Raw genomic sequence first — 55,938 nt, forward strand, 5'->3', positions numbered from 1 at the left:
CGAGCGCCGCGACGGTGATGCTGATCAAGGTTCCTCAATCGGTCGGGGCTGCCCCACCGAGAGTGCTGTAGATCACATGGAGACACCTCGGCGCGGCAGCCACATGTGAACATGTGCTGCTGGCCGAAGGTCTCGCCAGCCGGTCCGGCACGGACCTGCCTCCGGGCGCCGGCTCAGACGGGCTGAGCAGTATGTCGACGGTCCCGGCGAAGAGCTACTCCCCTTCAACACGTCCCAGTGTACGAGATCGCCCACGAAGGCCCGTGCGAGATCGTTTCGCCATAAACCTTGTCGTGTCATGTACACGTCACTAACTTCTTACCAGACGCACACCTCCCCGCAATGGGAGCGGACGAGCATTCTCCTCGCTTGCGCTCCAACACCCCATCCCCCCAAGGGAGTTCGCATGCCCAAGTTCTACGCGCGTCGACGACTGAGCATACTCGCGGCACTCACCGGCCTCATAGCCTCCGTCGCGCTTTTCAACTCGCCGACCGCCTCCGCTGCCCTCCCCACCCCGGTCAGCGCGGCCACCGCCCGCACCTACCTCGCCTCGCTCACCGTGGCGACCGAGGACCGCACCGGCTACGACCGGGACCTCTTCCCGACCTGGATCACCATCAGCGGCACCTGCAACACCCGTGAGTACATCCTCAAGAGGGACGGTACGAACGTCGTCACCAACTCCGCCTGCACCGCCACCAGCGGCAGCTGGTACTCCCCCTACGACGGGGCCACCTGGACCGCCGCCTCGGACCTCGACATCGACCACCTGGTCCCGCTCGCCGAGGCCTGGGACTCCGGCGCCGACGCCTGGACCACCGCCGAGCGCCAGGCCTTCGCCAACGACATCACCCGCCCGCAGCTCATCGCCGTCACGGACAACGTGAACCAGTCGAAGAGCGACCAGGACCCGGCCGAGTGGATGCCGTCGGTCACCTCCTACCGCTGCACCTACGTCCGTGCCTGGGTACAGGTGAAGTACTACTACGACCTCTCCGTCGACTCGGCCGAGAAGTCCGCGCTCACCAGCTACCTCAGCAGCTGCTGATCACATTCGGGCTCCGGCCCCTCCCCGCTCTCCTCCGTCGCTGCGTACCGTACGGGTGCGACGGAGGAGAGTGATCGCGTGGCCGGACTGCGGCTGGGACCACTGCTGAGACACACCGACCGCTCGTCGGCGACCGTCTGGGTCGAGGCGAGCCGCCCGTGCGCCGCCGAGGTGCGCTGCGCGGACGGCACCGGCGGCACGGCCCGCACCTTCCAGGTGGCGGGCCACCACTACGCCCTGATCCAGGTGACCGGCCTCACCGCGGGCACGTCGACGGCGTACGAGGTGCTCCTCGACGGCACGCGCGTGTGGCCGCTGCCCGACTCCCGTTTCCCGCCCTCCGAGATCCGCCTCCCGGCCGAGGACGACGGCGTCCGGGTCGCCTTCGGCTCCTGCCGCTGGGCGGCGCCCCCGGCCGGCGCGCACGACCCGGTCGGCCCCGACGCCCTGGACAGCCTGGCCGCCCGCATCGCCGCCGACCCGGACGCCGAACGGCCCGACGTCCTCCTCCTGCTCGGCGACCAGGTGTACGCCGACGAGGTCTCCGACGCCGTACGGGAACGGATCCGGGCCCGCCGCGGCCTCGACGACCCGCCCGGCGCCGAGGTCGCCGACTTCGAGGAGTACACCTGGCTGTACTACGAGTCCTGGCTCGACCCCGAGGTGCGGTGGCTGCTGTCCACCGTCCCCAGCTGCATGGTCTTCGACGACCACGACGTGATCGACGACTGGAACACCTCCGCCGCCTGGGTCGCCGACATGCGGGCCACGCCCTGGTGGCGCGAGCGGATCCTGAGCGGTCTCATGTCGTACTGGGTCCACCAGCACCTGGGCAACCTCTCCCCCGCCGAACTCGCCGCCGACCCGCTCTACGCCGCCGTGCGCGCCACCCCCGACGGCACCGACGTGCTGCGCGAATTCGCCTGCCGCGCCGACACCGATCCCGCCTCCGTGCGCTGGAGCTACCGGCGCGACTTCGGCCGCGTCCGGCTGCTGATGGTGGACACCCGGGCCGCGCGGGTCCTCGAGGAGAGCGAACGCTCGATGCTCGACCCCGGGGAGGCCGAGTGGCTGCGCGAACAGGTGCTCCAGGACCGTGGCTCCTACGACCATCTCCTCATCGGCACCTCCCTGCCCTGGCTGCTGCCGCATCTGGTGCACCACGCCGAGGAGTGGGACGCGGCCCTGTCCCGGGGCGAACGCGGCGCGCGCTGGGCGCGGTTCGGGGAACGGCTGCGGCGGGCCGCCGACCTCGAGCACTGGGCGGCCTTTCCCGGCTCCTTCGCCGCGCTGGGCGAGCTGATCGCCGAGGCGGGGTCGGGAGACCGGGCGCCGGCGACGGTGCTCGTGCTGTCCGGGGACGTCCACCACGCGTACGTGGCCGAGGCGCGCTGGCCGGACCGGGCCGGCGCCCCCGAGGCGCGTGTGCTGCAACTCACCTGCTCGCCCGTGCACAACTCCGTCCCGTGGTCGATACGGACGGGCTTCCGCTTCGGCTGGAGCGCCGTCGCCCGCGCCCTCGGCCGGCGTCTCGCCGCGCACGGCCGCTGCCCCCGGCCGCCCGTGTCCTGGCGCAGGACCGGGGGGCCGTGGTTCGGCAACCAGCTCATGACCCTCACCCTGCGCGGCCGTTCGGCCCGGCTGCGGCTGGAACAGGCCGGCGGGAAGGACACGCTGACAACGGTGGAGGAGTCGGACTTGACCGTGTGACCGGGACAACCGGGGCGGATGGGGCCCACGTTGGCTTCTGGGACGCCCGACGGCATGATGAGGCGGACCGTCCGCTTCCCCTCACGCCTGTGGGCGGCCTGCTCCATCGCGCCCCACACGCCCGGGAGTCACCCCCTTGTCCTCAGTGCACGCCGAAGTCAACGCCGCGGCCGGTGCGAACGCTCAGGCGCCCGCGCGACCGGTACCGGTCGCGGTCGCCCTGGTCGGCGCCGGGCCGCGTGGCACCAGCGTCCTGGAACGCCTCTGCGCCTCCGCGCCGGAACTCCTCCCGCCGGGGGTGCGGCTGACCGTCCACGTCGTCGACCCCGATCCGCCCGGGCCGGGCCGGGTGTGGCGCACCGGACAGTCGCCCCAGCTGCTGATGAACACCGTGGCCTCGCAGGTGACCCTGTTCACCGACGAGAGCGTGGACTGCGCGGGCCCGATCCGCCCCGGCCCCAGCCTGCACGCATGGGCGGACGGCGCCCTGGGGCCGGACGAGTACCCGACCCGCGCCCACTACGGCCGCTACCTGGAGTGGGTGTTCGCCCGGGCCGTACGCGAGGCGCCGCCCTCGGTGCGGGTCGAGACCCACGCGGCCCGCGCCGTCCGGCTGGACGACGCCGCCGACGGCCGCCAGGTCCTCACCCTGGACGACGGCGGGGTCCTGCTCGGGCTGTCCGCCGTGGTCCTGGCCCAGGGCCACCTCCCCGTGATCGCCGACGCCGCCGGGCAGCGCCACACCGCCTACGCCGAGCGCCACGGCCTGCGCCACGTCCCGCCCGCCAATCCGGCCGACGTCGACCTGTCCGGCATCGCCCCCGGTGAACCGGTACTGCTGCGCGGCCTCGGCCTCAACTTCTTCGACCACATGGCCCTCCTGACGACGGGCCGCGGCGGCCGCTTCGTCCACACGGGCACCGGGTCTTCCGTGGACGGCGGACTGCGGTACGTGCCCTCCGGGCGGGAGCCGCGGCTGTACGCGGGATCCCGGCGCGGGATCCCCTACCAGGCGCGCGGCGACAACGCCAAGGGGCCCTACGGCCGTCACACCCCGCTCGTCCTGACCCCGGAGGTCATCGCGGGGCTGCGCAAGCGGGCGGACTCCGGGGAGGCGCCCGACTTCCTCGCGGAGATATGGCCGTTGGTGGCCAAGGAGGTGGAGACGGTCTACTACGCCACCCTCCTGGGCCGCACCGACCCGCGCCGTGCCGGATTCGTCGACCGTTTCCTCGCCGCCGCCCACCGCGACCCCGAGGAGGCCCGCGTCCTGGACGAGTTCGGCGTGGCCCGGGCCGACCGCTGGAGCTGGGACCTGATCTCCCGGCCGTACACGGGCCGCAGCTTCGCGCACCCGGGGCAGTGGCGGGACTGGCTGCTGGGGCATCTGCGCCGGGACGCGGCGGAAGCCGCCCGGGGGAACGTGGACGGCCCGCTGAAGGCGGCCCTGGACGTGCTGCGCGACCTGCGCAACGAACTGCGTCTGATCGTCGACCACGGCGGACTGGCCGGCACCTCCCGACGCGACCACCTCGACCGCTGGTACACCCCGCTCAACGCGTTCCTGTCCATCGGGCCGCCGAGGCGCCGGATCGAGGAGCTGGCCGCGCTGGTGGCCGCGGGGGTGGTGGAGGTGCTCGGGCCGCGCCTGGAGGTGCGCGAGGAGGACGGGGCCTGGCGGGCGCGCTCGCCGGAGGTGCCGGGCTCTGCGGTCCGGGTGACGACCCTGGTCGAGGCCCGGCTCCCGGAACCGGAGCTGCGCCGCACCGCCGACGATCTGCTCGCCCGGCTGCTGAAGACCGGTCGTTGCCGCCCCCACACGGTGGACGGCTACCTCACCGGTGGACTGGACGTGACGCCCCGCCCCTATCACCTGATAGACCGTCAAGGTCGGTCGCACGCAAAGAGGTTCGCGTTCGGCGTGCCCACGGAGGGGGTGCACTGGGTGACCGCCGCGGGTGCCCGCCCGGGGGTGGATTCGGTCACGCTCTCGGACGCCGACGCGGTGGCGAGAGCCGTTCTACGTGCGACGGCACAGGACGGGGAGCCCGAAGCGGAGTCGAAGCAGTGGCCAGATGTTGAACTTGCAAGCGTAGATTAGGTCCCCCTAACGTGGATCGCTCATTCGGTACCGCCGCCCCCACCGACAGACCGAAGGAGCACCCCCCACATGTCCGCTCGTCTCAACCAGGCCCAGCCCTACGCACTGGGCCTGTTCCGCATCGTCGTGGGCCTGCTGTTCGCCTGCCACGGCGCCGCCTCGCTCTTCGGAGTCCTGGGCGGAGCCGTCGGCACCGACGGCGGCACCCTCGAGGCCGGCACCTGGCCCGGCTGGTACGCGGCCGCGATCCAACTGGTCTGCGGCACCCTGGTGCTGCTGGGCCTCGGCACCCGGGCCGCCGCACTCCTGGCCTCGGGCTCCATGGCGTACGCGTACTTCAAGGTGCACCAGCCGAACGCCCTGTGGCCGCTGGAGAACGGCGGCGAGGCCTCCGCGATGTTCTGCTGGGCCTTCCTGCTGCTGATCTTCACCGGCTCCGGCGCGCTGGGCCTCGACCGGCTGTTCGCCCGGCGCGAGGCGGCCGGGGAACGGGAGCCGGCCGTACGAAAGACCACCGTCACGGCCTGACCGGCCGTCCGACAGACCGTCAGCACGGCCTGAACGACCGGTGCGAGGCGCCCCGGACCTTCCCAACGGTCCGGGGCGCCCTGCCCTTTCACCTCCCGCACCTGCCCTCGCGCCCCGTCCCCCGTGAACATGCTGTGCCGAACACGCGAGCCCCCCGTGATCTCTCCGTCACCCGCCACGCGTACGCTGTATGGCTGTTATCGACCGCACCTGCCGCCCCTCGCAGCACAGCGGCACGGTCGGCCGACACGGGGGAGACACGGGGGAACGATCGGTGTTCGACAGTGTGGGGGCCTTGCTGGGGACCCCTTGGATCTATGCGTTGGTGGGCCTGTCGGTCCTGCTCGACGTGTTCCTGCCGGTGCTGCCGAGCGGCGTGCTGGTCATCACGGCGGCCACGGCGGCGGCCGCGGGCTCCGGCGCGGCCACCGGGCAGGTGCCCCACGAGGTGCCGGACATCCTCGCGCTGATCCTCTCCGCGACGACGGCTTCCGTCCTGGGCGATCTGGTGGCCTACCGCCTGGCCTGGCGCGGCGGCGAGCGCCTGGACCGCGCGATCGCCCGCTCCCGGCGCCTCACCACCGCGCAGGAACGTCTCGGCGAGGCGCTCGCCCGCGGCGGCGGCACCCTCGTCGTACTGGCCCGCTTCGCGCCCGCCGGCCGCTCGGTCGTCTCCCTCATCGCGGGAGCCGACCACCGGCGCGCCCGCGACTTCCTCCCCTGGTCCGCCCTGGCCGGTCTCTCCTGGGCGGCCTACAGCGTCGCCCTGGGCTACTTCGGCGCCCACTGGCTGGGCGCGAGCTGGCTGGGGACGGGCGTCTCCCTGCTGGCGCTGTTCGGCGCGGGAGCCGGCGCGGCCTACCTGGTTCGCAGACCGGCGGCATAACCGGCGGCATGACCGGCGACGGCGGGCGCTACGACGCCCGCCGGGCCGCCGCGCCCCGCACCTCCAGACCGTCCAGCAACTCGGCCGTCGCCCCGGCGATCACGTCCACGGCCCGTTCGAACACCTCCCGGTTGTGCTCGGCCGGCGCCCGGAACCCGGACACCTTCCTCACGTACTGCAGCGCGGCGGCCCGGATCTCGTCCTCGGTCGCCTCCTCGGGCAGAACGGGCGGACGCAGGGTCTTGATACTCCGGCACATACCTCCACCGTAGAACCAGGGTCCGACAATCCTCCCGGGGAACCATTGAGGGAGAAGCCCCGAACCGGAAGGAAGAACGCATGGCCGGCTCCGCGCCGCCCGTCCTCGCCTACGACGGGGACTGCGGCTTCTGCCAGAGTTCCGTCGACCGGGTCCGCGCCCTCGCCGCGCCGGCGATCGCGGCGGTGCCCTGGCAGTTCCTGCCCGCCGAGGACACCGCCCCGCACCGCGAACGGCTCGACCGGGAGGTCCTGCTGCTGCGCGGCGGCACGGTCCTCGCGGGCGGTTCGGACGCGCTGGCCCGCTATGTGGCCACCTCGTCCTCGCCGGTGTACCGCGCGCTCGGGGCCGCCCTCCGGCTCCCCGGCATCCGCTCGGGCGCCCGCGCGGTCTACCGCCGGGTGTCCCGCAACCGCCACCGGCTGCCCGGCGGCACCCCCGCGTGCGCGGTGCCGCCCGCCGCCGAGTGAGCCGCGGCACGAGCAGGACCGCGCCCGGGCCGCCTCGGAGGCGGAACCCCATCGGAACCCCGTCGAACGTATGTTCACACGAACACCCCAAAGGAGCTCGCCTCCCAAAATCGAACAGGCGTAGCATTGTCGCGTGGCTAAGACCTATGACTTTCCCAGCGACCTGCGCGCCGGTCAGGAGGAGCTGCATCAGGTCCGGGCCGAGCTCTCGGCCCTGCTGAAGCGGCTCCCCTGGTCGGTGGAGCCGCTGGACGGATTCAGCGACGCCGGCGGCTGGCGCAAGATCGAGCGCCCCGCCTCCCCCGGCTGGACGGCCGACGAGCAGGCCGAGGTGGAGAAACTCCGGCGGCGTGAGCACGAGCTCGCGGTGTTCGTGAGCTGCCACCGCTTCTGGTCGGACGTCGCCGCCGAGGACCGGGTGGAGGCCCGCACCCGCCTCAAGCACGCACCCGAACCTCAGGACGAGCCGGAAGGGCCCTAGCTAGCCCTTCGGGGACACGGGAAAGGGGCCACCGGATCTCTCCGGTGGCCCCTTCCGTCATCCTGGTGGGCGCGGACGGTTTCGAACCGCCGACATCCTGCTTGTAAGGCAGGCGCTCTACCCCTGAGCTACGCACCCAGAACGAGTCGACAGCCTACCTTGCCCGGGGCAGTGCGCCGCAAACCCGTATCCGCGGGGCGTCCTGCGGGGGTTGTCCCCACCTCTGGTCCGGGAGCAAGCCGGATCGTCCGAGCGGCGCCGGGTCTCTACGGTCGTGGGGACATCGGAAAACCGCCCCAGGGGAGACCACATGACCGGCAAGGTCACCACGGCCCGTACGACCGTTCCCGCCCGCGCGGCCCTCGCCGCCGCGGCCGTCGTGGCCCTCGCCGCCACGGCCACCGGGTGCGGGGCCTCCGCCGCCGACGACGAGCACCCCGAACAGCGCTCCTTCGCCTTACCGGGCCGCACCCTCACCATCGACTCGGACGACTCGGCGCTGGAGATCGTCGCGGCGGCCGGCAACAAGGCCGGCGCGGTCGAGGTCACCCGCTGGTTCCAGGGGTCGGTGGCGATCGGCAAGGAGCCGAAGGTGACCTGGTCGATGAAGGGGGACCGGCTGAAGCTGCGGGTGCGCTGCTCCGGGGTGGTCGCCGACTGCGCCGCCAAGCACCGCGTCGAGGTCCCCCGGGGCGTCGCCGTGAAGGTGGAGGACGACGACGGCAGCGTCCGCGCGAGCGGGTTCCGGGACGCGCTGAGCATCCGCGCCGAGGACGGCTCGGTCCGCGTCACGGACTCCAGCGGGCCGCTGGCGGTGCGCACCGACGACGGCTCCGTGCGGGCGGAGGTCTCCTCGCGCACGGTCAGCACCCGCACCGAGGACGGCTCGGTCCGGCTCGACCTGGCCGCCGTACCGGACCGGGTGGAGTCGGTCAGCGAGGACGGCGCGGTGACGATCACCGTGCCGAAGGCGGCGTACAGGGTGACGACGGACACCGACGACGGCGGGCAGGACATCGGCGTGCCCCGGGACGACTCCAGCCCGCACGAGGTGTCGGCGAAGACGCAGGACGGGAAAGTCACGGTCCGGACCGCGAACTGACCGGCCCGTGTGTTCGTCCATAACCGGTGGGAGAATGAACACCGGTCAGGGCGAATCACAGCACGGGAGAGGGATGTGACGGCGACACCACCGCAGCCGTACTCGCCGTTGGGGCCGCGCGCACGCCGTCACACGGTCCGGGACACCCTCACGCTGTTCGCGCTGCCGCTCGTCGTCGCCCTCGCGCTGCCCGCCGCGTTCGCCGGCGGCGGCACCCGGCGCTGGTTCGGCGGACGGGCCGAGGGCCAGCGGGCCGAGGCGCAGGCGGCGAAGGACGCGGCGGCGGCCGCGTTCTACGAGCTGGACACCGCCCAGCGCGATCTGCGGATCTCGATCGAGACGATCACGGCGGTCGACGACACCCCGGCCGCCCGGCGCGTGGTCTCCGACTTCGAGGCGATCGGGCGGCGCATCGACGAGGCCAGCGGCCGGTACATCGAGGCGGTGGACGCCCACGACCTCGACCGGGACGACCTGGAGGCCTCGGCGGCCGCCCGGGCCCGCACCGAACTGACCCGCGCCAAGGACGAACTGGGCAACGTCAAGAAGGAGCTGGACCGCTTCGCCGAGGGGCTCGGTCCACTGCTCGGGAAGGCCGAGACCCAGCTGGCCCGGCTCGCGCCCGCCGTGGAGCGGGCCCGGCAGGGGCTGCTGGCCGCCTCCGACGCGCTGGACGCCGTCCGGCGGACGGGGCTGCGGGCGGACGACCTCGCGGCGCGGCTCGCGGCGCTCGCCCCCGAGCTGACCAAGCTGAACCAGGGCGCCGGGCAGCACGGCGTGCCCGGGACGCTGGAGCGGGCCGAGCGGGTCTCGCGGGAGGCCGCGGCGGTGCGGGCGGAGGCCGAACGGCTGCCGGAGAAGGCCGCGGAGATCGACCACCGGCTGGTGTCGCTGCGCACCCGCGCCGAGGCGCTCACGACCCGCGCGGGCCAGGTCGACCCGGTCCTGAGCGAGCTGCGGCGGCGGTTCGCGGCGGCCTGCTGGCAGGACCTCCAGCGGGTGCCGCAGCAGGCCGGGGAGAACGTACGGCAGGCGGAGGCGAAGCTGAAGGACGCGCAGGCGGCGCGGGACGCGCAGCGCTGGCCGGACGCCACCTCGCTGCTGTCCACGGCGCGGGCGCTGCTGAACACCACCGACGAGGCGGTCTCGGCCGCCGGCGACCGGCTGGCCCGGCTGAACGCCGTGCAGAAGGACCCGCAGGCGGAGATCGACCGGACCCGGTTCGCGATCCGGGACGCGCAGCGGCTGGCGATGGCCGGGCGCAACACGCCCGATCCGCGTCACGCGCGTCCGCTGGACGACTCGGTGGCCCGGCTGGAGAGGGCGATCGGCGGCCTGGAGGGCCGCCACCCCGACTACTGGCACTTCCTCACCGAGACGGAGGCGGTCCGGCAGACCGTGGCGGGTGTGGTGACGCGGATCCGCGAGGACCGCGGCGCGGCCCACTGACGTTGCCCCGGGCGCCCGGCGGGCGGATATTGAAAGGTACGTGGAAGGTCCGTACGCCTCGACGCGTACGGCCTGAAGCGCGTACGGCCCGAAGTCGGCACCGTCCACCCCAGGGAGGCGGAGATGGCCTCGCACTCGCCCTCGAACGCGCTGCGCACCCGGCGACGGATCAGGCTCGACGACCATCTGCCGGTCGACCACCGGCTGAACCTGGTCTACCGGATCGGCGCCGGGCTGATGGGTCTGGGGCTGGTCGTCTTCGGGGTCTTCGGGCTCATCGACCAGATCGGCTTCTTCGACACCGGCGGGGACACCGTCTGGAGTCTGAACACCAACGGCGCGCTGAGCTGGCTGTCGGTCGGTGTCGGGCTGCTGCTGTTCGTGGGCATGGTGATCGGCGGGAACTTCGCCTCCACGCTGAACATGACCCTCGGCGGTCTGTTCATCCTCAGCGGCTTCCTGAACATGGCCCTGCTGGAGACCGACTACAACTTCCTGGCCTTCAAGATCCAGAACTGCATGCTCAGTTTCGTGATCGGGATCCTGCTGATGGTCTTCGGGATGTACGGCAGGGTGGGGTCCGCCCTGCCGCACGACAACCCGTACTGGCGGGCCCGTCACCCCGAGGAGTGACGGACCGGCCGGATCAGGTGCGGTAGGCGTAGTAGTACGCGTTGGGGTACGACGCGATGAGGCTCGCCACCGACCTGCGGAGGGTGTTGTTCGAGTGGTACGTCACGTACGGCACACCGCCGCTCTTGTACGTGACGATCATCGTGTGGTCCTTGGACCCGTCGCGGTCGAAGTCCATCTGGAGGACGTCGCCGACCTCGAGCTGGTAGACGTTGGCGAGCGCGGTGGTCCGCTTGGAGTTCTGGGCGAACCAGGACCACTCGTTGACGCCGACGAACGAGTCCGACTGGATGTCCGCGTTGCCGAACCACTTGGTGTAGTCGTACACGTAGCCCGGGACGTGCTTCCAGCCGCCGGCCTTCAGGGACTGGCTGACGAAGTTGGTGCAGTCACCGCCCGCGCCGTGGCCGTTGTAGTCCGGGTAGTCCGTGTTGTAGACGTTCCAGTACTTCTCGGCGTAGGTCGCCATCGCCTTGTAGTCGTAGGCGGTGCCGGTCTTCGGGACGGCGGCCGGGTTGCGGGTGATCGCCGCGCGCGGGGCGTTCGGCATGGTGTCGTCGGCGGTGGTCGCCTTGACGGACGTCGGCTTGGAGAGCGTGTTCACCGCGAGGCCACCCTGGTCGGTGTCCTGGACGTCGGTGAGCTGCCAGTTGCCGTGCCGGTCGGCCTTGAAGGTCAGCTCGTGCCGGGCCTGGAAGCCGGTGGTCTTCGGCGCGTTCCCGCTCGCCTTGGCGTAGGTCAGGGTCGTGGTCTCGGTGACCGCGGCCTTGGCCGTACGGCCCGTCACGCGCGTGGCGTTCAGGGTGACGGTGGTGGAGGCCTTGCTGTACTTCTCGCCGGCCTTGGCCAGCTTGTCCTTGCGCTCGTCCAGCGAGGACAGGGTGGAGTCCTCGGTGCGGGCGGCGGCGGAGGACAGCTTGACGTTGCCGGAGAAGCCGTTGGTCAGCGGCTTCGCCCGGTCGCCCTGCGCGCCGGTGACCAGCGCGTCGGTGCGGTCGGTGAAGACCGCGTCGGCGAGGCGCTGGAAGGTGGCCTTGGTCTTGGCGTCGACCGTGGGGTCGTCGACGACGGCCGCACCGGCGGACCAGTTGGGCAGCAGCGCGACTCCGGCGACGACCGAGGTCGCGGCTGCCCCGAGTATCGTGACGCGGCGGCGCGTCCCGCTCAATTTCCTTGACTTCACTGATGTTTCCCCTCTTGCCCCGGCGGTGGGATGCCGGGGTACGAAATCTTTGCATGGCGCGTGTGGTTCTTGTGAAGAGGGGTACGGCGGAGAAACCAAGGGAGTTATGCGACCGTCACTTCACGCGGTCGCTTCACGCGTCACTTCACGACGGTCGACCAGTCCGGGTTCTGCCCCGGGTCCAGGCTGCGCAGGCTCTCCAGTGTCGCGGGCGACTGCACGTCCATCCAGTCGGCCAACTCCTTGAAGGACACGCACTTGACGTCCTTCTTGGTGCATATCTGAGGGATGATCTGGTCGATGGCCTTCATGTAGATGCCGCCGTTCCAGTCCTCGAAGTGGTTGCCGATGAACATCGGCGCCCGGCTGCCGTAGTACACCCGGTTGAAGCCCGCCATGTAGGAGTCGACGGTCTGCTGCTCCCACTCCGGGTACTTGGCGGGGTCGCCGTTGGTCTCGCCGTTGGACTGGTTGTACAGGTAGTTGAAGTCCATGGACAGGGACTGGATGTCCCCGGACGGGAGCATCTGGAGCGGGAAGTCCCAGAGGCCGTTCTTCTTCGTGGGCCAGACCTGGTAGCCGCCCGGGTTGGAGGCGTCGTAGCGCCAGCCGTAGCTCTTGGCGGCCTTCAGGAGGTTTTCCTGGCCTTCGAGGCAGGGCGCCCGGCCGCCGGTGACCTCCTTCTTGAAGTCGAAGGGCAGCGGGGGCATGTCCTTGTAGCCGGTGTTCGTCTTCCACTTCTCGACGAACTCGTAGAACTGGTCGATCTCGCTCTTCCACTGGGCGACGCTCCATTCGCCGCCGCCCTTGGCGCCGCAGAAGTGCCCGTTGAAGTGGGTGCCGATCTCGTTGCCCTCGAGCCACGCCTTGGAGAGCTGTCCCAGCGTGCTGCGGATGTGCTCGTCGGTGGGGAAGCTGATCGCGGACGAGCCCTTGGAGTGCATGGGCGGGGAGTACAGGTCCCGCTTGCTCTTGGGCAGCAGGTAGATGCCCGTGAGGAAGAAGGTCATGTGGGCGTCGTACTTCTTGGCCATCTCGCGGTAGTGCTCGAAGAGTCCGTCGTCGCCCTGCAGCGCGCCGTCCCAGGAGAAGACGACGAACTGCGGCGGCTTCTCACCCGGCTTGAGCGGTTCCGCCTTCAACTGTTCGGTCTGCGGACCGGTGTACGAGGTGGAGCCGTCCCCCAGGACGTGGGTCTTGCCGTCCCACTCCGGCTCCTTGGTCGCCTGCGCCGTCGCCTTCTTGCTGTCCCCCGAGGACGCGGTGGGCTGGGTGTTGTCCGTCCGGTTGAGCACCATGTAGCCGCCCATCAGCGAGGCGACGACGAGGAGCGCGGCCAGGGTCAGGAACCCCGGGTGCGTGGCGGCGGGACGGCGCGGTGCCACGGCCTTGCGGCGGCGGCCCGACGGTGACTTCATGTGCGGCTCATTCTCCGGGGTTGGGGGGCGGGGCCCGTTCGGTGGTCAGCCGAGCGGGCTCATGGCACTGGACCAGATGCCGTACGGGACGCTGTCGTCGGTGGTTCCGGCGATGCCCTCCAGAGGCAGTGGTTCAAGGCTCTTGGTGAGGTCGATGCGGTAGACGACGACCGCCGTGGACACCGCCTTGGCCGTGCCGACGTACCAGGCGGCGGTGTCCTTGTCCGTGGTGCCCGCCTTGCCGGCCGGCCCGGAAGCGGCGGAACCGGCCTGCGCGGCCGCCGTCTGCCCGGCGGGCACGTCGGACGGATGGGCGGTGCGGAAGGAGTCGGCCAGCGCGGAGCTGACCTCCTGGGCCACGGCGGTGCGCATCGCGCGCTTGGCCTTCGGCGTGTCCAGGGGGACGGTGGAGCCGTTGCGGGTGACCTTGCGGACCGAGTACGGCTCGGTGTGCTTGCCGTCCGCCGCGAAGGTGGAGTAGCCGCTCGCCATCCGGATCGCGCTGGGCGTGGAGCTGCCCAGGGACAGCGCGGGCACCTGGGCGCCGATGCTGGAGGCCAGGAAGCCGGAGGCCTCGGCGGTCCGGGTCACCCTGTCCAGGCCGGTGTCCATGCCGAGCTGCATGAACGGTGTGTTCACCGACAGTTCCAGCGCGCGGTGCAGGGAGATCTGCCCATAGGACCTCCCCCCGTCGTTCTTGGCGGCGACCCTGTCGCCGTTGCGGTCCCAGTAGTAGCCCTCGGGGGTGGTCAGCAGCACCTTGTCGTCGCCGTCGTAGAGCGACTCGCCGGTGACCTCGGTGGCGGCACCCTCGCGGGTCTTGTGGATGCCGTTCTCCAGCCCCGCGGCGTACACGAACGGCAGGAAGGCGGTGCCGGCCGGGACGGTGGTGGCGTTGGACTCGTTGTATCCCTGCGTACGGTGGTCGGGGCCGCCGTAGACGGCGAGGATCCGCCCGTCGGCGGCCACCGACGAGGCGCCGTAGTGCGCGGACTTCGCGTTCTTCGGATCGTCCTTCAGGGCCTTCTTGCGGGCCGTGACGACGGCGGTGGTGAGCTGGGCCTCACGCTTCTTGTCGAAGGTCGTGTAGACCTGGTAGCCGCCCAGGTCGAAGTCCTTGTCGGAGATGCCGCCGGCCTTCTTGGCGTACTGGGAGGCGAGCTCCACCAGGTAGTCGCTCTGCTCACCGGTGTCGTACAGCGGGTTGCTCTTGAGGGGCTCCGGGAACGTCTTGTACTTGGCCCGCTCGGCCTTCGACAGTTTGCCGATGTCGACCATCCGGTCCAGGGTCCACTTCCAGCGCTCCACGGCCCGGGCGCGGTTGGCCTCGCTGAGGGTGGGGTCGTAGAGTCCCGCGCCCTTCAGGAGGGAGGCGAGGAACGCGGCCTCGCTGGCGTTGAGCTTGCTGACGTCCTTGCCGTAGTAGGCCTGCGCGGCGCGCTGGATGCCGTAGGTGCCGCGGCCGAACCAGCTGGTGTTGAGATAGCCCTCGAGGATGTCGTCCTTGCTCATCTGGTTGTCCAGCTTGAGGGAGATCATCGCCTCGGTGAACTTGCGGCTGATGGTCTGGTTCTGGTTCAGGTAGACGTTCTTGACGTACTGCTGGGTGATCGTGGAGCCGCCCTGGGTGTCGCCCTGGCCGATCGTGCGGAACAGGGCGCGCGAGATGCCCTTGACGGAGATACCGGGGTCGCTGTAGAAACTCGCGTTCTCGGCGGCGAGGACCGCCCAGCGGACGTCCTCGGGGATGTCCTTCAACGGCATCGCCTGCCGCTGCACCCAGCCGGTACGGGCCATGGGCGTCCCGTCGGACCAGAAGAACACGTTGTCCTGCTGGGTGGCGTACGAGTTGAGGTTGCTCGGGATGTCGGTGGCCGCGTAGGCGACGACGAGGAAGACGCTGCTGAGACCTATGGACGCGAGGACGCCCCCGAGGCACTGCCGCCAGGAGGGTATCCAGCGCCGCCAGTCGGTGCGGCCGGGGCGCGGGTACTGCGGGCGCAGCTTGCGCGCGTAGGGAGTGACACGAGCCACATACGGTGCCAGGGCGGCCGTGAGGGGGGCGAGCCGGGAAATGACCTGGGAGCGAACGGAAGGGCGGGGGGCTTTACGCCGGTTCCCTGATGAGTGCCCCTTTTTCTGCTCTTCGGGCCCTTCGGGTACGGCGGGTATGTCCGATATTCGCAGTTGCATGGTCTCGTCCGGACGGAACGAGTCCGGGAGCTTCAACTGCATGGTGGCATCCGGCTCCTGGGGCTCCTCCCCCTGCCCCGCCTGGGTCACGACGCGTCTCCCTCCGCACTTCGGTGTTGCTCGCACAGGCAGACGTACAGACGTACGAGGGTTTCGCATGGTTGCCGTGAGCGCGGCTGCAAACCCAGAATCCCCCGGACCTCGTGGTCAACGCGGCACCCTCAAATTACCAGCGCCCTTCGCAAATTCTCCACATAAGAAATCGACAGAAGTGAACACCATCAAAACTCTGGTGCGGACTGCCGGGCTTATGGGGATTAGCCTGTCCTCATGCCTCGTTACGAGTACCGTTGCCGGACCTGCGGCGACACCTTCGAACTGAGCCGTCCCATGGCCGAGTCCGCCGCTCCCGCCGAGTGTCCGGCCGGCCACGACGATACGGTCAAGCTGCTGTCCACGGTAGCTGTGGGCGGCACGAAGTCCGCCTCCGCCCCCGCGCCCGGGGCGGGCGGCGGGGGCGGAGGCGGCTGCTGCGGAGGGGGCTGCTGCGGCTGAGGCCTGCTACGGCCGGGGGCGGGTCACTTCCCGCAGGTCGCCCTGAGGAACTCCCGGAGGATCCGCTCCCCCGCCAGAACCCCCCGCTCCGGCAACGCGGTGATGCCGGGCGCGGCCCACTCGGCGTCGGCGAGCTCGCCGTGCCCGGGGCGCCAGCCGCGGTCCGCGGCCAGCAGCAGGTCGGCGTCGAGCAGCGAGTCACCGGCGGCGAGCGTCAGTTCGGCGCCGGTGCGGCGGGCCACCTCCCGCACGGCCGCGCTCTTGGTGAGCGGCTTCGGCACGGCGTAGATCTTGCGGCCCTGGAGGGACACCGTCCAGCCCCGGTTCTCCGCCCAGGCCGCGAGCTCCTTCACCCACTCCTCGGGCAGCAGCTCGCGCTCCACCACGAGGTAGGCGAAGAGGTCCTCGGCGATCCGGTGCTTGCGCAGCCACAGCGGGTCGGCGGTGTTCTCCAGGTACTCCCGGACCTCCTCCAGCGGCGCGCACTGCTCCGCGAGGCGCGCGGTCACACCGGCATGCCAGTCCGGGTCGGAGACGCCGTCGACGAGGAGATGGCCGCCGTTGGCGGTGATCGCGTACTTCGGGGTCGGTCCGGGGAGATTGATGCGCAGGTACTGCTTGCGCGTCCGGGTGGTCGTCGGCACGAACACCGCCGCGTCCCCGAGGTCGGTCAGCAGTCCGGCCGCGGTCTCCGTCATGAACGACAGCGGGGCGCGCTCGTGCACCTCCACGCACAGCAGCCGGGGCGCCCGCGCGTCCGGCATGGTCAGCGCGAGCGCGGCCGCGGAGTAGATGAGCGTCCGGTCGAGGTCGCTCGCCACCAGCACCGGCATCAGACCGCCACCGCCCTGCCGTCGGCGCCGGTCGCCCCGCGCGTGTACCGGGGGTGGATCAGCCCCACGCAGGTGTACGGCAGATCGCCGACCTCCTCCACCGGGACCCCTCTCTGCTCCGCGAGCAGCCGCACGTGCTCCAGGTCGGCGCCCGCCCCGGCGCGCGCCAGGATCTTCCAGGGCACCCGGCGCAGCAGCACCCGGGTGGTCTCGCCGACGCCCGGCTTGACCAGGTTCACGTCGTGGATGCCGTACTCCTCGCTGATCCGCTCGACGGCCGCCCAGCCCTCCCAGGTCGGGGTGCGGTCACTGGCGAGCAGTTCCTTCACCGCGCCGTCGACCGTCTCCGTGACCTCGCCGAAGCGGGCGGCGACGGCGTCCAGGAAGGCCACCGACACGTCCGATCCGGCCAGCTCGCGGTAGAACTTCGCGCCGTGGAAGTCGTCGGGACCCACCAGGTCGGCCCGCAGCACGGTCCGGGAGATCAGCCCCGACACGGTCGAGTTGAGGCACGCGGACGGGATCAGGAAGTCCTCCCGGGTGCCGTACGTCCGCACGCACGAGCCCGGGTCGGCCAGCACCGCGATCTCCGCGTCGAACCCGGCCGCACCGCCCGCAGCCTCGAACTCCTCGATGGCCGCGGCCAGCTCCCGGGTGATGGCGCCCTTGCCGGTCCAGCCGTCCACGAACACCACGTCCCTCGGGTCGTGGTGGGCGGCCAGCCAGCGCAGCGCGTTGGCGTCGATGCCCCGGCCGCGCACGATCGACACGGCGTAGTGCGGCAGGTCGAGACCGTGCCGGTACTGCGCCCAGCGGCGCATCAGCACCCCGACGGGCGTCCCGGCGCGGGCCAGCGAGACGAGCACCGGCCGCGGGGACCGCTCGGCGATCACCGTCTCCGTCACCACGCCCACGGCCTGCGCGATGCGGGCCGCGGAGGCGTCCAGGGCCACCTGGAACAGCTCCTGGTACTGCTCGCTGGGCTGGTACTCGACCGGCAGGGACTCCGCGTAGTGCGCGCCGCCGCTCTGGATGGCCTCCTCGCGCTCCTCGGTCGGCGCCTCCAGTGTCACGTCCGAGAGGTCCTGGAGCAGCCAGCCGACCTCCTCGGGCGGGTACGAGGAGAAGGCGGGGCCGCGGAGGGGCTCGGGCAGCATGGCGGGTCTCATTTCGGGCAGTGCGGCTGCGTACAGCGGCTCGGGGACGTACGACGGCACGACGGCGAGGACCACGTGCGGGGTGTGCGCGGCGAGCTGGGCGAGCAGGCCGTCGGGGGCGTGCAGGGCCGCGGTGTCGCCGGCCGAGTCGACGACCGCGATCACGGTGTCGAAGCCGCCGCCCGCGACGTTGTAGGCATAACGGTCGCCGGGGCCGTCGGCCGGGTCGTCGTGCGCGGGAAAGACGATGCGGCTGCGGATCGCGTACCCGGGGTCGTCGACCGCGAGGACGGGCGAGCGGGTGGTGGTCGAGTACCGCACCTCGACGGCCACGACCTGCTCCAGCTCCCGGGCCAGTCTGAGCGGCGCGTACATCAGTTCCTCGAAGCCGAGGACGAGGGCGCTTCGGGCGCCCTCGGGTATCGCCTCGGCGAGGCGGGCGGCCATCGCGGGGAGCGCGCCCTCCAGGCGGTCGCGGTGCGCGGGGGTGAAGCCGTGCCGGCCGCCGTCGGGGAGGCCGCGGGGCCAGAGGAGGTCCACGCGCTCGACACGGCCGGACGACGAACGCGGCGAGGGCACCGTGCGCCCCTCGTGCTCGGCGACCAGCGCCTGGCCCTTCTCCAGCACCCCTTCGGGCAGTCGTACGGTGCCCGAGGCGGCCGCCACCAGGTCCACCCGCGCACCGATCTCCCGGGCGAAGGCGTCCAGACGGCCCGTGTCCGCGGGTGAGCGCATGTCGACCAGGGCCACGACCACGTACCGGCGGCGCGGATAGCGCTCGTGCAGGTCCCGGATCGTGTTGAGGACCGTGTTGCCGGTGGAGAACTCGTCGTCGACGAGGACCAGCGGGCCGTCGCCGACCAGCAGCGCCGGATCCTCCGGGAGGAGGAGGTGGGAGGTGGCGTGGGAGTGGGACTCCTCGAAGCCGCCCGCCGCCGCGACACCCGCCACCGGGCGGCGGGTGGAGTGCAGGTAGGGGGCGGTGCCGAGGCCGTCGGCGACACAGTGGCCGAGGCCGGTGGCGGTCTCCGCGTAGCCGAGGACGACCGCACGGCCCGCCTCCTCGGCGCCGAGCAGCTCGCGCACCCGGCGGCCCAGGGCGAAGCCGTGGCCGTGGACGACGGACGGGGACTGCGGTACGTGCTTGCCCAGCACGTGGGAGACCAGCAGATGGGCGCGCTTGGGGTTGCGGCGCAGCGCCAGCCCCAGCAGGCCGGGCAGCGTGTCGTCCCCGACGAGCTCGACCCCGAGCCGTTTCGCGACCCAGGTCCCGGACCAGACCCCGTTGTTCACTTCGTTGTTCATGCGTCCCTAGGTGATGAGGCGATTAGCCGGGAATGCCGGCGGCGAGCAGGTCGACGAAGCTGACGTCCTCGTTGGCCACCCCGAAGACCTCGGCGCGCAGCATGGTGCGCTCGGCCCAGGCCCGGTGGGGCTTCACCTCGTTCATCTTGTTCGTGTACTGGGACCTGAGGACACCCCCGCCGCCGCGTTCCGGCCGCAGGATGTCCGCCGCGTCGCCGTACTCCTCGTGACTGACGACGGACAGCGCGTGCACGGCCGGCACGTGGGAGGGGTGGATGCAGGTCTTGCCGAGCAGACCGTTGGCGTGGTCGAGGGAGATCTCGCGCAGCAGCCCGTCCATCGCGTGCTCAATAAGCTTCTCGCGCAACTCCACCGCCTGCCCCTCGAGGAAGGGGCTGTGCCGCAACATCGGCTTGAACATGCGCTCGGGGACCCGGAAGTACTCCCACACCGGCCCGGTCACCGTGAACCCGGTGCCGTCGGCGCGGCCCAGCATGTTCACCACGTCGGCGATCACGGAGGCGACGATCTGGACGTCGTAGGCGGTCATGTCGGGGGCGCGGCGCAGGCCGTACGAGGAGCAGAAGTCGGTCACGCCGAGGCGCAGCGCGAGCACCCTGCTCCGATACTTGTCCACGGCCCGGGCGATGCCCTCCAGGGCATCCACCCGCGACTCCCGGTACATCAGCTCGGGCGTCTCCAGCACCGGCATGCCGAACAGCCGGCGCCCGCTCGCGGTCTCGGCGGCGGCGAGCGCCTCCAGGAAGGGGATGCCGCGCTCCTCGGTGAACTTGGGGAAGACGAACCCGCTCAGCAGCCGCGCGGTGTCCCCGAGCCGCTCCACCAGGTCGGGGATCTGCTCGGGTGTGCGCACCCGGATGAAGAGCAGCGGCAGCTCCCCGCCTTCCGCGTCCGAGCGGCCCGCGAGGTCGGTGAACTGGCGGACGAGGTTCTCCTCGCCCGCGAGGACGTCCTCGTCACCGATGGAGTCCTCCAGGCACAGCACCATCGACACCACGCCGCGCCCGGACTGCTTGACGATGTCGTCGGCCAGCCGCGGCCGGGTGGCCGGGCTGTAGAGCGTGGCGCCCAGGGCGGCGGCGAGCAGCCTGGCCGGGGCGTCCGCGTCGAAGACGCACGGCTCCCGGTGGAAGAGGCGCTGGCGCACCTCAGGGGCGAGGTGCCCGAAATGACGCATAAATCTCCCCCGTGGTGCAAGGTAAGGCTGTGGATTTCGCAAGAGGTGGCCGGTAATAGTACGTAGAAGTCCATGTCGGGGGTTCCCGCCGGGCATGAATTTCAGGTAACTCGCCCGTGTGGGTTCTCCTGTATGTCCGTGTACCCCGCGTTGTCGTGATCAGGACCGAGAGGGCAGGATGACCGCATGACGCACGCGATGCTGAAGGGGTCCAACGTCCCGCTCAAGACCACCACGGTACGCGCCGTGCTGCGCTGGACGCCCGGGCAGGGGATCCCCGACGTCGACGCCTCCGCGCTGCTCCTCGGCCCCGACGGCCGGGTGCGTTCCGACGAGGACTTCGTCTTCTACAACCAGCCCCGGCACCCTTCCGGGAAGGTCTGGCGGCTCGGCAAGAAACGGGTCGCCGACGGTCTCACCGACACGATCCAGACGGATCTGTCCGGTGTCGAGCCCGGCGTCAGCCAGATCCTCCTGGTCGCGTCGGCGGACGGCGTCACCTTCGACACCGTACGGTCCCTCAGCATCGTGCTGTACGACGCGGCCACGGAGGGCGACCCGATCGCCACCTTCGACATCCGTCCCGAGACGGGCGAGGAGACCGCCCTGATCTGCGGCGAGCTGTACCGCCGCGGTGAGGGCTGGAAGTTCCGCGCGCTGGGCGAGGGCTACTCCAACGGTCTCAAGGGCCTGGCGACGGACTTCGGCATCTCGGTGGACGAGTCGGAGGAGGCGGCGGACTCATCGGACCCGGCCGCGCTCCCGCCCGCTCCGAGCCTCTCCCAGCCGCTGCCCCCGGAGCAGCCCACGTCGGTGGTCCCCCAGCAGCAACAGCAGCCGGCCTACGGCTACCCGAACAACCTCCCGACGCACGGCTACGCCTATCCGGACGGTTCCTTCCAGATGCCCCCGCAGGGGCCGCAGTTCATCGGCCGGTGAGCCGCCCGGCAAGCGGCCCCCGCCGCCGTGGGGGCTACTTCTCCACCTTCGTCTTGTAGCCCCGCCCCCACTGCAGCCCCCACCCGTACAGCCGGTCCAGTTCCGCCTGGAACCCGTACACGAACCGCACCTCCCGCCGCACGATCAGCTCGCCCTTCACGTTCTCGATCATCACGACCGCGCACGACCGGGCCTGCGGATGCCGCTCGTCGAGGCCTATCTCGATCCGCGGGCCGTTGCTCGGATACAGGGTCACCATGGCGTGGGTACGGTCGAACGCCGGGGTCTGGTCGTAGATGTAGACGAACACCAGCAGCCGTTTGATCTCCTCGCGGTGGTCGAGGTTGACGTACATCGTCTCCCCCGACGCCGACCCGAACCGGTCGTCCCCGCTGAGCTTCACGTACGGCGCCGCGTTGACGTCGCCCAGCAGCCCGCCCAGCGGCTGGACGACGCCCTTCGTGCCGTCGGCCAGTTCGTAGAGGCAGCCGAGGTCGAGGTCGACGTTGACCATGCTCTGGCTGTGCCCGACGACCTCCGGGGGCCGCAGCGCCTTGAAGGGGTGCCGCAGCAGACTCTCCCGCTGCGGCCCGCCGATGTCGGAGGTCCGCATCCGCCAGTTCAGGTTGACCCGGAGGTTTCCGGTGGCCGCGCCCTGCTTGGTGAGCGATACCTGATGGTGCCGTTTGGTCAGCTCGATCGCGTTCGTCGCCGCGCTGCCCGAGTCGAACTCGGCGCTGCGACTGCCCAGCAGCCCGTCGAAGAAGCCCATTCCCGCCCCCACGTGGTTGTCCATGACACGCTCACGGGGCGGCCGTGGAGGACAGTTTCCTCACCGGCCGCCCCGCAGAGAGCGTTCCCTCCCCCCGAAGGTGATCACACCCCGGACGAGACCTCAGTCTTCTCGTCCGAGTCCTCGGCTTTTCCCTCGGCCGCTGCCAGCGCCTTGTTGCGGCGCACGGAGGACCAGAAGGACCAGGCGATCAGGACGACGCCGACGAGACCGGTGATGACCTCGTTGATCTGGTACTGGATGGTGACCATGAGGATCACGGCGAGGGCGCCGATCGCGTAGTGGGCGCCGTGCTCGAGGTAGACGTAGTCGTCCAGCGTGCCCTGGCGGACCAGGTACACGGTCAGCGACCGTACGTACATCGCGCCGATGCCGAGACCCAGCGCCATCAGCACGATGTCGTTGGTGATGGCGAACGCGCCGATCACGCCGTCGAAGGAGAAGGACGCGTCGAGGACCTCGAGGTAGAGGAACATGAAGAAGGCGGCCTGGCCGGCGAGCAGCACCGCGGACTTGGGCTTGCCGGTCCGCGCGGCCTCCTCCTCCGCCTCGTGTTCGCGCTCCTCCTCTTCCTCGAGTTTGTCCTCGAAGTAGCCGGAGAGCCCGCCGACGACCATGTAGGTGATCAGACCGGCGATGCCGGAGATCAGGACGGTCTGTGCCTTGTCGACATGGCCGCCGCCGTGCTGGTGGGCGTGGGTGGCGAAGGTGAAGGAGGTGACGAGCAGGACGATCAGGGCGATGCAGACCGCCAGCATGTCGACCTTGCCGAGCTTGGCGAGCGGGCGCTCGATCCAGCGCAGCCACTGGATGTCCCGGTCCTCGAAGATGAAGTCGAGGAAGATCATCAGCAGGAACATGCCGCCGAAGGCGGCGATCGCCGGGTGGGCGTCGGTGACGAGTTCCTGGTAGTGGTCCTTGTCGTTCAGCGCGAGGTCGACCGCGTCGATCGGGCCGATCTTTGCGCTGAGCGCGACGATCACGACGGGGAAGACCAGCCGCATGCCGAAGACCGCGATGAGGACGCCGACGGTGAGGAAGATCTTCTGCCAGAAGGCGTTCATCTTCTTCAGGATTCCGGCGTTGACCACCGCGTTGTCGAACGACAGCGAGATCTCGAGGATGGTGAGGATCGCCACGATGCCGAGGGCCTCCCACCCCCCGTAGAAGACCGCAGCGACCAGGCCGAGCGCGGTAATCGCGAACGACCAGCCGAAGGTTTTCAGAAGCACTGGCTACCCCATCGTGTGTGTACGGGTCTCCCCCGCGCCGTACTCGGCTTTACAAAAAGTTGACCTTGCGAAGCAAGTCTAGAGGCGGCGGTTCCGGTAGGCACCGGCGCCCCCTTACCAGCCGGTAACGGTTGCCGCGCGGGCAGGGCAGGACCTGCTAGGAGACGTTGACGCCGAAGTCCATGGCGATGCCCCGCAGGCCCGACGCGTACCCCTGGCCCACCGCCCTGAACTTCCACTCGCCCTGGTAGCGGTAGAGCTCGCCGAAGATCATCGCGGTCTCGGTGCTGGCGTCCTCGCTCAGGTCGTAGCGGGCGAGTTCCTGGCCGTCGGCCTGGTTGACGACCCGGATGAAGGCGTTGGAGACCTGGCCGAAGGTCTGGCCCCGTTCGTCGGCCATGTGGATGGAGACCGGGAAGACGATCTTGTCGCACTGGGCGGGCACCTTGGCGAGGTCCACCAGAACCGACTCGTCGTCGCCGTCGCCCTCACCGGTGAGGTTGTCACCGGTGTGCTCCACGGAGCCGTCGGGGCTCTTGAGCTGGTTGTAGAAGACGAACCACTCGTCCCCCAGCACCCGCCCGCTGTTGCAGAGCAGCGCGCTGGCGTCGAGGTCGAAGGGGGCTCCGGTGGTGGAGCGCGCGTCCCAGCCGAGCCCGACCATCACCTGAGTGAGGTTCGGCGCGGCCTTGGACAGGGAGACATTGCCTCCCTTGGCGAGCGTGACGCCCATGTTGCTGGTCCTCCCCTAGGCGGTGCTTCTTCGTTGTCCTACGCGTCCGGCGCCGCCCGTAAACGGTGCGGCGCCGGACGGTGTCACCTTCAGGCCTGGGCGCCTCAGACGTTGACGCCGAAGTCCTGGGCGATGCCCCGCAGGCCGGACGCGTAGCCCTGGCCGATGGCGCGGAACTTCCACTCCGCGCCGTGCCGGTAGAGCTCGCCGAAGACCATCGCGGTCTCGGTGCTGGCGTCCTCGCTGAGGTCGTAGCGGGCGATCTCCGCCTCGCCGGCCTGGTTCACCACGCGGATGAACGCGTTGCGCACCTGGCCGAACGACTGCTGACGGTTCTCGGCGTCGTAGATCGAGACCGGGAACACGATCTTCTCGACGTCGGCCGGCACCGCCGCGAGGTTGACCTTGATCTGCTCGTCGTCGCCCTCGCCCTCACCGGTGATGTTGTCACCGGTGTGCTCCACGGAACCGTCGGGGCTCTTGAGGTTGTTGAAGAACACGAAGTTCGCGTCGCTGGCGACCTTGCCGGAGTTGTTCAGCAGCAGCGCGCTCGCGTCGAGGTCGAAGTCGGTGCCGGTCGTGGTGCGGACGTCCCACCCCAGACCCACGATGACCGCGGTCAGGCCGGGGGCCTCCTTGGTCAGCGATACGTTGCCGCCCTTGCTGAGGCTGACTCCCACGAGTCCTCCATTGGTGTCCAGGGGCGGGGTGCCCCGTCGTGCGTGGATATCGGATCTATCGGATCAACGAGTCGATCCTAGTGACGGGTTCCCGCCCCCCGCAGGCCCTGGAGCCGAAGAATCACAGGTGTCGGCACGATCCGGGAGTGCGGAGCGACAGAAGGGCTCAGAGCGTGTCGAGCGCCTTGACGTAGTCGCCGAGGTCGCGGGCGTCCGGCAGGGCGTTGACGACGGTCCAGCGGACCACGCCCTCCTTGTCGATGACGAAGGTGCCGCGCACCGCGCAGCCCTTGTCCTCGGCGAAGACGCCGTAGGCGCGGGAGACCTCGCCGTGCGGCCAGAAGTCGCTGAGCAGCGGGTACTCCAGGCCCTCCTGCTCGGCGAAGACGCGCAGGGTGTGGATGGAGTCGTTGGACACGGCGAGCACCTGCGTGTCGCGGTCGGCGAATTTGGGCAGGTTGTCGCGCACCTCGCACAGCTCACCGGTGCACACACCGGTGAAGGCGAAGGGGTAGAAGAGCAGGACGACATTCTTGTCGCCCTGGAAGTCGGAGAGCTTCACGGCCCTGCCGTGGTTGTCCTTGAGCTCGAAGTCGGGGGCCTTGTCGCCGACCTGGATCGCCATCGCGAAGATGTCCCTTCGGGTGGGGCTGTCTGGGTGAGGACAACCCTACGCAGCGACCCCTGAAGCGGGCGGACGGACCGGGCACACAGGACCCGGTCCGTCCGGCTCGCTTCACTCGCGGAGCTTGCGGAACTTCACTTCTTGGACTTGGCGGCCTTGGGCGTCACCAGCCGACTGCCGCTCCAGTCCTTGCCCACGCTGACGCTCTTGGAGGCGGACAGGCCCGCCGTCGTCGCGGCTTCCGAGATGTCGCTCGGCTCCACGTAGCCGTCACGGCCGGTCTTCGGCGTGAGGAGGAGGATCGAGCCGCCTTCTTCGATGTACTCGGTGGCATCCACCAGCGCATCGGTCAGGTCGCCGTCCTCGTCGCGGAACCACAGCACAACGGCATCGGCCACGTCGTCGTAGTCCTCATCCATCAGCTCGCTGCCGATGGTTTCCTCGATGGACTCGCGGAGCTCCTGGTCGACGTCGTCGTCGTAGCCGATCTCCTGGACCACCTGCTCGGGCTGGAACCCCAGCCTGACGGCAGGGTTCGTCCGCTCCTCCGCGTGGTCCGCGGTCGCGCTCACGGGTTGCCTCCTGATCATGTCTTGGGAATAACTCAGCCACGCGCGTGCGCGAAGCATTGGCCGTAGTCCACACGGGCCGGACGGATCGCGCAAGTACCCGGCGGTTCAGACCGCCGAAACGGTGACGATCCTGGCCGTGTCGACGCAACTCCGGGCGCGAGACCGGGACAGATGGTGACGTACACCACACCCACTTGCCCTGTTTGCGTAATTGAGAACCATCCAAGGGTACGAGATTCGAACAGCTAGTGGTTACCTCAGGGTAGAGATGACGTTTCCGCCCCCGAGGTACACGATGGGGGGCGGTGAAGATACTGGAGAACAGCGAGAGTAAGGAACAGCGTGGCTTCCGGATCCGATCGCAACCCGATCATCATTGGCGGCCTTCCGAGTCAGGTTCCTGACTTCGATCCCGAAGAGACCCAGGAGTGGCTCGACTCCCTTGACGCCGCGATCGACGAACGCGGCCGGGAGCGGGCACGCTACCTCATGCTGCGTCTGATCGAGCGGGCCCGCGAGAAGCGCGTGGCCGTGCCCGAGATGCGCAGCACGGACTACGTCAACACCATCCCCACCAGGGCCGAGCCGTTCTTCCCGGGCAACGAGGAGATCGAGCGCCGGATCCTCAACGCGACCCGGTGGAACGCGGCCGTGATGGTGTCCAGAGCCCAGCGGCCCGGCATCGGCGTGGGTGGCCACATCGCCACCTTCGCGTCCTCCGCCTCGCTCTACGACGTGGGCTTCAACCACTTCTTCCGCGGCAAGGACGAGGGCGACGGCGGCGACCAGGTCTTCTTCCAGGGGCACGCCTCCCCGGGCATCTACGCGCGCGCGTTCCTGCTCGACCGGCTCAGCGAGCGGAACCTGGACGCGTTCCGCCAGGAGAAGTCGAAGGCGCCTTACGGGCTGTCCTCGTACCCGCACCCGCGGCTGATGCCGGACTTCTGGGAGTTCCCGACCGTGTCGATGGGCCTCGGCCCGATCGGCGCGATCTACCAGGCGCGGATGAACCGCTACATGCACGCGCGCGGGATCGCCGACACGAGCAAGTCGCACGTGTGGGCGTTCCTCGGCGACGGCGAGATGGACGAGCCGGAGTCGCTCGGCCAGCTGACCATCGCCGCCCGCGAGGGCCTGGACAACCTGACCTTCGTCGTCAACTGCAACCTGCAGCGCCTCGACGGGCCGGTGCGCGGAAACGGCAAGGTCATCCAGGAGCTGGAGTCCGTCTTCCGGGGCGCCGGCTGGAACGTGATCAAGCTCATCTGGGACCGCACCTGGGACCCGCTGCTCGCGCAGGACCGGGACGGCATCCTGGTCAACAAGATGAACACGACCCCGGACGGGCAGTTCCAGACGTACGCCACCGAGCCCGGTTCGTACATCCGCGAGCACTTCTTCGGCGACGACCAGCGGCTGCGCGCGATGGTCCAGGGCATGACCGACGACCAGATCCTGCACCTGGGGCGCGGCGGCCACGACCACAAGAAGATCTACGCGGCGTTCAAGGCGGCCGTGGAGCACACCGGGCAGCCGACGGTGATCCTCGCCAAGACCGTCAAGGGCTGGACGCTGGGGCCGAACTTCGAGGGCCGCAACGCCACGCACCAGATGAAGAAGCTGACGGTCGCCGACCTCAAGGGCTTCCGCGACCGGCTCCACCTGCCGATCTCCGACAAGCAGCTGGAGGACGGCCTCCCGCCGTACTACCACCCGGGGCGGGACTCGGAGGAGATCCAGTACATGCACGACCGGCGCAAGTCGCTCGGCGGGTACGTCCCGACGCGTGTCGTGCGCGCCAAGCCGCTCCCGCTGCCGGACGACAAGACGTACGCGTCCGTGAAGAAGGGCTCCGGTCAGCAGTCGATCGCCACAACCATGGCGTTCGTACGACTGCTCAAGGACCTCATGCGGGACAAGGAGCTCGGCAAGCGGTTCGTACTGATCGCGCCGGACGAGTACCGCACCTTCGGCATGGACTCGTTCTTCCCGAGTGCGAAGATCTACAACCCGCTCGGCCAGCAGTACGAGTCGGTGGACCGCGATCTGCTGCTCGCGTACAAGGAGTCGCCGACCGGGCAGATGCTGCACGACGGCATCTCGGAGGCGGGCTGCACGGCCTCGCTGATCGCGGCGGGTTCGGCGTACGCCACGCACGGCGAGCCGCTGATCCCGGTCTACGTCTTCTACTCGATGTTCGGTTTCCAGCGCACCGGCGATCAGTTCTGGCAGATGTCGGACCAGCTGGCGCGCGGTTTCGTCCTGGGTGCGACCGCCGGCCGTACGACGCTGACCGGTGAGGGGCTCCAGCACGCGGACGGCCACTCGCAGCTGCTCGCCTCGACGAACCCGGGGTGCGTCGCCTACGACCCGGCGTTCTCGTTCGAGATCGCGCACATCGTGCAGGACGGTCTGCGCCGGATGTACGGGCCCGAGAGCGAGGACGTCTTCTACTACCTCACCGTCTACAACGAGCCGATCCAGCACCCCGCCGAGCCGGAGAACGTCGACGTCGAGGGCATCCTCAAGGGCGTCCACCGCTTCAGCGAGGGCACCTCGGGCACCATCCCGGCGCAGATCATCGCCTCCGGTGTGGCCGTCCCCTGGGCGCTGGAGGCGCAGAAGATCCTCGCCGAGGACTGGAACGTCAAGGCCGACGTCTGGTCGGCGACCTCGTGGAACGAGCTGCGGCGCGAGGCCGTCGAGGTCGAGCGGCACAACCTGCTGCACCCGGAGGAGGAGCAGCGGGTGCCGTATGTGACGCGCAAGCTCAGCGGTGCCGAGGGACCGTTCGTGGCCGTCTCCGACTGGATGCGGTCGGTTCCGGACCAGATCGCGCGGTGGGTGCCGGGCACGTTCCAGTCGCTGGGCGCGGACGGTTTCGGCTTCGCCGACACCCGGGGCGCGGCCCGCCGGTTCTTCCACATCGACGCGCAGTCGGTGGTCGTCGGCGTGCTGACCGAGCTGGCCAGGGAGGGCAAGGTCGACCGGTCGGTGCTGAAGCAGGCGATCGACCGCTACCAGCTGCTGGACGTCTCGGCGGCGGACCCGGGAGCGGCCGGCGGCGACGCGTAGCGCGCAGCGCATCGAGGGGTGGTGGAGCGGCTTCCGGCTCCGCCACCCCTTACTCGTTCTTTACGATGCGGTCATGCAAGCGGGTGTACAGCGACGAACGGCACAGGAGCGGTGGGAGCAGGGGAGCCAGCGGCCACTGCTGGCCCTCGCCATGGTGTTCGGGGTCGCCTACGCCGTACCGATCGTGGACACCTCGGCCGGACACTCGCTGACGGCCGCCTGCACGGTGGTCGAGTGGGTCGTGTGGGGGGCGTTCGCCGCGGACTACCTGGTGCGGCTGGCGTTGACCCACGACCGGCGGGATTTCGTCCGCAGCCACTGGCTGGACCTGTGCGCGGTGGTGCTGCCGCTGGTGCAGCCGCTGAAGCTGCTGCGGCTGGTGGCCACCCTTCTGCTGCTGGGCCGGCGGGCCCGGATGGCGACCCAGATCCAGGTGACGACGTACGTCGCCGGCGTGGTCGTCGGACTGCTGATGTTCGGCTCGCTCGCCGTGCTGTCCGTGGAACGGGACTCACCGGACGGGAACATCCGCACGCTGGGTGACGCGCTGTGGTGGTCGTTCACGACGATGACGACCGTGGGGTACGGCGACCACGCGCCGACCACCGGTCTGGGCCGGATGATCGCGGTCGGGCTGATGCTCTCCGGTATCGCCCTGCTCGGTGTCGTCACCGCCAACATCGCGGCATGGTTCATCGAGCGCTTCGACAAGGACGACGTGGAGGAGCGTGCCCAGACGGAGGCCATCCGCGCCCTGACCGAGGAGGTGCGGGCGCTGCGGGCCGAGGTGGCGGCGCTGAAGTACGACGCCCGGGAGCCGGGACCCCGCACGGAATCCCTTACAGCAACCCGTTCCCAGGCCCCGCCGCGCCCGCCAGCCAGATGATCGCCAGCAGGGTGTCTATCGCGCCCAGGGCGACGGCGACCACGGCCGGGATCGGGCGGGGGCCCGACCAGGTCCGGCCCATGGCCAGCCAGCCGCAGACGATCGCCGCGGGCCCCAGGACGATCCCGAGGGCGAAGAATCCGGCGACCGCGCAGACGAGACCGACGATTCCGAGCGTCGCGCTGTCCGGCCCGGTCCGTAACCCCGTGCGGCCACGTGAGCGGGGGTACCTGCGCGTGCCGTGTCCGAAGCCGGCCATCGTCAACTCCCTGGGTTCCGGGGATGTTTTCGATGGCCGGGTACCCACGCCCCGCGGTTCATGCCCCGCGGTTCATGCCCCGCGAACGCCAAGGGCCCCGGGGGCCGCGGCGCGCTGTCCCCCTCCGGCAGCGCGTCGCGGTCCTGACCGCCCTCCCATCCGGAGGGCTTGACCAACTGTGACCTGTGGCGCGTGCCGGAGGCGAGAGACCTTTAGCGTTGTCACCCTGATAGGGGAAATCCGTTGAAGTCCCGTCAGTTTTCCCCTGTCCGGGGCCTGGTCAGAGGTGACCGACCCCCGCGCCCGCCTCCGCGTTCTCCCCGCGCTTGGTCAGCAGCGCCACGAACACCGCGACGACCGCCACCCCCGCCGCGACCAGGGACGCCAGGCTCATACCGGAGATGAACGTGTCGTGCGCGACGTCCGTGATCTTCGCGGCGACCTCCGCCGGAGTCTGCGGCGTCACCGGCGCCACGCCGACCTGGACCGCCTCTGAGGCCTGGTCCAGCTGGGTACCGGTCAGGGGCGGCAGACCCGCGTCGGTCCAGTTGCCCGGCAGGTCTCCGTCGACCTTGGAGGCCATCACGGCACCGAGCACGGCCGTACCGAGGCTGCCGCCGATCTGCATGGCCGCCTGCTGGAGACCGCCCGCCACGCCGGACAGCTCCATCGGCGCGTTGCCGACGATGACCTCGGTGGCGCCGACCATGACCGGGGCGAGGCCGAGGCCCAGCAGCGCGAACCAGATGGACATGGCCGCGCTGCCGGTGTCCGTGTCCAGCGTGGACATGCCGTACATGGCGATCGCCGTGGCCGCCATGCCGCCGGCCAGCGGGATCCGCGGGCCCAGCTTGGTGATCATCGCGCCGGCCAGCGGGGAGCCGACGATCATCATGCCGGTGAGCGGCAGGAGGTGCAGACCTGCGTCGATGGGCTTCATGCCGTGCACGTTCTGCAGGTAGAACGTCACGAAGAACAGGCCGCCCATGAAGGCGATGGCCATCAGGACCATGAGGACCACACCCGCGGACAGCGGAACCGAGCGGAACAGCGCCAGCGGGATCAGCGGCTCCTTGACCCGCGTCTCCCAGAAGGCGAACGCCCCGAAGAGCAGGACCGAGCCGATCACGAACGCCCAGGTCTTGCCGTCGCCCCAGCCCCAGGTCGGGGCCTTGATCAGGGCCCAGACCAGGCAGAACATCGCGGCCGAGAGCAGGGCGATGCCGAGCAGGTCGAAGGAGCGGGGGGCGTTCTCGGCGCGGTGGTCGAGCAGGATCACGACGCCCAGGGCGAGGGCGAGGACGCCGACCGGCACGTTGATGAAGAACACCGACTGCCAGTTGACGTGCTCGACGAGCACACCGCCGAGGATCGGGCCGCCCGCGGTGGAGGCGCCGATGACCATGCCCCAGATGCCGATGGCCATGTTGAGCTTCTCGGCCGGGAAGGTCGCCCGCAGCAGGCCGAGCGCGGCCGGCATCAGCAGGGCGCCGAACAGGCCCTGGAAGACCCGGAAGGTGACGACGAACGCGATGCTGTCGGACAGGCCGATCGCGCCGGAGGCGGCGGCGAAGCCGACGACGCCTATCAGGAAGGTCTGCCGGTGGCCGAAGCGGTCACCGAGTTTGCCCGCGGTGATCAGGGAGACCGCGAGGGCCAGGAAGTAGCCGTTGGTGATCCACTGGACCTGGGCGAAGGTGGCGCCCAGGTCCTTCTGGATGGCCGGGTTGGCGATGGCCACGATGGTGCCGTCGAGGGCCACCATCATGACCCCGACAGCCACGGTGATGAGAGTGAGCCACGGATGCCCGCGCAGCGCCTTGTCCGGCTGCCGGTCCGACGGGGCTGGCCGTGCCTTGTCCCCCGGCCCCGTCGTGTCGATGGTGGTCTGACTAGTCATGCCTTCAAAGCTAGTGACAGCCACTGACAATTGACAAACGAGTTCACAAGTCGGTAACTGACACATTATGGAAACTCTGCGTGAGCGCAAGAAGCAGCGCACCCGGGACGCGCTGCTGCGGGCAGCCATGGAACTGTTCACCACGCAGGGGTACGAGGCGACCACCGTGGACGCGATCGCCGACGCCGTCGACGTCTCGCAGCGCACCTTCTTCCGCTACTTCGCGGGCAAGGACGAGGCCGCGCTCGGCCTGCTGGAGATGACAGTGCAGCGGTTCGTGCAGGCGGTGCGGGAGCGGCCGGCGCACGAGGCGCCGATGGAGGCGCTGCGGCAGGCGGTGCTGGAGGGATGGCAGTCGATCCACGAGATCGTCGAGACCGTCGTACCGGTGGAGCTGTACCTGCGGATGTACCGGGTGATCGAGTCGACGCCGGTGCTGCTCGCCGCGTATCTGCGGCAATCGGTGGAGGTCGAGGAGACGCTCGCCCGGGTGATCGCCGAGCGCGAGGGGCTCGACGTGGACACCGACCCGCGGCCGCGGCTCGTGGTGGCCGTCTTCAGCGGGGTGATGCGAGTGACCGAACGGCAGTGGGTGACCGGCGCGGAGTTCAGTGTGGCGGGCATGCACGCGCTGACGTCCGGCTACCTCGACCGGCTGGGTCCGGCTCTGCTGGGCAGCTGGCGCGAGGCCTGAGAAAATGGGTGGTGGACACCACGACGCGCGAAACGTGATCCCGGTCACTTAACTAACTCGAGACCCTCTCGTTCTCCTAGTGTGTCCTCCCAGTGACTTCCTTCGACACCTCCCCGCAACTCAACGTCTGGCGCGCCGTGCTCGCCCTGGCCGTGGTGTTCGTGATGCTGGCGACCACCGGCTGGACCGCCGTGCGCCACCACCGGGGAACCACCGCCCTGCAGGCCTCGCGCACGGCCTTCGAGCACGGCCGGACAGGCGGCCGCGCACTGCCGGACCTCGACGTGGCACCCCGCAGGATCGCCCGCTTCTTCGCCTCGCTGACCGCCGCCCAGCGCACCGGGCTCGCCCACGACTACGCGCTCGCGGTGGGCAACCTGAACGGCGCCCCCGTCGAGCTGCGCTACCGGGCCAACCGGATCGCCCTGCGCCAGCAGACCCGGGTCGAGCGAAAGCGGATGCACGACAGCCGCCTCTCGCCCGCCGGGCAGCAGGAGGCCGGGCGGCGCATGCACCGCTACGAGGCCATGAGCAGCGCCCACCGGCAGATCCTCGCCTTCGACCCGGAGGGCTCGGGCCGGGCCGCCGAGGTCTTCGGCGACCTGGACCGGGCCGAGCGGATCTCCGTCGTCGTCCCCGGCGTCGACACCGACCTGCTCACCTTCCAGCGCACCCACCGCAAGTACTCGGCGCCCGCCGGCATGGCCGAGGCGCTGTACACCGCCGAGCACGAGGCGCGCCCCTCGACCTCGACCGCGGTGATCGCCTGGGCCGACTACACCTCGCCCGACGGCCTCGGCATCGACTCGGCGACCGCGATGCGCGCCGAGAACGGCGCCGTACGCCTGAACGCCCTGCTGCGCGCACTGCCGGGCACCTCACCCGTCTCGATGTTCTGCCACAGCTACGGCTCCGTCGTGTGCGGAGTCGCCGCCCGGGGCATGCCGGAGCGGGTGACCGACATAGCGGTGGCCGGCAGCCCCGGCATGCGGGCGGAGACGGCGGCCCGGCTGGGCACCGGCGCCCGGGTGTGGGCGATGCGGGACGCCGACGACTGGGTGCAGGACGTGCCGCACCTGGAGGTCGGCGGCCTCGGGCACGGCGAGGACCCGATGGCCCGCGCGTTCGGCGCGCGGGTGCTGTCCTCCCGGGACGCGAAGGGCCACGGCGGCTACTTCGTGCCCGGCACGGACAGCCTGCGCAATCTCGCCGGCATCGGCACTGGCGCGTACCGCTCGGTGGAGTGCGCGGGCGATGCCACCGCCTGCCGGGCGGATTTGTCCGACACGACGACGGCTGGACGCGCGTAGAGACGCAGGAACTGCGGTGCGCGTGGGGAGGGGACGAAGATGCGTGTCCCGCATACGATGAGCCGCATGGGTGACGTACTGGCCGGTTTTCATGCCGCCTGGGAGTTCGAGTCCGACTCCGTCCTCATCCGCTACGAACGGGGGATGCGCACGCCCAAGCTGCTCTCGGCGCTGGGTGAACGGAGGGTTCCGCTGACCGCCCTGTCCGGGGTGACGCTCACCCCCGGCAGACGCGGGACCGTCGTGCTGCGCGCCGAGCCGCGGCCCGGGGCGGATCCGCTGATGGAGGCGGCGGCGGGACAGCTGAAGGACGGGGGCGACCCCTACCGGCTGGTGCTGCCGGCCGAGCGGAAGGTGCTCGCGGAGTACTACGCCGACGAACTGCGGTCCCGGCTGACCGAGTCCGGACCGGCGGAGCGGTTCCTCGTGCCGGCTCCCGAGGCGCCGCTGTCCTTCAAGGCCTACGACGGGAAGGCGTCCTTCGACGGACGGACCGTGCGCTTCCGGTGGTTCTGGACGGGGGCCTCGTCGGCGAAGTGGAAGGCCGGCGACCAGCGCTTCGCCGTGTCCGAGCTGAGCGGGGTGGAGTGGCGTTCGCCGGAGGTGTTCGAGGGGCACCTGAGGCTGCTGCGCGGGGAGGACACGCCGGCGCAGGCCGACCAGGACCCCGCGACCGTCGTGTTCGGACTGGGGTACGGGCCGGTGCACGAGTCGCTGCCGTTCGCGGCGGCGGTCCTCTCCGCGGTGCGCGGACGCGGGGCCACGGCGGCCGTCCCGGCGGCGGCCACGCCGCGCCGGGACCCCGCCGACATCGCCGAGCGGATCCGCCACCTCGGGGAGCTGCACCAGGCCGGGCTGGTCACCGACGAGGAGTTCTCCGTGAAGAAGGCGGAACTGCTGGCCGAGCTGTAGCTACTCGCGGCCGGCCGAGGTGAACCGCATGTCCGGGTAGCGGTCGCCCGCCACCTTGGCCGCGATCGGCTCCAGCAGAGCCAGCTCCTCGTCCGTGAGGTGGATCGCGGTCGCCGCCGTGTTCTCCTCGATCCTGCTCGGCTTGCGGGTGCCCGGGATCGGGACGACCGGCAGACCGTGGATCCCGGCCTGCTGCTGGACCCAGGCCAGGGCGATCTGGCCCAGGGTCGCGTCGTGGGCCTTGGCCACGGAGCGGACGGGCTCCAGGAGGGCCGCGTTCGCGGCCGCGTTCTCGCCGGTGAAGCGGGGCTGCGTACGGCGGAAGTCGTCGGCGGTGAGGTCCTGGTCGGCGTCGGCGAAGGAGCCGGTGAGGAAGCCGCGGCCGAGCGGGGAGTACGCGACCAGGGCGACGCCCAGCTCCCGGACCGCCGGAACGACCTGTGCCTCGATGTCCCGGCTGAACAGCGACCACTCCGACTGCACGGCGGCGATCGGATGCACCCCCTGCGCGGCCCTCAGCTCAGTGGCCGTGACCTCGCTCAGGCCCAGGTGCTTGACCTTGCCCTCGCGCACCAGCTCGGCCATCACACCGACGGTCTCCTCGATCGGCACCTCCGGGTCGCGCCGGTGCATGTAGTAGAGGTCGATCACGTCGACGTCCAGCCGCTGCAGGCTCGCCTCGACGGCGGTGCGGATGTACGGCGCGTCGTTGCGGATGATCCGCCGGGTCGGGTCCTCCGGGGGGATCGACAGGGCGAACTTGGTGGCGATGACGATCTCGTCGCGGTGCGCCTTGAAGAACGGGGAGAGAAACTTCTCGTTCTCGCCGGCTCCGTACGCGTCCGCCGTGTCGTACAGGGTGACGCCGAGTTCCAGGGCGCGCTCCAGGGTGGCCCGGGAGGCGTCCGCGTCCACGGGTCCGTAGGCGAAGCTCATGCCCATGCAGCCCAGGCCCTGGACACCGACCTCGGGGCCGTTGTCGCCGAGGCGCGCGGTGGGGATCCTGCTGTCGGTCATCCGGCTTTCTCCGTTTCGTAGGCGCGTCCGGCTTCGGCGTAGAAGCTGATCTTCCGGTCGAGTACGGCGAGCGTGTCCTGCAGTTCGGCGATCCGGGACAGGACGTCCCGGCGGGTCGCCTCCAGGAGCTCGAACCGTTCGACGAACGTGTGGTCGCCCTCCCGCACCAGTTCCGCGTAGCGCACCATGTCGGCGACCGGCATGCCGGTCAGCCGCAGCTTCCCGACGAGGTCCAGCCAGTCGAGGTCGCGGTTGCGGTAGCGGCGCTGCCCGGTGTGCGAGCGGTCGATGTGCGGCATGAGGCCGATGCGCTCGTACCAGCGCAGGGTGTGCGCGGTCAGGCCGGTGAAGGCGACGACCTCGCTGATCGTGTAGAGGTCCTGGCCTTCGGGGCGTCGGTGGGGTTGTGGCGGGGCGGCACAGCTGTCGGCCCTGGTACCCGTGGTCTCCATCACCGTCATGGCCCCCACGCTATGACCTTGGAGTGGGCTCGAAGCAAGCGGAAACGGTAAGAAATCCGGGGGACACGGCTTGATCGAGACGGTTAGCGTGCCGGGCATGAGTCTCGCACGCCGTGCCGAACCCGATGACGCCCCCGAAGTACTGCGGCTGCGTCAGGTGATGATCGACTCCATGTTCTCCGCGTCCGCGTCCACGGAGTGGCACGAGGAGTCCCTTCCGGTGCTGCGGGCGCGGCTCGCCGAGGCGGAGAAGGGTTTCGCCGCCTTCGTCGTCGACCATCCGGAGCGGCCGGGGGCGCTGGCCGCGCTGGCGGTGGGGACCGTGGAGTACCGGATCGGGCGGGCGGGCAATCCGCACGGGCGGGTCGGGCACGTCTTCAGCGTCGCCACCGACCCGGACACCAGGCGCCGGGGGTACGCACGCGCGTGCATGGAGGCCCTCGTCGACTGGTTCCGCGAGCAGGGCGCCCGCCAGGTCGACCTCAACGCGTCCGCCGAGGCCGAGCCGCTCTACGCGTCGCTGGGCTTCGTCCGCAAGCCGGACCCCTCGATGCGGCTGTCGCTGTAGGCCGCATAGGCTCGGGGGCATGTCGCTGAAGAGCCTCGCGTTGATCGAGAACTGGCCGGTTCCCACTGCCGCGGCGGGTGTGGTGCGGGCCGACGGGACGGTCCTCGGGACGCACGGCCCGGTGGGGCGGCGCTTCCCGCTGGCCTCGGTCACCAAGCCGCTCGCCGCGTACGCGGCGCTCGTGGCGTACGAGGAGGGGGCGGTGGAACTGGACGAGCCCGCCGGGCCGCCCGGGGCGACGGTCCGCCATCTCCTCGCGCACACCTCGGGGCTGGCCTTCGACGAGCACCGGGTGACCGCTCCGCCCGGAGAACGGCGGCTGTACTCCAACGCGGGGTTCGAGCAGCTCGGCGATCACCTCGCGAAGGCGACGGAGATGCCGTTCGCCGAGTATCTGCGGCAGGCGGTGCTGGAGCCGCTGGGGATGGCGGACACCTCCCTGGAGGGCTCCCCCGCCAAGGACGGCGTGTCCACGGTGACGGACCTGCTGCGATTCGCGGCGGAGGTGCAGGCGCCGCGGCTGCTGGATCCGCGGACGGTCGCGGAGGCGATGAGCGTGCAGTATCCGGGCACGAAGGGCGTCCTGCCGGGCTTCGGCCACCAGAACCCCAACGACTGGGGCCTCGGCTTCGAGATCCGCGACTCCAAGTCCCCGCACTGGACGGGCTCTTCGTCCTCCCCCCGGACCTTCGGCCACTTCGGCCAGTCCGGCACGTTCCTGTGGATCGACCCGGACGCGCGGGTGGCCTGCGTGGCCCTCACCGACCGCTCCTTCGGCCCGTGGGCGGTGGAGGCGTGGCCGGCGTTCACGGACGGGGTGCTGGCCGAGCTGTAGGGCCTACGCCATCTCCCAGACCAACAGCTCCACTTGGGTCACCCCGACCGCCTCCACACCCTTCTCGGCCGTGATGCGGGCCGCGTCTCCCGGCCCCAACTCCGTACCGTCCAGCCGTACTTCGCCGCGCACCACGTGGACGTACACCTGTGGCGCGTCCGGTACGGCAGTACGCTCGCCCGGCGCGAGGCGTCGCACGTGGAGCATCGCGGACGCCTCCGGGACCGCGTACGGGGTGGAGTCGGCGATCCCGTGCACGATCTCGTAGGACGGGTCGCCGCCGGGGTCCAGGGGGGCCAGCCACATCTGGACGAAGGCGAGGGGCGCCGCGCCGTCGTTGCGTTCGACGTGCCGGACGCCGGCCGCCGAGCTGAGCCGCTGGACGTCCCCGGGGCGGACCGTCGTCTCGTGGCCCCGCGAGTCGCGGTGGGTCAGCTCGCCCTCCACCACCCAGGTGACGATCTCCGTGTGGCTGTGCGGATGCTCGTCGAAGCCGGCACCGGGGGCGAGGCGCTCCTCGTTGCAGGCGATCAGCGCGCCGAAGCGGAGGTTGTCCGGGTCGTAGTGGGGCCCGAAGGAGAAGGCGTGCCGGGTCTCGACACCGGCCGCGGGGTCCCCGCCGGGGTAGCGCGTGTCGGCGCGCCTTACGTCCATCACGGGGACCACCGTAGACCTCCGGTGCCCAGGTGACCCCCTCACCTGCGACCCTCGGCGCACGTGCCCGTCCGGATAAGGCAGTCTTGTCATCGTGCCCGAACCCGAAGCCCATCACCCCGACACCGCGGCGCAGGCCCCGCACCCGCACCCCGCGACCCTGAAGCGGCTGGTGAAATCCTCCGGAAGTCTCGCCGCCCAGGCCATCGCGCGGATGGACGAGACCCTGCCGTGGTACCGGGCGATGCCCCCGGAGAACCGTTCCTGGATCGGGCTGGTCGCCCAGGCGGGCATCGCCGCCTTCACCGAGTGGTTCCGGCACCCGGACGCGCCCCAGGCGATCTCCACCGATGTGTTCGGGACCGCGCCGCGCGAGCTGACCCGGGCGATCACGCTCCGGCAGACCGTGGAGATGGTGCGGACCACGATCGAGGTCATGGAGTCCGCGATCGACGAGGTCGCGGCCCCCGGGGACGAGAACATGCTGCGCGAGGCCCTGCTCGTGTACGCCCGGGAGATCGCCTTCGCCACCGCCCAGGTCTACGCCCAGGCCGCCGAGGCGCGCGGTGCCTGGGACGCGCGGCTGGAGTCGCTCGTCGTGAACGCGGTGCTGAGCGGGGAGGCCGACGAGGGGGCCGTCAGCCGGGCCGCCGCGCTCGGCTGGAGCGCTCCGGAACATGTGTGCGTCGTCCTCGGGACCGCCCCGGACGGCGACTCGGAGCTGACCGTGGAGGCCATCCGGCGGGCCTCGCGCCACGCCAAGCTGCAGGTGCTGACCGGGGTGCTCGGGTCGCGGCTCGTCGTCATCGCGGGCGGCAGCGACAATCCGCTCGCCGTCGCCAAGTCGCTGATCGGGCCGTTCGCCGCGGGTCCGGTGGTCGCCGGGCCCGTCGTGCCCGATCTGCTGGCCGCGACCCGGTCCGCCCAGGCCGCCGCCGCCGGGCTCAAGGCGTGTTCCGCCTGGCAGGACGCCCCGCGCCCGGTCCTGGCCGACGATGTGCTTCCGGAACGCGCGATCGCGGGTGACCCCAGCGCGCGCGAACAGTTGGTGGAGGAGATCTACAGACCGCTGGAGGAAGCGGGCTCGGCACTTCTGGAGACGCTCTCCGTATATCTCGAACAGGCGAGCAGTCTGGAGGGCGCCGCCCGAATGCTGTTCGTGCATCCCAACACCGTGCGCTACCGGCTTCGACGTGTGACTGACGTCACCGGATGGTCGCCATCGGATGTACGCTCCGCATTCACCCTGCGGATCGCGCTCATCCTGGGGCGCCTGGTCGACGGCGATCCCCAGAGCTAGCTTTTTGTCGGGGGTCCACAAAACCCCCTGCCGTTCTTCGTCCCTGTCCCCACGGGCGGCTTCGGCCGTCCACAAGAGAGAGTGTGAGAGTGCTCGTACTCGTCGCTCCCGGCCAGGGCGCCCAGACGCCCGGCTTCCTGACCCCCTGGCTCGACCTCCCCGGTGTCGAGGACCGTCTGCGTACCCTTTCGGCGGCCATCGACCTCGACCTGGTGCACTACGGCACGCACGCCGACGCGGACGAGATCCGCGACACCGCGATCGCCCAGCCGCTGCTCGTGGCCGCCGGCCTCGTCTCCGCCGCGGCGCTGGGCACCGTGACGCCCGGCGCCGTCGCCGGGCACAGCGTCGGCGAGATCACCGCGGCCGTGTTCTCGGGCGTCCTCGACGACACCGCCGCCCTGACCCTCGTCCGCAGGCGCGGACTGGCGATGGCCGAGGCGGCCGCGATCACCGAGACCGGCATGTCGGCGCTGCTCGGCGGCGACCCCGAGGTGTCCGTCGCGCATCTGGAGAAGCTGGGCCTGACCCCGGCGAACATCAACGGCGCGGGCCAGATCGTGGCCGCGGGCACGCTGGAGCAGCTCGCGGCGCTGAACGAGGACAAGCCGGAGGGTGTCCGCAAGGTCGTCCCGCTGAAGGTCGCGGGCGCCTTCCACACGCACCACATGGCTCCCGCCGTGGAGGCCCTCGGCAAGGCGGCGGCGCAGCTCTCACCGGCCGACCCGAAGATCACCTACGTCTCCAACAAGGACGGCCGGGCCGTCGCCACCGGTGACGAGGTGCTCGAGCGCCTGGTCGGCCAGGTCGCGAACCCGGTCCGCTGGGACCTGTGCATGGAGACCTTCAGGGAACTCGGCGCCACCGCGATCATCGAGGTCTCCCCCGGCGGCACGCTGGTCGGCCTCGCCAAGCGGGCGCTGCCCGGCGTGAAGACGCTGGCGCTGAAGACACCGGACGACCTCGATGCCGCTCGCGAGCTGATCGCAGAGCACGGAGCCTGACAAGGAGCCCTGATGGCGAAGATCAAGCCCACCAAGGGCCACCTGTACGCACGCATCCTCGGCGTGGGCGGTTACCGGCCCACCCGGGTCGTGCCCAACGAGGTCATCCTCGAGACGATCGACTCCTCCGACGAGTGGATCCGCTCGCGGTCCGGTATCGAGACCCGGCACTGGGCGAACGACGAGGAGACCGTCGCCGCCATGTCGATCGAGGCGTCCGGCAAGGCGATCGCCGACGCCGGGATCACCGCCGAGCAGATCGGCGCGGTGGTCGTCGCCACCGTCTCCCACTTCAAGCAGACCCCGGCCGTCGCGACCGAGATCGCCGACAAGCTGGGCACGCGCAAGGCGGCCGCCTTCGACATCTCGGCCGGCTGCGCGGGCTTCGGCTACGGCCTCACGCTCGCCAAGGGCCTGGTCGTCGAGGGCTCCGCGGAGTACGTGCTGGTCATCGGCGTGGAGCGGCTGTCCGACCTGACCGACCTGGAGGACCGGGCGACGGCCTTCCTGTTCGGCGACGGCGCGGGCGCGGTCGTGGTCGGTCCCTCCGCCGAGCCGGCGATCGGTCCGACCGTATGGGGCTCCGAGGGCGACAAGTCGGACACCATCCGGCAGACCGTGCCGTGGACGGACTACCGCGACGGCGAGGTCGCGAAGTTCCCCGCGATCACCCAGGAGGGCCAGGCGGTCTTCCGCTGGGCCGTGTTCGAGATGGCGAAGGTCGCCAAGGAGGCGCTGGACGCCGCCGGCGTCTCCCCCGGCGAGCTGGACGTTTTCATCCCGCACCAGGCCAACGAGCGGATCATCGACTCGATGGTCAAAACTCTCAAACTGCCGGAGTCCGTCACGGTCGCCCGTGACGTGCGCACCACCGGCAACACCTCGGCCGCCTCGATCCCGCTCGCGATGGAGCGGCTCCTGGCGACCGGCGAGGCGAAGAGCGGCGACACCGCGCTCGTCATCGGTTTCGGGGCGGGTCTCGTCTACGCAGCCACTGTCGTTACCCTCCCCTAGGCACTCCGTGCCGGATCTTCCGCGTACGCGACGGTCCGGTTCGGGAAAGCACCACCGCCACACCCTCTGGAACACAAAGAAGGAGCGCCGTCATGGCCGCCACTCAGGAAGAGATCGTCGCCGGTCTCGCCGACATCGTGAACGAGATCGCCGGCATCCCGGTTGAGGACGTCCAGCTGGACAAGTCCTTCACCGACGACCTGGACGTCGACTCGCTGTCCATGGTCGAGGTCGTCGTCGCCGCCGAGGAGCGCTTCGACGTCAAGATCCCGGACGAGGACGTCAAGAACCTCAAGACGGTCGGCGACGCGACCGAGTACATCCTCAAGAACCAGGGCTGATCCACCGGCCCTCGGCTGAACTGCCCCGCCACCCGGCGGTGGCGCCGCTCTCCCCGCACCGGCGGGGGTAGTCCTCCTCGCAACGTTGGAGAAAGAATCCGTGAGCCCGACCAATCGCACCGTGGTCGTCACCGGTATCGGCGCAACCACACCGCTGGGTGGCGACGCAGCCTCTACCTGGGAGGGTCTGATCGCCGGCAAGTCCGGCGTCAAGCCCCTGGAGTTCGAGTGGGCGGCCGACCAGCCCGTCCGTATCGCGGCCCCGGTGGCCGTGGAGCCCACCGAGGTCATCCCCCGGCCGCAGGCCCGCAAGCTGGACCGCTCGGCGCAGTTCGCGCTGATCGCGGCGAAGGAGGCGTGGGCCGACGCGGGCTTCGAGGCCAAGGCCGGTGAGGACCCGGCCGTCGACCCCGACCGCCTGGGCACGGTCATCGCCTCCGGCATCGGCGGCGTGACCACCCTGCTCGACCAGTACGACGTGCTGAAGGAGAAGGGCGTCCGCCGCGTCTCCCCGCACACCGTGCCGATGCTGATGCCGAACAGCCCGTCCGCCAACGTGGGTCTGCTCGTGGGCGCCCGCGCCGGCGTGCACACCCCGGTCTCCGCCTGCGCGTCGGGCGCCGAGGCCATCGGTTACGCCATCGAGATGATCCGTACGGGCCGCGCCGACGTCGTCGTCGCCGGTGGTACGGAGGCGGCGATCCACCCGCTGCCCATCGCCGCGTTCGGCAACATGATGGCGATGTCGAAGAACAACGAGAACCCGCAGGGCGCCTCGCGTCCCTACGACGTCGCGCGCGACGGCTTCGTCCTGGGCGAGGGCGCCGGTGTGGTCGTCCTGGAGTCCGCCGAGCACGCCGCCAAGCGCGGGGCCCGGGTCTACGCCGAGGCCGTCGGCCAGGGCATCTCCGCCGACAGCCACGACATCGTGCAGCCGGAGCCCGAGGGCCGCGGCATCTCGCACGCGCTGCAGCACCTGCTGGACAGCACCGACCTGAACCCGGCGGAGATCGTGCACGTCAACGCGCACGCCACCTCCACGCCGGCCGGTGACGTCGCCGAGCTGAAGGCGCTGCGCAAGGTCTTCGGCGACGACGCCGACCACATGGCCGTGTCGGCGACCAAGTCGATGACCGGTCACCTGCTGGGCGGCGCGGGCGGCGTCGAGACCGTCGCGACGGTCCTCGCCCTCTACCACCGGATGGCCCCGCCGACCATCAACGTCGAGAACCTCGACCCGGAGGCGGAGGCGAACGCGGACATCGTCCGCGGCGAGGCCCGCAAGCTGCCCGTGGAGGGCCGTATCGCCGCGCTGAACGACTCGTTCGGCTTCGGCGGGCACAACGTCGTCCTGGCGTTCCGCACCGTCTGAGAAGCGTACGTGCGCAACTGAAGGGGCCCCACCTCTCGAGGTGGGGCCCCTTCACGCTTCAGGTCTCAGACCACCTGGTGCAACCAGCGCACCGGGGCTCCCTCGCCGGCGTATCTGAACGGCTCCAGTTCGTCGTCCCAGGGCTTGCCGAGGAGTTTGGCGATCTCCGCCTCCAGGTCGGTCTCGCCGCGCTGAGAGCGGGTCAGGGCCGCGCGCAGCCGGTCCTCCGGGATGAGGATGTCGCCGTGGATGCCGGTGACGGCGTGGAAGATGCCCAGGTCGGGGGTGCAGCTGTAGCGCTCGCCCTCGGCGGTGGCGCTGGGTTCGGCGGTCACCTCGAAGCGCAGCAGGTGCCAGCCGCGCAGGGCGGACGCCAGCTTGGAGGCGGTGCCGGCCTCGCCCTTGAAGGAGAACTCCGAGCGCCAGGTGCCGGGCGCGGCGGGCTGCCGGATCCAGTCGAGGTTGACGCGCGTGCCGAGCACCCCGGCGACGGCCCACTCGACGTGCGGGCACAGCGCGCGCGGCGCGGAGTGCACGTACAGAACTCCACGTGTCGTCACCGGGACCTCCGGGCAGAGCGGGACAGTCTTGCAGGCTGGCATGGCGGCGATGGCAGGGCAGCCGCGTTGATGGCGAGGCTACCGTGCGGCGGCGCAAGGAGTGTGACGTACCGTCGGTCCCGGTGCCGTGAACATCCGCCTTTCACTCGGCAGGACGCCTGTACGGGTGTGAAGCGTTGCATCTTGTGGGCCACCTCTTGCGGAGCGGTCGCGCGAGCCCGGGAACTCCCGTGCGTTGTCATGGGTGGGTCGTCTGTCCGAGAAGCGAGGGGATCACGAGGGATGCGGAAGCGAAACCGGCGCGTGCGCGCGGCGCTCGCCGTCACCACGGCCGCCGCGCTGGGGCTGGCCGGCTGCGACGCGCTGGGGGGCGGCGGCTCCGGCACCGGGACGACGGCGGGGCGGGCGAAGCCCTCCTCCGCACCGCTGTGGGACACGAGCCCGGCCTCGATAGCGGCGGTGGGCGACTCCATCACGCGTGGCTTCGACGCCTGTACGGTCCTGCAGGACTGTCCCGCGGTGTCCTGGGCGACCGGCGACAGCGCCGAGGTGAAGAGCCTCGCCGTACGGCTGCTGGGCGCGTCGAGGGCGGCCACGCACAGCTGGAACTTCGCGGTGACCGGGGCCCGGATGGCGGATCTGCCGGACCAGATGGCGCAGGCGGTGGCGCACAAGCCGCAGCTGGTGACGGTGATGGCGGGGGCGAACGACGCGTGCCGGGCGTCGACGGCGGCGATGACGCCGGTGGCCCGCTTCCGGGCGGAGTTCGAGGAGGCGATGGGCACGCTGCGCCGGGCGCTGCCCAAGGCGCAGGTGTACGTGTCGAGTGTGCCGAACCTGAAGCGGCTGTGGTCGCAGGGGCGGACCAACGCGCTGGGCAAGCAGATCTGGAAGCTGGGGCTCTGCCCTTCGATGCTGGGGGACGCGGACGCGCTGGACGCGGCGGCGACCGCGCGGCGGGACACGGTGCAGGCCCGGGTGGAGGAATACAACAAGGTGCTGAAGGAGGTCTGCGCGAAGGACCCGCGGTGCCGGTTCGACGGCGGCGCGGTGTACGACTTCCGGTTCGGCACCGAGCAGTTGAGCCACTGGGACTGGTTCCACCCGAGCAAGGACGGTCAGGCGCGGCTCGCGGAGATCGCGTATCGCAGAGTCACGGACAAGACCTCGTGACTTAAAGTTTCCACCATGAGCGAACACTTCGGAACACTTTCCGATGGCACTCCGGTGTACCGCTGGACGCTGGAGCGCGCCGGCACCCGGGTGCGGGTGCTGTCGTACGGCGGGATCGTGCAGTCCGTGGAGGTCCCGGACCGCGACGGGCGGACGGCGAACGTGGTGCTGGGGTTCGCGGACCTGGAGGGTTATCTCGCGTACCCGGAGCCGTACCTCGGCGCCCTGATCGGCCGGTACGCGAACCGGATCGCGCATGCCCGTTTCCCGCTGGACGGGGTGACGTACGCGCTGGAGCCGAACAACGACCCCAATTCGCTGCACGGCGGCGCGCGCGGCTTCGACAAGCGGGTTTGGGAGGTGGAGCCGGTCGAGCACGGGCTGCGGCTGAGCCGGGTGTCACCGCACGGCGAGGAGGGATTCCCGGGCCGGCTGCAGGTCACGGCGACGTACTCGCTGGACGCGTCCGGCGCGCTGCGGTTCGTCTACGAGGCGGTCACGGACGCGCCGACGGTGGTGAACCTGACCAACCACAGCTACTTCAACCTCGGCGGTCCGGGCAGCGGGGCCGCGAGCGGCCATGAGCTGCGGCTGGCGGCGGCCCGGTACACGCCGGTCGACGGGGACCTGATCCCGGCCGGGGAGCCGGCGGCGGTCACCGGCACCCGCTTCGACTTCCGCACGGCCCGCAAGACCGGCTCCGGGTACGACCACAACTTCGTGCTCGACAAGGGGGTCACCGCGGTGCCGGAGGAGGTGGCCGAGCTGCACGACCCGGCGAGCGGGCGGGTGCTGACGGTGGCGACGACCGAGCCGGGGCTCCAGGTGTACACCGCGGACCATCTGGGCGAACCGTTCGTGCCCTGCGAGGGGGTGGCGCTGGAGACCCAGCACTTCCCCGACTCCCCGAACCGGCCGGACTTCCCGGGCACGGAACTGCGGCCGGGCGGCCGGTACCGGTCGGAGACGGTGTACGGATTCTCGGCGCGATAGCGGCCGCGGCGGTAAATAGCCCCGGCCCAGGGGTCAGGTCCCGGGCCGGGGCTGTTCATGGGGATGAGGAGTTCCCACGTCAGACGTTAACCGTCGCGGTGATCCTGCGGTCCGCGATAGAGCTACCCACCTGGATTTCGTACGAACCCTTCACAAAGAGCCACCGGTGCGCGGCCTCGTCCCAGATCTCGAAGGCGCGCCGCGGGAGCTCGACGGTGACCTCGGCGGACGCTCCGGGGCCGGCTTCGGCGGTGGTGAAGCCCGCCAGCCAGCGGGCGGGGCGGTCCGGGTCGTGGCCGGTGGGCGCGAGGTAGACCTGGACGACCTCGCGGCCCGGGCGTTCGCCGCTGTTGCGGAGCCGGACGGTGACCGTCAAGCCGGTGATGTCCACCGACTCGTAGGTCCAGCCGGTGTAGCCGAGGCCGTGGCCGAACGGGTACGACGGTGTCCTGCCCTCCTTCTCCCAGGCGCGGTAGCCGATGAAGACGCCCTCGGTGTACGGCAGTTCGCCGTCGGCGGGGACGACCCCGGTGACGGGGGCGTCGGTGAGGGAGCCCCAGGTGGTGGGGAGACGGCCGCCGGGCTCGTGGGCGCCGGTCAGGACGTCCGCGAGGGCGGCGCCGCCCTCCTGGCCGGGGAACCAGGTGAGGAGGACCGCGGCGACGTCCTCACGCCAGGGCAGTTCGACCGGGGAGCCGGAGTTGACGACCACCACGGTGTTGGGGTTGGCGGCGGCGACTGCGCGGACCAGGTCGTCCTGGCGGCCCGGGAGGCGGAGGTCCTTGCGGTCGAAGCCCTCGGACTCGACCCGGTCGGTGGTGGCCACGACCACGATCGCCGTGTCGGCGGCGCGGGCGGCCTCGGCGGCCTCGGCGATCAGCTCGTCGGGGTCGCGCCGGGGCTCCTGGTGGGCGAGGGCGAAGGCGACGACCTTGAAGGGAAGGTCGGCGGGGAGGTCGAAGACGTGGGTGAGGGAGACCTCCACCGGTTCGCCCGCGGTCAGTTCGGCCTGGGCGCGGGGCACCGGCGCGCCGAAGAACGCCTCGAACGGGTCGCCGTCGTCGGCGGGGAGCTGGACGTCGTCGTAGTACGTGGTGCCGGCGACGGTGAGCCGGAAGGCCCCGGTGCCCTTGATGCCGAAGGAGTGCGGGCCGCTCTCGCGGGGGATGAAGGTGCCGGTGAGTTCGACGCTGTGGAGCGCCTGGTGGGTGACGCCCTCGGGGAGGTCGGTGCCCATCCACTGGATCTGGCCGTTGGGTGCGGCGGCGATGCCGATGGTCCGGCCGTCGGCGTCCCGGCAGACCGCGCGGAGGGTGAAGCCCTGGTCGTCGACCGCGAGTTCCGTGCTGGGGTCGGCGCCCACCGTGTAGGTGAGGGCGCCTTCGGGGAGGGCTGTGGTGAGGCCGTCCAGCGGGGAGACGGTGCGGGCCGGGAAGACGGTGGCCGAGCCGCCGCCGAGGACGCGGGCGTCGCGGGCCGCGGCGCCGCTCAGGGCGACCGTGGTGTCCGGTGCGAGCGGCAGGGCCCCGTGCTCGTTGCGGACCAGGACGAAGGAGCGGTGGGCGATCTCGCGGGCCAGGGCCTCGCCGTCGACCGGGGCGGGGAGGCCGGTGACCGCGGGCTCGGCGCTCTCCAGGGCACCGACGCGGGCGGCCAGCCGCAGCACGTTGCGTACGGCCGTGTCGACCTCGGACTCGTCGAGCAGGCCGTCGCGTACGGCCTGGGCGAGGGCGGGGCCGTAGACCGTCCGGGGGCCGGGCATGGCGACGTCGAGGCCGCCCTTCAGGGCGCCGACGGTGTCCCGGGCCGCCGTCCAGTCGGAGACGTTGAAGCCGTCGAAGCCCCATTCGCCGCGCAGCACCTCGTTCACCAGATGGTGGTGCTCCGTCATGGTCGTGCCGTTGACCGTGTTGTAGGCGGTCATGATGCCCCAGGGGTGGGCGTTCTCGACGATGGCCTCGAAGGGGGCGAGGTACAGCTCGCGCAGGGCGCGCTCGCCGACCAGGTTGTTCACGGTGAAGCGGTCGGTCTCGGCGTCGTTGGCTACGAAGTGCTTGACGGTGGTGCCCACGCCGCCCTGCTGGACGCCCGTGACGTACCCGGTGCCGATGCGCCCCGTCAGGTACGGGTCCTCGCTGTAGGCCTCGAAGTGGCGGCCGCCGAGCGGGGAGCGGTGCAGGTTGACGGTGGGGGCGAGCAGGACGTGGACGCCCTTGCGGCGGGCCTCCTGGGCGAGCAGGACGCCGGCGCGGCGGGCGAGCTCGGGGTCCCAGGTGGCGGCGAGGGCGGTCGGGGAGGGCAGGGCGACGGAGGGGTCGTCGGCGCTCCAGCGCACGCCGCGGACACCGATCGGGCCGTCGGACATGACGAGGGACCGCAGGCCGATCTCCGGCAGCGCGGGCAGCGACCACGTGTCCTGGCCGGCCAGCAGCCGGGTCTTGGCGTCCAGGTCGAGCTTGCCGAGTGCCTCCTCGACGGCGCCTTCGATTCCCGCCATGGGCGGTGCCTCCTCGTTGGGTGCGGGTGCTCCTCCTCGACATCGTGCACCGCTCACCTGTAGAACGGTAGGTTTCGTTATCCCGCCGTTATTCATTTCGACCGGATGCCGTACCGTGACGGCATGAGCGCCAGAACCAGGAGCGAGGAGCGGCGGGCCGAGATCGTGCGGGCGGCCCTGGAGGTGATCGCCGAGCGGGGCTACCGCGGGGCGTCCCTCGCGGCGGTGGCCGAGCGGGTGGGGCTGACCCAGCAGGGGCTGCTGCACCACTTCCCGACGAAGGACGCGCTGCTGGTGGCCGTCCTGGAGGAGCGGGACCAGTGGGACGCCGTGCCGAACACCGGCTGGCGGGTCGACCTGCTGATCTCCCTCGTGGAGTACAACGCGATGCGGCCCGGCATCATCCAGACCTTCTCCGCGCTGCTGGGCGAGAGCGTGACGGAGGGGCATCCCGCGCGGGAGTACTTCACCCAGCGGTACGTCCGGGTCCGGGAGAACATGGCGGCCGTCCTGCGCGCCGAGTACGGCGACCGGCTGCCCAACGGGCTCACTCCGGAGCGTACGGCCCCGCTGCTGGTGGCGGTGATGGACGGGCTGCAGTACCAGTGGCTGCTGGACCCGGAGTCGGTGGACATGCCGGGGGCGCTGAGGGACTTCCTGCGACTGCTGGGGGAGGACGGGAGCTGAGCGCGTGGAGTTGAGCAGGTGACGCGAGGGGCATACAACCCCCGTGAATTCCTTACGTGCGCGCATCGGCGTCCTCGGCCTGGCCCTGCTGGCCGGCCTGTCCACCACGACCACGACCGCGACCGCCGCCGAGGCGGCGCCCTCCCCCACCGTCGAGGAACAGCGGCTGGAGCAGTCCGTACCGCGGGAGATCCTCGCCCGCTCCGGATTCGACTCCGTGGCCCCCGAGTTCACCGCCGCCCTCGAAACCGCCCACTCCTACGCGCAGGCGCGCCGGGTCGTCGTACGCGAAGGGGCCGCGCTGTGGCGGCGGGCCGTCGACCGGGTGCAGGGGCGGGGCCCGGCGGGCGGCGACCTGAGCCGGGACGACGACCGGCCGCTGTACTGGGCCCGGCTCGGCATGACCCGGGAAGTACGCACCTGGGAGCCGTCGTTCGGCCTCTCGGCGCGCCAACGGACGACGCTGCTCGACTCGTTGGAGCGCACCTCGCGCGGGCAGACCGACATCCGCTATCCGCGGGGGCGGCAGGCCAAGGGGCTCAAACGGATCCTCGTCACCGGTTTCGACCCGTTCACCCTGGACCGGGACATCCGGATCTCCAACCCCTCCGGGGCGAGCGCCCTCGCTCTCGACGGCACCGTGATCCGGACGGCGGAGGGCCCGGCCCGGGTGGAGACGGCCGTGTTCCCGGTGCGCTGGCAGGACTTCGCGGAGGGCACGGTGGAGCGCACCCTCCGCCCCTACCTCCCGCACGTCGACCTGTTCACGACCGTGAGCCAGGGGCGGGTCGGGCGCTTCGACGTGGAGCGGACGAACGGCGCCTGGCGGGGCGGCTTCCCCGACAACGACAACATCGGCCGGACCGAGACCGTCCCCGTCACCGACCCCGCCTCGCAGCCGCAGTGGACGACGACGACCCTGCCGTACGCGGCGATCGTCGCGGCCGACACGGGCCGGTTCCCGGTGTACGACAACACGAGCGTGACCGAGATACCGGCGGGCGGCACGGAGGCGGTGGTGCGGGCGGACGGGCCCACGGCGGGGTCGACCGCGCGGGCCGGGGGCGGCGGGAACTACCTGTCGAACGAGATCGCCTACCGGGCCACCCTGCTGCGGGACCGGCTGGGCCTGCACGACCGCCTGCCCGGAGGCCATGTCCACACGCCTGTGCTGCAGTTCGGCACCGGGAACACCACCGAGGTGACCGACCCGGAGTTCGTACGGAACCGGCTGGACATCGTGGCCCAGGTACGGGCGATCCTAGCCGTGGCGGCCGGTGAGTAGCCGCACCTCGGCGGGGGTCGGGAGCTTGGCCCACCAGTGGGCGTAGCGGTTGTGGAGGGACTGGTCGCGGTCGGCGAGGAGAGCGCTCAGTGAGCGGGCCTCGGCGGCCAGGCCCTCCCATACGGGTGCGGGCAGCGGGTGGAAGGCGCTCGCCTCGACGCCGGCCTCGGTGACGCGCCAGACGCCCGCGACCCGGCCGTCGACGAGCAGGGTCGGCAGGACGTCCCCGTTGATGCGGGTGACCAGCTTGCGGTACTCCGCGGGGATCACCCGGGAACGGTCGGCGTAGGCCAGCAGGACGCTGTCCCACAGAGGCAGGAGGCGGGGCGGGGCCGGGGTGTCGGCCGGGGGGCGGGGGGCGTCCGGGACGTCGTACAGCCGGCTGCCGTCGGAGGCGGTGAGGTGCTCGAGGGTGCCGTCGTCGAGGGCGCGCAGGGCCTTGCGGACGTGGGCCCGCTGGAGCAGGCCGAACTGGGCGATGTCGGCCACCGTCGCCGGGCCGAAGGCGGCCAGGTAGCGCAGGACCAGGGTGCGCAGGGCCGCCGGCTCCGGAGTGCGGCCGGCGAGCGGTGGGCCGGGCGGCGCCGCGACGAAGCAAGGGCGGAGGCCGAAGGACCAGGGGGCTTCGGTGGGGGCGTGCAGGAGCGGGGCGTAGGCGCGCAGCCCCCACCAGGCGGCCGCCTTCCGTTCGGCGCCGACGCGTTCCGCCAGCCAGGTCTCGATCTCGGCGGCGGTGCGCTGCCGACGGGTGAACTCCAGGAGTTCCGGGACGAGTTCCTCCGCGTCCGCGGGGGTGAGCCCGGACTCGGCGAACCGGGCTCCCAGGCGGGAGCCGTACAGCGTCTGCTGCATCGCGCCGCGGAAGGGGCGGTGGTCGTCGGCGTGCACGGCGTGCAGCGTGATCCGCATCAGGGTGGCCTTCACCACCGTGCGGGTGGCGAACGCCTCGTCGAGGGCGGCCGGTTCGAAGCCGGCGACGCGGTTCCAGAGGGCGATGTACGGCGAGGCGGGGTGCTGGGCCTGGAGGGCGACGACCCGGCGAACCGCGTCGGGGATCGTCAGCGGCTCGCGCCGCAGGAGGAGTTGGCGGGCCAGGGTGGCGCGGTTGAGCTCGCCGGGGGTCAGGGGGCGCGACGTCATCGGTGGGGCCGCCCGCCCGGGGCGCCGACGGCGACGGCGAACGACTCGGTCATGCGGTGAGCTCCTCCTCGGCCTCGCTGTCCTCGTCGCGGTTCTCCTCGCCGAGCAGGTCGCGGGCCATGAGGGTGGCGCCGGCGACCGCGCCCGGCATCAGGAACACCGCGACGACGGGGACCAGGAAGGCCAGGCCCAGGGGGGTGCCGAAGCCCCAGACCAGGGTCTTGCGGGAACGGAGCAGGGCGAGGCGGGCGCGCAGGTCGACGCCGCGGCGCTGGAGGGCGACGGCGGTGAGTTCCTCGGTGAGGAAGAAGCCGGTGACGAAGAAGCCGATCACCGGGATCACCGTCTGGCCGACGAACGGCACGAAGCCGAGGGCGAAGAGCAGGACGCCCCAGAGCGCGGCGCGGACCAGGATGCGCAGGCTGTCCCGGGCGGAGATCCACAGCTCGCGCCAGAGCGGCAGGCCGGACTCCGGTGCGGTGCCGTCGGGGGACACGTCCCGGTCGACCGTCTCGGAGAGGCTCTCGTAGAACGGCTGGCCGATGAGCAGGGTGACGGCGGTGAAGGTGAGGACGGCGAGCAGCAGCCCGAGGGCGAAGAGGACGAGGGTGAGGAAACCGCGGAAGAGGCCGAGCCAGGGACTCTGCCAGTCGTCGGCGAAGGGGGTCGCCCAGGCGACGAAGTCCGTGCCCCACACGGCCAGCGCCACCAGGGCCGCCAGATACAGGACGAGCGTGATCAGACCGGGCACCAGCCCGAAGCCGTACTGCTTTCCGTGCCGGGCCACCCAGCGCTGGCCCTTCATCAGGTACTGGAAACCCACCCCGAGATCACGCATGGCCGAACTCTATCGGTCGTGTGCACATCATCCACTTCGGCCGATCCCGGGACCTCCGGTGACCGGTGATCACACCGGCACGGCCACCAGCACCTCCCCCTCCGTGCCCGAGGGCGACACGGCCGCCGCCACCCGTACCGCCGTCGCCCGGGCCGCGCGGCCCGCTCGGGAGGCGCCGGCCACCAGGGCGGGCTGGAGCCGTTCCAGGCCCGTGATCATCAGTTCCTCGCCCGCCACCAGGACCGGGCGGACCGCCTGTGCCGAGTCGGCCGCCGCCTCCGTCAGGTCGGCGAGGGCGGGCAGCGCGGCGCGTACGACGTCCGCGCCCGCCGTCGCCGCCCGCTGCGCCAGCGCCGCCTGCACGGGCGCCATCGGGGCCACGGCCGCCGTGACCGCGTCCGCGATGCGGCGCAGTTCCGGGGAGGAGTCGTGCAGCACCTCCGCCGCCGCCCGCAGCAGCGGGGCCGCGGCGAGCAGGGCGCCCGCGGCCAGACCGGCGCCCGCGGGAAGCAGCGGCGCGGCCGCCTCGACCAGCTCCCGCAGGACCGCCGCGAACTCCTCCGCCGCCGGCTCCACCGCGTCCAGCACCGGGAGCAGGCCCTCCCCCAGGGCGGTGAGAAGCGCACGGGCCGGTTCGCCCAACGGGTGCGCCGCCAGGGGCGCCCCGCTGGTGCCGAGCCGGGTGAGGGCCTCGACGGTGCGGTAGAAGGCCTCCTGGGCCTCGGGAGTGGCGCTGGCCTCGGCGAGCTCGGCCGTCGTCCGCCGCAGCACCCGCAGCGCCTCGGCGCCCGAACCGTCCCTCGGGTCGAGGGTGTTGATCGCGATCCTGGTGATGTTGCCCGCGGTGTCGAGAAGTTGTCCGGTGATGTCGGTGGTGCTGCGGGCGATACGCAGCACGTCGTCCCTGCTGGGCAGGGACAGGATGGTCGCCATGGCTCTCCTCGCCTCGCGCACCGCCCCGGGCACCCCTGCCCGGTACCCCCAGCATGCCCACTGCCGGCGGCCCTCATGGGCCGTCCGGCTCATCGGTGCCACGAACACCACGTCACAGCGGTTGAGTCGAACAGGTATGCCTCACCGTACCGATCTCCAGAGGCGGCCGAGTGCGAGGAGGAGCGGATGACGAGGGAGATCCACGGCACCGTGACCGGAGGGTTCGAGACGGTCAAGGAGGAGTTCGCCGCCTTTGTGGCGGAGGAACGGCCGGACTACGAGGGTCAGTTGTGCGCATATGTGCACGGCCGACGGGTCGTCGACCTGTGGGCCGGGGACGGCACCGACGCGGACGCGCTCTACGGGGTGTACTCGTCCACCAAGGGCGCCGCGCATCTGGTGGTCGCGCTGCTCGTCCAGGACGGCACGCTGGAGCTGGACCGCAAGGTGACCTACTACTGGCCGGAGTTCGCGGCCGAGGGCAAGGGCCTGCTGACCCTGCGGGAGCTGCTCGCGCACCGGGCGGGGGTGGTCGGCACGGAGACCGGCTTCTCGCCCCAGGAGCTCGCAGACGACCGGCAGCTCGCCGAACGCCTCGCCGACCAGCGCCCGTTCTGGCGCCCGGGCACCGCCTTCGGCTACCACGGGCTGGTCATCGGCGCCCTCGCGGGCGAGGTCGTACGGCGGGCCACGGGCCGTACCCTCCAGGAGGTGTACGAGGAACGGGTGCGCGCCCCTTACGGGCTGGACTTCTTCCTGGGGCTGCCCGCCGCGCACGAGCCGCGCTTCCGCAGCGCCCGGCCGATGGCGCCGACGGCCGAGCAGCGGGTGCTCCTCGACTCCGTGCCGAGCGGCCCGCACACGCTCGCGGCCATCGCCTTCAACCGGCATGCCGCCGAGCCCACCGACCTCGAACTCCTGCCGAACGACCCGCTGATCCGGGCCAAGGGGCCGGCCTCGGTGGGCGGGGTCGCCTCGGCGCGCGGTCTCGCGGGACTGTACGCGGCGGCGATCAGCGAGATGGAGGGGAAGGCGCCGCTGCTGAAGGAGGACACGGCGGCCGAGTTCGGGCAGTTCCACTCGGTCGGGTACGACCTGGTGGCCCGTGCGCACAAAGCGTTCGGCATCGGTTTCCAGGCGACCGCGGACACCTGGCACCCGTTCCTGGGCGCCGGGGCGTTCGGGCACAGCGGGGCGGGCGGCTGTCAGGCGTTCGCGGATCCGCGCAGCGGCCTCGCCTACGGGTACACGCGGCGCCGGTTCGCGTTCCCCGGCGGGGCGGCGCCGGAGAACAACCGCCTGGCGGCGGCCGTCCACAGGGCGGCGCTCACCGTGTGAGGCGTGCGCGGGCACGAGGCGTGTACGGGTGTACGGCGTGCACGGGTGAAGGCCGCGCCCCACGTCCAGGGGCACGGCCTTCGTCGTACGCAACGACCGCGGGCGGCGAACGTCACGCCCAAGCGGGGGCCGCCCCTCAGATCTTGACGATCATCTTGCCCGTGTTGTCGCCGCGCAGGACGCCGAGGAACGCCTCCAGGTTGTTCTCGATGCCCTCGACGACCGTCTCGCGGTACTTCAGCTCGCCGGAGCGGATCCAGGCGCCGACCTCCTGGACGAACTGCGGCTGCAGGTCGTAGTGGTCGCCGACGAGGAGGCCCTCGATCCGGCCGCGGGTCTGGATGAGACGGGCGAGGTTCTTGGGGCCGGGGGCGGGCTCGGTGTTGTTGTAGACGGAGATCATGCCGCAGATCGCTATCCGGCCACCGTGGTTGAGGGAGCCGATGGCGGCCTCGAGGTGTTCCCCGCCGACGTTGTCGAAGTAGACGTCGACGCCGTCGGGAGCGGCCGTCCGCAGCTGCTCGCCCACCGGGCCGTTCTTGTAGTTGAAGGCGGCGTCGAAGCCGTACTCCTCGACGAGGAGCTTGACCTTGTCGTCGGACCCGGCGGACCCGATGACCCGCGAGGCCCCCTTGAGCCTGGCGATCTGTCCGACCTGGCTGCCGACGGCACCCGCCGCGCCGGAGACGAACACGGCGTCGCCCTCCTTGAAGGCGGCGGTGCGCAGCAGGCCGGCGTAGGCGGTGAGGCCGGTCATGCCGAGCGCGCCGAGGTAGGCGGAGAGCGGCGCGGCCTCGGGGTCGACC

General features: G+C 71.0%; 54 protein-coding genes and 1 tRNA gene (2 of these 55 running past the window's edge). 29 read left to right on the forward strand and 26 right to left on the reverse strand.

The features are described from left to right. On the reverse strand, positions 1–28 hold the 5' end (the start) of the coding sequence (locus ABT057_RS30540) for a TMEM165/GDT1 family protein (protein ID WP_352346853.1). Its footprint begins 545 nt before the window's first position; only the first 28 of its 573 coding nucleotides appear in the window; it begins with the start codon at positions 26–28; its stop codon lies off the left edge, out of view. A 378-nt stretch (positions 29–406) separates the two neighbouring features. On the opposite strand from ABT057_RS30540, the gene ABT057_RS30545 reads away from it, so the two are divergent. From ABT057_RS30545 to ABT057_RS30565, 5 genes are all read left to right on the forward strand, one after another. Beyond that, a complete protein-coding gene (locus ABT057_RS30545) occupies positions 407–1,051 on the forward strand; it encodes an HNH endonuclease family protein (protein WP_352346854.1) in 645 nt (214 codons plus the stop codon). 78 nt (positions 1,052–1,129) lie between these two features. Continuing rightward, positions 1,130–2,761, forward strand: a complete 1,632-nt coding sequence (locus ABT057_RS30550) for an alkaline phosphatase D family protein (protein WP_352346855.1) — start codon at positions 1,130–1,132, stop codon at positions 2,759–2,761. Between the two features lie 145 nt (positions 2,762–2,906). After that, positions 2,907–4,862, forward strand: a complete 1,956-nt coding sequence (locus tag ABT057_RS30555; RefSeq protein WP_502973991.1) for an FAD/NAD(P)-binding protein — start codon at positions 2,907–2,909, stop codon at positions 4,860–4,862. Between the two features lie 69 nt (positions 4,863–4,931). Beyond that, positions 4,932–5,390, forward strand: a complete 459-nt coding sequence (locus tag ABT057_RS30560; protein ID WP_352346856.1) for a DoxX family protein — start codon at positions 4,932–4,934, stop codon at positions 5,388–5,390. Between the two features lie 274 nt (positions 5,391–5,664). Continuing rightward, positions 5,665–6,276, forward strand: coding sequence for a DedA family protein (locus ABT057_RS30565; protein WP_352346857.1), 612 nt, complete (start codon positions 5,665–5,667; stop codon positions 6,274–6,276). A gap of 28 nt (positions 6,277–6,304) precedes the next feature. Here ABT057_RS30565 and ABT057_RS30570 read toward each other — a convergent pair whose 3' ends face one another. Beyond that, positions 6,305–6,535, reverse strand: coding sequence for a DUF2277 domain-containing protein (locus ABT057_RS30570; protein ID WP_352346858.1), 231 nt, complete (start codon positions 6,533–6,535; stop codon positions 6,305–6,307). An 80-nt stretch (positions 6,536–6,615) separates the two neighbouring features. On the opposite strand from ABT057_RS30570, the gene ABT057_RS30575 reads away from it, so the two are divergent. Together ABT057_RS30575 and ABT057_RS30580 are read left to right on the forward strand one after the other, a co-directional pair. Then, positions 6,616–7,005: a thiol-disulfide oxidoreductase DCC family protein gene (locus tag ABT057_RS30575; RefSeq protein WP_352346859.1), complete on the forward strand. Its 390-nt coding sequence runs from the start codon at positions 6,616–6,618 to the stop codon at positions 7,003–7,005. Positions 7,006–7,138: 133 nt separating this feature from the next. Further along, entirely contained in the window at positions 7,139–7,486 is a 348-nt protein-coding gene (locus ABT057_RS30580) for a DUF8825 domain-containing protein (RefSeq protein ID WP_352346860.1), read from the forward strand. Positions 7,487–7,549: 63 nt separating this feature from the next. Here ABT057_RS30580 and ABT057_RS30585 read toward each other — a convergent pair. Beyond that, positions 7,550–7,624, reverse strand: a tRNA-Val gene (locus ABT057_RS30585). Positions 7,625–7,796: 172 nt separating this feature from the next. Here ABT057_RS30585 and ABT057_RS30590 point away from each other — a divergent pair. The 3 genes from ABT057_RS30590 (at position 7,797) to ABT057_RS30600 (ending at position 10,670) form a co-directional block, all read left to right on the forward strand. After that, complete coding sequence (locus tag ABT057_RS30590; protein WP_352346861.1) at positions 7,797–8,588, forward strand: DUF4097 family beta strand repeat-containing protein; 792 nt, start codon at positions 7,797–7,799, stop codon at positions 8,586–8,588. A gap of 75 nt (positions 8,589–8,663) precedes the next feature. After that, positions 8,664–10,037 carry a hypothetical protein gene (locus tag ABT057_RS30595; protein WP_352346862.1) on the forward strand — a complete coding sequence of 458 codons (1,374 nt, stop codon included), beginning with the start codon at positions 8,664–8,666 and terminating at the stop codon, positions 10,035–10,037. A 123-nt stretch (positions 10,038–10,160) separates the two neighbouring features. Further along, positions 10,161–10,670: a DUF4383 domain-containing protein gene (locus tag ABT057_RS30600; RefSeq protein ID WP_352346863.1), complete on the forward strand. Its 510-nt coding sequence runs from the start codon at positions 10,161–10,163 to the stop codon at positions 10,668–10,670. Positions 10,671–10,683: 13 nt separating this feature from the next. Here the strand turns inward: ABT057_RS30600 and ABT057_RS30605 are convergent, their stop codons facing one another. From ABT057_RS30605 to ABT057_RS30615, 3 genes are all read right to left on the reverse strand, one after another. Further along, positions 10,684–11,838, reverse strand: a complete 1,155-nt coding sequence (locus tag ABT057_RS30605; protein ID WP_352346864.1) for an amidase domain-containing protein — start codon at positions 11,836–11,838, stop codon at positions 10,684–10,686. Positions 11,839–11,993: 155 nt separating this feature from the next. Then, positions 11,994–13,271 (reverse strand): polysaccharide deacetylase family protein, encoded by a 1,278-nt coding sequence (locus tag ABT057_RS30610; RefSeq protein ID WP_352346865.1) that lies wholly within the window; start codon positions 13,269–13,271, stop codon positions 11,994–11,996. Positions 13,272–13,316: 45 nt separating this feature from the next. After that, positions 13,317–15,506 carry a transglycosylase domain-containing protein gene (locus ABT057_RS30615; RefSeq protein ID WP_352346925.1) on the reverse strand — a complete coding sequence of 730 codons (2,190 nt, stop codon included), beginning with the start codon at positions 15,504–15,506 and terminating at the stop codon, positions 13,317–13,319. A gap of 288 nt (positions 15,507–15,794) precedes the next feature. Here ABT057_RS30615 and ABT057_RS30620 point away from each other — a divergent pair, with 288 nt between their 5' ends. Continuing rightward, positions 15,795–16,019, forward strand: coding sequence for an FmdB family zinc ribbon protein (locus ABT057_RS30620; RefSeq protein ID WP_352346866.1), 225 nt, complete (start codon positions 15,795–15,797; stop codon positions 16,017–16,019). A gap of 23 nt (positions 16,020–16,042) precedes the next feature. Here ABT057_RS30620 and ABT057_RS30625 read toward each other — a convergent pair whose 3' ends face one another. The 3 genes from ABT057_RS30625 to ABT057_RS30635 are packed head-to-tail and all read right to left on the reverse strand — an operon-like array spanning position 16,043 to position 20,512. Then, positions 16,043–16,852 (reverse strand): HAD family hydrolase, encoded by an 810-nt coding sequence (locus tag ABT057_RS30625; RefSeq protein ID WP_352346867.1) that lies wholly within the window; start codon positions 16,850–16,852, stop codon positions 16,043–16,045. Continuing rightward, a complete protein-coding gene (locus ABT057_RS30630) occupies positions 16,852–19,314 on the reverse strand; it encodes a phosphoribosyltransferase (RefSeq protein WP_352346868.1) in 2,463 nt (820 codons plus the stop codon). Before ABT057_RS30630 ends, ABT057_RS30625 begins: the two co-directional genes overlap by 1 nt. A 22-nt stretch (positions 19,315–19,336) precedes the next feature. Continuing rightward, the gene (locus tag ABT057_RS30635; RefSeq protein ID WP_352346869.1) at positions 19,337–20,512 is read right to left on the reverse strand and encodes an HpcH/HpaI aldolase/citrate lyase family protein; all 1,176 of its coding nucleotides are present in this window, start codon (positions 20,510–20,512) and stop codon (positions 19,337–19,339) included. A 186-nt stretch (positions 20,513–20,698) separates the two neighbouring features. Between ABT057_RS30635 and ABT057_RS30640 the strand changes: the two genes are divergently transcribed. Beyond that, the gene (locus ABT057_RS30640) at positions 20,699–21,451 is read left to right on the forward strand and encodes a TerD family protein (protein ID WP_352346870.1); all 753 of its coding nucleotides are present in this window, start codon (positions 20,699–20,701) and stop codon (positions 21,449–21,451) included. A gap of 34 nt (positions 21,452–21,485) precedes the next feature. Here ABT057_RS30640 and ABT057_RS30645 read toward each other — a convergent pair whose 3' ends face one another. The 6 genes from ABT057_RS30645 to ABT057_RS30670 all read right to left on the reverse strand — a co-directional run bounded on the left by ABT057_RS30645 (position 21,486) and on the right by ABT057_RS30670 (position 26,086). Continuing rightward, on the reverse strand, positions 21,486–22,223 hold the full coding sequence (locus tag ABT057_RS30645; protein WP_352346926.1) for a TerD family protein: 738 nt from the start codon (positions 22,221–22,223) through the stop codon (positions 21,486–21,488). A 104-nt stretch (positions 22,224–22,327) separates the two neighbouring features. Then, on the reverse strand, positions 22,328–23,476 hold the full coding sequence (locus ABT057_RS30650; RefSeq protein WP_352346871.1) for a DUF475 domain-containing protein: 1,149 nt from the start codon (positions 23,474–23,476) through the stop codon (positions 22,328–22,330). Between the two features lie 157 nt (positions 23,477–23,633). Next, positions 23,634–24,209 carry a TerD family protein gene (locus ABT057_RS30655; RefSeq protein WP_352346872.1) on the reverse strand — a complete coding sequence of 192 codons (576 nt, stop codon included), beginning with the start codon at positions 24,207–24,209 and terminating at the stop codon, positions 23,634–23,636. Positions 24,210–24,313: 104 nt separating this feature from the next. Next, positions 24,314–24,889, reverse strand: coding sequence for a calcium homeostasis/redox stress adaptation protein (locus ABT057_RS30660; RefSeq protein ID WP_352346873.1), 576 nt, complete (start codon positions 24,887–24,889; stop codon positions 24,314–24,316). 166 nt (positions 24,890–25,055) lie between these two features. Further along, on the reverse strand, positions 25,056–25,514 hold the full coding sequence (locus ABT057_RS30665; RefSeq protein WP_352346874.1) for a peroxiredoxin: 459 nt from the start codon (positions 25,512–25,514) through the stop codon (positions 25,056–25,058). A gap of 134 nt (positions 25,515–25,648) precedes the next feature. Beyond that, a complete protein-coding gene (locus tag ABT057_RS30670) occupies positions 25,649–26,086 on the reverse strand; it encodes a DUF3052 domain-containing protein (RefSeq protein ID WP_352346875.1) in 438 nt (145 codons plus the stop codon). Positions 26,087–26,428: 342 nt separating this feature from the next. Here ABT057_RS30670 and aceE point away from each other — a divergent pair, with 342 nt between their 5' ends. Together aceE and ABT057_RS30680 are read left to right on the forward strand one after the other, a co-directional pair. After that, positions 26,429–29,161 carry a pyruvate dehydrogenase (acetyl-transferring), homodimeric type gene (gene aceE, locus ABT057_RS30675; protein WP_352346876.1) on the forward strand — a complete coding sequence of 911 codons (2,733 nt, stop codon included), beginning with the start codon at positions 26,429–26,431 and terminating at the stop codon, positions 29,159–29,161. A 73-nt stretch (positions 29,162–29,234) separates the two neighbouring features. Then, positions 29,235–30,047 carry a potassium channel family protein gene (locus ABT057_RS30680; protein WP_352346877.1) on the forward strand — a complete coding sequence of 271 codons (813 nt, stop codon included), beginning with the start codon at positions 29,235–29,237 and terminating at the stop codon, positions 30,045–30,047. Here ABT057_RS30680 and ABT057_RS30685 read toward each other — a convergent pair. Both ABT057_RS30685 and ABT057_RS30690 read right to left on the reverse strand, forming a co-directional pair. After that, entirely contained in the window at positions 30,001–30,306 is a 306-nt protein-coding gene (locus ABT057_RS30685; protein WP_352346878.1) for a small hydrophobic protein, read from the reverse strand. The two genes, ABT057_RS30680 and ABT057_RS30685, sit on opposite strands and share 47 nt — an antisense overlap. A gap of 280 nt (positions 30,307–30,586) precedes the next feature. Next, complete coding sequence (locus ABT057_RS30690; RefSeq protein WP_352346879.1) at positions 30,587–32,206, reverse strand: MFS transporter; 1,620 nt, start codon at positions 32,204–32,206, stop codon at positions 30,587–30,589. Positions 32,207–32,273: 67 nt separating this feature from the next. Here ABT057_RS30690 and ABT057_RS30695 point away from each other — a divergent pair, with 67 nt between their 5' ends. The 3 genes from ABT057_RS30695 to ABT057_RS30705 all read left to right on the forward strand — a co-directional run bounded on the left by ABT057_RS30695 (position 32,274) and on the right by ABT057_RS30705 (position 35,122). Beyond that, positions 32,274–32,900: a TetR family transcriptional regulator gene (locus tag ABT057_RS30695; RefSeq protein WP_352346880.1), complete on the forward strand. Its 627-nt coding sequence runs from the start codon at positions 32,274–32,276 to the stop codon at positions 32,898–32,900. 92 nt (positions 32,901–32,992) lie between these two features. Beyond that, positions 32,993–34,210 carry an alpha/beta hydrolase gene (locus ABT057_RS30700; protein WP_352346881.1) on the forward strand — a complete coding sequence of 406 codons (1,218 nt, stop codon included), beginning with the start codon at positions 32,993–32,995 and terminating at the stop codon, positions 34,208–34,210. Between the two features lie 57 nt (positions 34,211–34,267). Next, positions 34,268–35,122, forward strand: coding sequence for a DUF4429 domain-containing protein (locus ABT057_RS30705; RefSeq protein WP_352346927.1), 855 nt, complete (start codon positions 34,268–34,270; stop codon positions 35,120–35,122). Here the strand turns inward: ABT057_RS30705 and ABT057_RS30710 are convergent, their stop codons facing one another. Together ABT057_RS30710 and ABT057_RS30715 are read right to left on the reverse strand one after the other, a co-directional pair. Beyond that, positions 35,123–36,139, reverse strand: a complete 1,017-nt coding sequence (locus ABT057_RS30710) for an aldo/keto reductase (protein ID WP_352346882.1) — start codon at positions 36,137–36,139, stop codon at positions 35,123–35,125. Then, on the reverse strand, positions 36,136–36,600 hold the full coding sequence (locus ABT057_RS30715; RefSeq protein ID WP_352346883.1) for a MerR family transcriptional regulator: 465 nt from the start codon (positions 36,598–36,600) through the stop codon (positions 36,136–36,138). The genes ABT057_RS30710 and ABT057_RS30715 overlap by 4 nt, the downstream gene beginning before the upstream one ends. A 97-nt stretch (positions 36,601–36,697) precedes the next feature. Here ABT057_RS30715 and ABT057_RS30720 point away from each other — a divergent pair, with 97 nt between their 5' ends. Beyond that, positions 36,698–37,168 carry a GNAT family N-acetyltransferase gene (locus ABT057_RS30720; protein ID WP_352346884.1) on the forward strand — a complete coding sequence of 157 codons (471 nt, stop codon included), beginning with the start codon at positions 36,698–36,700 and terminating at the stop codon, positions 37,166–37,168. Between the two features lie 19 nt (positions 37,169–37,187). Beyond that, positions 37,188–38,003, forward strand: coding sequence for a serine hydrolase domain-containing protein (locus tag ABT057_RS30725; protein WP_352346885.1), 816 nt, complete (start codon positions 37,188–37,190; stop codon positions 38,001–38,003). Positions 38,004–38,006: 3 nt separating this feature from the next. Here ABT057_RS30725 and ABT057_RS30730 read toward each other — a convergent pair whose 3' ends face one another. After that, positions 38,007–38,657, reverse strand: coding sequence for a pirin family protein (locus ABT057_RS30730; RefSeq protein ID WP_352346928.1), 651 nt, complete (start codon positions 38,655–38,657; stop codon positions 38,007–38,009). A gap of 94 nt (positions 38,658–38,751) precedes the next feature. Between ABT057_RS30730 and ABT057_RS30735 the strand changes: the two genes are divergently transcribed. The 5 genes from ABT057_RS30735 to ABT057_RS30755 all read left to right on the forward strand — a co-directional run bounded on the left by ABT057_RS30735 (position 38,752) and on the right by ABT057_RS30755 (position 43,688). Beyond that, positions 38,752–39,957 carry a PucR family transcriptional regulator gene (locus ABT057_RS30735; RefSeq protein ID WP_352346886.1) on the forward strand — a complete coding sequence of 402 codons (1,206 nt, stop codon included), beginning with the start codon at positions 38,752–38,754 and terminating at the stop codon, positions 39,955–39,957. A gap of 89 nt (positions 39,958–40,046) precedes the next feature. Continuing rightward, on the forward strand, positions 40,047–40,961 hold the full coding sequence (locus ABT057_RS30740) for an ACP S-malonyltransferase (protein WP_352346887.1): 915 nt from the start codon (positions 40,047–40,049) through the stop codon (positions 40,959–40,961). Between the two features lie 12 nt (positions 40,962–40,973). After that, the gene (locus ABT057_RS30745; RefSeq protein ID WP_352346888.1) at positions 40,974–41,975 is read left to right on the forward strand and encodes a ketoacyl-ACP synthase III; all 1,002 of its coding nucleotides are present in this window, start codon (positions 40,974–40,976) and stop codon (positions 41,973–41,975) included. Between the two features lie 92 nt (positions 41,976–42,067). Beyond that, complete coding sequence (locus tag ABT057_RS30750) at positions 42,068–42,316, forward strand: acyl carrier protein (protein WP_030796760.1); 249 nt, start codon at positions 42,068–42,070, stop codon at positions 42,314–42,316. A gap of 100 nt (positions 42,317–42,416) precedes the next feature. Continuing rightward, positions 42,417–43,688 carry a beta-ketoacyl-[acyl-carrier-protein] synthase family protein gene (locus ABT057_RS30755; RefSeq protein ID WP_352346889.1) on the forward strand — a complete coding sequence of 424 codons (1,272 nt, stop codon included), beginning with the start codon at positions 42,417–42,419 and terminating at the stop codon, positions 43,686–43,688. Positions 43,689–43,753: 65 nt separating this feature from the next. Here the strand turns inward: ABT057_RS30755 and ABT057_RS30760 are convergent, their stop codons facing one another. Next, on the reverse strand, positions 43,754–44,248 hold the full coding sequence (locus ABT057_RS30760) for a DUF3145 domain-containing protein (RefSeq protein WP_352346890.1): 495 nt from the start codon (positions 44,246–44,248) through the stop codon (positions 43,754–43,756). 282 nt (positions 44,249–44,530) lie between these two features. Here ABT057_RS30760 and ABT057_RS30765 point away from each other — a divergent pair, with 282 nt between their 5' ends. After that, a complete protein-coding gene (locus tag ABT057_RS30765; RefSeq protein ID WP_352346891.1) occupies positions 44,531–45,421 on the forward strand; it encodes an SGNH/GDSL hydrolase family protein in 891 nt (296 codons plus the stop codon). A 15-nt stretch (positions 45,422–45,436) separates the two neighbouring features. Beyond that, a complete protein-coding gene (locus ABT057_RS30770; RefSeq protein ID WP_352346892.1) occupies positions 45,437–46,414 on the forward strand; it encodes an aldose epimerase family protein in 978 nt (325 codons plus the stop codon). Positions 46,415–46,493: 79 nt separating this feature from the next. On the opposite strand, the gene ABT057_RS30775 is transcribed toward ABT057_RS30770, so the two are convergent. Next, a complete protein-coding gene (locus tag ABT057_RS30775; protein WP_352346893.1) occupies positions 46,494–48,911 on the reverse strand; it encodes a beta-glucosidase family protein in 2,418 nt (805 codons plus the stop codon). A gap of 105 nt (positions 48,912–49,016) precedes the next feature. Between ABT057_RS30775 and ABT057_RS30780 the strand changes: the two genes are divergently transcribed. Together ABT057_RS30780 and ABT057_RS30785 are read left to right on the forward strand one after the other, a co-directional pair. Further along, a complete protein-coding gene (locus ABT057_RS30780; protein ID WP_352346894.1) occupies positions 49,017–49,598 on the forward strand; it encodes a TetR/AcrR family transcriptional regulator in 582 nt (193 codons plus the stop codon). Positions 49,599–49,641: 43 nt separating this feature from the next. Further along, complete coding sequence (locus tag ABT057_RS30785; RefSeq protein WP_352346895.1) at positions 49,642–50,883, forward strand: pyroglutamyl-peptidase I; 1,242 nt, start codon at positions 49,642–49,644, stop codon at positions 50,881–50,883. Here ABT057_RS30785 and ABT057_RS30790 read toward each other — a convergent pair. The 3 genes from ABT057_RS30790 to ABT057_RS30800 form a co-directional block, all read right to left on the reverse strand. Further along, positions 50,860–52,023 (reverse strand): winged helix DNA-binding domain-containing protein, encoded by a 1,164-nt coding sequence (locus ABT057_RS30790; RefSeq protein ID WP_352346896.1) that lies wholly within the window; start codon positions 52,021–52,023, stop codon positions 50,860–50,862. The genes ABT057_RS30785 and ABT057_RS30790 overlap by 24 nt on opposite strands. Positions 52,024–52,072: 49 nt before the next feature. Next, on the reverse strand, positions 52,073–52,861 hold the full coding sequence (locus ABT057_RS30795; RefSeq protein ID WP_352346897.1) for an EI24 domain-containing protein: 789 nt from the start codon (positions 52,859–52,861) through the stop codon (positions 52,073–52,075). A 69-nt stretch (positions 52,862–52,930) separates the two neighbouring features. Beyond that, positions 52,931–53,794 carry a hypothetical protein gene (locus ABT057_RS30800; protein ID WP_352346898.1) on the reverse strand — a complete coding sequence of 288 codons (864 nt, stop codon included), beginning with the start codon at positions 53,792–53,794 and terminating at the stop codon, positions 52,931–52,933. A 186-nt stretch (positions 53,795–53,980) separates the two neighbouring features. Here ABT057_RS30800 and ABT057_RS30805 point away from each other — a divergent pair, with 186 nt between their 5' ends. Then, positions 53,981–55,132 carry a serine hydrolase domain-containing protein gene (locus tag ABT057_RS30805; RefSeq protein ID WP_352346899.1) on the forward strand — a complete coding sequence of 384 codons (1,152 nt, stop codon included), beginning with the start codon at positions 53,981–53,983 and terminating at the stop codon, positions 55,130–55,132. A gap of 136 nt (positions 55,133–55,268) precedes the next feature. Here ABT057_RS30805 and ABT057_RS30810 read toward each other — a convergent pair whose 3' ends face one another. After that, a protein-coding gene (locus ABT057_RS30810; protein ID WP_352346900.1) for an NADP-dependent oxidoreductase crosses the window boundary here: on the reverse strand, positions 55,269–55,938 show its 3' portion. 350 nt of this gene lie beyond the right edge of the window; the window shows 670 of its 1,020 coding nt (coding positions 351–1,020); its start codon lies off the right edge, out of view; its stop codon occupies positions 55,269–55,271.

Origin of the sequence: Streptomyces sp. NPDC002588, from assembly GCF_040295925.1 — a bacterium.
Taxonomy (GTDB): Bacteria; Actinomycetota; Actinomycetes; order Streptomycetales; family Streptomycetaceae; genus Streptomyces.

Bases quoted from the DNA above. Each gene is read 5' to 3' on its own strand.
- ABT057_RS30560 (WP_352346856.1), top strand. From the start codon at position 4,932: ATGTCCGCTCGTCTCAACCAGGCCCAGCCCTACGCACTGGGCCTGTTC.
- ABT057_RS30770 (WP_352346892.1), top strand. From the start codon at position 45,437: ATGAGCGAACACTTCGGAACACTTTCCGATGGCACTCCGGTGTACCGC.
- ABT057_RS30570 (WP_352346858.1), bottom strand. From the start codon at position 6,535: ATGTGCCGGAGTATCAAGACCCTGCGTCCGCCCGTTCTGCCCGAGGAG.
- ABT057_RS30730 (WP_352346928.1), bottom strand. From the start codon at position 38,657: ATGGACGTAAGGCGCGCCGACACGCGCTACCCCGGCGGGGACCCCGCG.
- ABT057_RS30645 (WP_352346926.1), bottom strand. From the start codon at position 22,223: ATGGGCTTCTTCGACGGGCTGCTGGGCAGTCGCAGCGCCGAGTTCGAC.
- ABT057_RS30685 (WP_352346878.1), bottom strand. From the start codon at position 30,306: ATGGCCGGCTTCGGACACGGCACGCGCAGGTACCCCCGCTCACGTGGC.
- ABT057_RS30695 (WP_352346880.1), top strand. From the start codon at position 32,274: ATGGAAACTCTGCGTGAGCGCAAGAAGCAGCGCACCCGGGACGCGCTG.
- ABT057_RS30725 (WP_352346885.1), top strand. From the start codon at position 37,188: ATGTCGCTGAAGAGCCTCGCGTTGATCGAGAACTGGCCGGTTCCCACT.
- ABT057_RS30800 (WP_352346898.1), bottom strand. From the start codon at position 53,794: ATGGCGACCATCCTGTCCCTGCCCAGCAGGGACGACGTGCTGCGTATC.
- ABT057_RS30795 (WP_352346897.1), bottom strand. From the start codon at position 52,861: ATGCGTGATCTCGGGGTGGGTTTCCAGTACCTGATGAAGGGCCAGCGC.
- ABT057_RS30705 (WP_352346927.1), top strand. From the start codon at position 34,268: ATGAGCCGCATGGGTGACGTACTGGCCGGTTTTCATGCCGCCTGGGAG.
- ABT057_RS30715 (WP_352346883.1), bottom strand. From the start codon at position 36,600: ATGACGGTGATGGAGACCACGGGTACCAGGGCCGACAGCTGTGCCGCC.
- ABT057_RS30625 (WP_352346867.1), bottom strand. From the start codon at position 16,852: ATGCCGGTGCTGGTGGCGAGCGACCTCGACCGGACGCTCATCTACTCC.
- ABT057_RS30745 (WP_352346888.1), top strand. From the start codon at position 40,974: ATGGCGAAGATCAAGCCCACCAAGGGCCACCTGTACGCACGCATCCTC.
- ABT057_RS30620 (WP_352346866.1), top strand. From the start codon at position 15,795: ATGCCTCGTTACGAGTACCGTTGCCGGACCTGCGGCGACACCTTCGAA.
- ABT057_RS30750 (WP_030796760.1), top strand. From the start codon at position 42,068: ATGGCCGCCACTCAGGAAGAGATCGTCGCCGGTCTCGCCGACATCGTG.
- ABT057_RS30690 (WP_352346879.1), bottom strand. From the start codon at position 32,206: ATGACTAGTCAGACCACCATCGACACGACGGGGCCGGGGGACAAGGCA.
- ABT057_RS30600 (WP_352346863.1), top strand. From the start codon at position 10,161: ATGGCCTCGCACTCGCCCTCGAACGCGCTGCGCACCCGGCGACGGATC.
- ABT057_RS30635 (WP_352346869.1), bottom strand. From the start codon at position 20,512: ATGCGTCATTTCGGGCACCTCGCCCCTGAGGTGCGCCAGCGCCTCTTC.
- ABT057_RS30545 (WP_352346854.1), top strand. From the start codon at position 407: ATGCCCAAGTTCTACGCGCGTCGACGACTGAGCATACTCGCGGCACTC.
- ABT057_RS30590 (WP_352346861.1), top strand. From the start codon at position 7,797: ATGACCGGCAAGGTCACCACGGCCCGTACGACCGTTCCCGCCCGCGCG.
- ABT057_RS30575 (WP_352346859.1), top strand. From the start codon at position 6,616: ATGGCCGGCTCCGCGCCGCCCGTCCTCGCCTACGACGGGGACTGCGGC.
- ABT057_RS30630 (WP_352346868.1), bottom strand. From the start codon at position 19,314: ATGAACAACGAAGTGAACAACGGGGTCTGGTCCGGGACCTGGGTCGCG.
- ABT057_RS30615 (WP_352346925.1), bottom strand. From the start codon at position 15,506: ATGCAGTTGAAGCTCCCGGACTCGTTCCGTCCGGACGAGACCATGCAA.
- ABT057_RS30640 (WP_352346870.1), top strand. From the start codon at position 20,699: ATGACGCACGCGATGCTGAAGGGGTCCAACGTCCCGCTCAAGACCACC.
- ABT057_RS30790 (WP_352346896.1), bottom strand. From the start codon at position 52,023: ATGACGTCGCGCCCCCTGACCCCCGGCGAGCTCAACCGCGCCACCCTG.
- ABT057_RS30680 (WP_352346877.1), top strand. From the start codon at position 29,235: ATGCAAGCGGGTGTACAGCGACGAACGGCACAGGAGCGGTGGGAGCAG.
- ABT057_RS30655 (WP_352346872.1), bottom strand. From the start codon at position 24,209: ATGGGCGTCACGCTCGCCAAGGGAGGCAATGTCTCCCTGTCCAAGGCC.
- ABT057_RS30805 (WP_352346899.1), top strand. From the start codon at position 53,981: ATGACGAGGGAGATCCACGGCACCGTGACCGGAGGGTTCGAGACGGTC.
- ABT057_RS30720 (WP_352346884.1), top strand. From the start codon at position 36,698: ATGAGTCTCGCACGCCGTGCCGAACCCGATGACGCCCCCGAAGTACTG.
- ABT057_RS30765 (WP_352346891.1), top strand. From the start codon at position 44,531: ATGCGGAAGCGAAACCGGCGCGTGCGCGCGGCGCTCGCCGTCACCACG.
- ABT057_RS30775 (WP_352346893.1), bottom strand. From the start codon at position 48,911: ATGGCGGGAATCGAAGGCGCCGTCGAGGAGGCACTCGGCAAGCTCGAC.
- ABT057_RS30780 (WP_352346894.1), top strand. From the start codon at position 49,017: ATGCCGTACCGTGACGGCATGAGCGCCAGAACCAGGAGCGAGGAGCGG.
- ABT057_RS30665 (WP_352346874.1), bottom strand. From the start codon at position 25,514: ATGGCGATCCAGGTCGGCGACAAGGCCCCCGACTTCGAGCTCAAGGAC.
- ABT057_RS30710 (WP_352346882.1), bottom strand. From the start codon at position 36,139: ATGACCGACAGCAGGATCCCCACCGCGCGCCTCGGCGACAACGGCCCC.
- ABT057_RS30610 (WP_352346865.1), bottom strand. From the start codon at position 13,271: ATGAAGTCACCGTCGGGCCGCCGCCGCAAGGCCGTGGCACCGCGCCGT.